Source organism: Streptomyces sp. NPDC005374, assembly GCF_042872225.1.
Taxonomy (GTDB): Bacteria; Actinomycetota; Actinomycetes; order Streptomycetales; family Streptomycetaceae; genus Streptomyces.
Genome location: NZ_JBIAKA010000016.1, coordinates 168,459 through 226,129, shown reverse-complemented (window position 1 = coordinate 226,129; position 57,671 = coordinate 168,459). Strand labels below are relative to the sequence as shown.

The following is a 57,671-nucleotide window of genomic DNA, read 5'->3' as shown; positions in this document are numbered from 1 at the left end:
TGAGCGGGCTCACCTGGTGCCAGATGCCCTGGACCATGCCCTCGCTGAACGCGGTGTAGACGACCAGCAGGATCGAGCCGCGGTCGACGAGGCCGAGGACCTTCTTGTGGCGGGTGACGAAGGTGCCGATCCAGCGGCGCAGCAACTGCCCCGCCATGAACGGCACGAGCAGTTGGAGCACGATCTTCAGGAGCGAGTCGGCCGAGAACCCGCCGCCGCTGTTGCCGAGCAGGGCTGCGGCGAGGAGCGGGGTGATGACGATGCCGACCAGGGAGGAGAAGGAGCCGGCGCAGATCGCGGCGGGTACGTTGCCGCGGGCCATCGACGTGAACGCGATCGAGGACTGGATGGTGGAGGGGACCAGGGTGAGGAAGAGCAGGCCCTGGTAGAGCGGGTTCGTCAGCAGGACCGGGACGAGTCCGCGGGCGGCGAGGCCGAGCAGCGGGAAGATCAGGAACGTACAGGCGAGGACCGTGACGTGGAGTCGCCAGTGCTTGAGGCCGTCCAGCGCCTCGCGGGTGGAGAGGCGGGCGCCGTAGAGGAAGAAGAGGAAGGCGATCGCCGCCGTGGAGGCTCCTGAGGCCACGTCCGCGGTGGTCCCGCGCGCCGGTACGAGGGCCGCGAGGCCCACCGTGCCGAGCAGCAGCAGGATGTACGGGTCGACCGGCATCCAGGCCGGCCACTTCAGGCGCTTCACGGTGCTCCACTTACTCGTGTTCGACGGCGGTACGGGGACAGGGCGGACGCCGTCCCTCCGGGACAGGGGGTCCCCCTCCATCGTCCTCCTTCACCTCTTGATCGGGAATCCGGCATACCACTCTGACTGTCATCACGATCCGCGATAACCTGCGGACGTGTACGACCCGTCGCAGTTGCGCACGTTCCTGGCGGTGGCGCAGACGCTGAGCTTCACGCAGGCCGCCCGGCGGCTCGGACTGCGCCAGTCGACCGTGAGCCAGCACGTACGGCGTCTGGAGGACGCGGCAGGGCGGCAGCTGTTCACCCGGGACACCCACTCCGTGGAGCTGACCGAGGACGGCGAGGCGATGCTCGGTTTCGCGCGCCGGATCCTGGAGGTGCACGACCAGGCGACGGCGTTCTTCACCGGCACGCGTGTGCGGGGGCGGCTGCGGTTCGGGGCGTCGGAGGACTTCGTGCTGACCCGGCTGCCGGAGATCCTCGAGGGTTTCCGCCACGACCATCCCGAGGTCGACCTGGAGCTGACCGTCGAGTTGTCCGGGACGCTGCACGAGCAGCTCGCCGCCGGGAAGCTGGATCTGGTGCTGGCCAAGCGGCGGCCGGAGGATCCCCGGGGCGAGCTGGTGTGGCACGACCGGCTGGTGTGGATCGGGGCGGAGCGGCTCCGCGTGGACACCGACCGGGCTGTGCCGCTGATCGTCTATCCGCCGCCGGGGATCACTCGGGCGCTCGCGCTTGAGGCGCTGGAGCGGCAGGGGCGGGAGTGGCGGATCGTGTGCACGAGCGGGAGTCTCAACGGGCTGATCGCCGCGGCGCGGGCGGGGCTGGGGGTGATGGCCCATTCACGGGGGCTGGTGCCGCCCGGCCTGGTGCGGGTTCCCGAGCGGGCCGGGCTGCCGGAGCTGGGGCGGGTCGACTTCGTGCTGGTGCACGGGCGTCGGCGGACGGCCGCGCAGGGGGCGGCGGACGCGTTGGCCGCCGCCCTCCTGGCGGGCGGGGACCGGTTGCACCGGCGGTGAGTCCCTCGTCGGGGCGCGAGGGAGCACCCGCTCCGCGATCGCCTCGGGGCCGAACAGGGCGAACACCCCGTATCGGTGTGACACATATCCGGTCGGCGGCGCTGACGGAAGAGAGGGCCACACCTCGGGAGGGACCGTTTCTGCAAGGCCGCGAGGCGTAACCGGGTCGTACAGATTCGGTGGAGATTGCTCGGCCGAAACTCGCTCAACCGTCAGATTTCTGTCCGACCCTTCCCCATGTGAGGGTATTTTCCGGTACTGACCAGGCCATACGTGAGCACTGCTCGGCTTCGGCCCCCCTGCCGCCGGATGTCTCGGTGGGGTAGCTTTCACGGCGCTGCGCGAATCGTCACTGAGCGCCAGGGAGAGCGGGGAGCGGGGTTTGCGCGAGTTCACCAACCCTCCGTTGGCGTTGGCACCCCCCGTGGGCGGACTGGCCGACGTCGTCTTCGAGCATGCCCTCGACGAGCCGCACCACATCGCCCTCGGCCGCAAGGACGAGAGCGGACAGTGGCGCGACGTGACGTCCGCGGAGTTCCGCGACGAGGTCCTGGCGCTCGCCAAGGGGCTGCTCTCGCAGGGCATCCGCTTCGGCGACCGGGTCGCGATCATGTCCCGCACCCGCTACGAGTGGACACTGTTCGACTTCGCGCTGTGGACGATCGGCGCGCAGGTGGTGCCGGTCTACCCGACCTCCTCCGCCGAGCAGTGTTTCTGGGCGCTGTACGACGCCGAGTGCACGGCCGCCGTCGTGGAGCACGAGGACCACGCGATGACGATCGCCACGGTCATCGACCGGTTGCCGCAGCTGCGCCGGCTGTGGCAGCTGGACTCCGGCGCGGTGCAGGAGCTGTACGACGCGGGCGCCGCCATCGAGGACGAGGTGGTGCACCGCCACCGGCAGGCCGTCACCCCGGACTCGGTCGCGACGATCATCTACACGTCGGGCACCACCGGCCGTCCCAAGGGCTGTGTGATCACCCACGGCAACTTCATGTTCGAGTCGGACACCGTGATCGACCGCTGGGAGCCGGTGTTCCACTCCAAGAAGGGCGACGAGGCGGCGACCCTGCTGTTCCTGCCGCTCGCGCACGTCTTCGGGCGGATGGTGCAGGTCGCCGCGATCCGTGGCCGGGTGCGTTTCGGCCATCAGCCGCAGATGAACGCGGCCGCCCTGCTGCCGGACCTCGCCGCGTTCAAGCCGACGTTCTTCCTCGGGGTGCCGTACATCTTCGAGAAGGTCTTCAACGCCTCCCGCCGCAAGGCCGAGAAGGAGGGCAAGGCCGGGCCGTTCGAGAAGGCCGTCGACGTGGCGGTGAAGTACGCGGACGCCATGGAGGCCAAGGCCTGGGGTCTCGGTCCTGGCCCGTCGGCGGGGCTGCGGATGCAGCACCAGCTCTTCGACAAGCTCGTCTACTCCAAGATGCGGGCGGCGATGGGCGGCCGCATCAAACAGGCCATGACGGGCGGTTCCGCCATGGACCGCAAGCTGGGACTGTTCTTCGCCGGCGCGGGCGTCCACATCTACGAGGGATACGGCCTCACCGAGTCGACGGCGGCCGCCACCGCCAACCCGCCCGAGCGCACCCGCTACGGCACGGTGGGCCAGCCCATCCCGGGCATGACCGTGCACATCGCGGACGACGGCGAGATCTGGCTGTACGGCGACAACATCTTCCAGGGCTATCTCAACAACGAGAAGGCCACCGACGAGACCCTGCACGACGGCTGGCTCGCCACCGGTGACCTGGGCTCCCTCGACGAGGACGGCTATCTCACCATCACCGGCCGCAAGAAGGAGATCCTCGTCACCTCCGGCGGCAAGAGCGTCTCCCCCGGTGTGCTGGAGGAGCGGGTGCGCGACCATCCGCTGGTCTCGCAGTGCATCGTCGTGGGCAACGACCGCCCCTATATCGCGGCCCTGGTCACCCTCGACCAGGAGGCCGTGGAGCACTGGCTCGGCATGCACGACAAGCCGCTGATGGCCGCGGCCCAGCTGGTGCGGGACGCGGACCTGGAGACCGAGGTGCGGCGGGCGGTGGTGGCCGCCAACACCCTGGTCTCGCAGGCCGAGTCGATCCGCACGTTCCGTATCCTCGCGCAGCCCTTCACCGAGGAGCACGGACTGCTGACCCCGTCGCTGAAGCTGAAGCGCAAGGCGATAGAGACGGCCTACGCCGACGAGGTCGAGGCGCTGTACCAGGCCTGACGGTCCGTCAACTGATCGTCAGGCGAAAGATCTTGTCCGCTCCGTCCGCCGCTCCTCCGTTGTTGTCGCAGTTGGTGGTCGACAGCCACAGCTGGTCGGCGCCTGGCACCTTGGTGACCGTGCGCAGCCGGCCGTAGGTGCCCACGTAGTACGCGGACGGCGTGCCGACGCTCTCGCTGTCGCCGCTGATCGGGATCCGCCACAGCCGCTCGCCGCGCAGGGAGGCCATGTAGACGACGTTGCGCACGATGGCGATGCCGCTCGGCGAGGCCTCCGAGACGTTCCAGGTGGCCTTCGGGTTGGTCATCCCGGCGGTGGAGCAGGTGCCCTCGCAGGTCGGCCAGCCGTAGTTGGCGCCGGGCTTGATCAGGTTCAGTTCGTCCTTGGAGCTGTTGCCGAACTCCGCTTCCCACAGGCGGCCGCCCCGGTCGAAGGCGAGGCCCTGCGGGTTGCGGTGGCCGAGGCTGTAGACGAGGTTGCCGAACGGGTTGCCCGGGGCCGGTTTCCCGTCCGTGGTCATGCGCAGGATCTTGCCGTTGAGGGAGTCCTTGTCCTGCGCCAGGTCGGGTGTCTGCGCCTCGCCGGTGGAGACGTAGAGGTAGCCGTCGGGGCCGAAGGCGAGGCGGCCGCCGTTGTGGTAGCGGTTCTTCTTGATGCCCTGCAGGAGGACCGTGTAGTCGCTCAGGGCGGTCCCGTCGTACGTCATGCGGACCACGCGGTTGCCCTCGGACGCGGTGTGCATGAAGTAGACGTGGTGGTTCGTCTCCCACTTCGGGTCGACGGCGACGCCGAGCAGTCCGCCCTCGCCGTTGGTGGTGACGGCGTTCGGGACGGTGCCGACCTGCGTCCTCGTGCCGTCCTTGGTCACCTTCCAGACCCGGAAGTCGTCCCGCTCGGTGACCAGCGCGGTCTTGCCGTCGGGCATCCAGAAGATGCCCCAGGGGATCGTCCAGCCGGAGGAGAGAGTGGCGACGGACGACGGGACGCCCCCGTCGGTGGCGCACGCCTTCGTGGTGAAGGTGACCGTGTTGCTCGCCTGCGAGACATTGCCGGCCGCGTCACGGGCGACGACGTTCAGGCTGTACGGGCTGTTGCAGGCCAGTCCGGTCAGCGTGGTCGAGGTGCCGGTCGTGACGGACTTGTAGACGGTGGTGTCACTGCGCACGTCGTAACCGGCGACCGCCCGGTCGTCCGTGGAGGCGCCCCAGCTCAGTGCGGCGCTGTTCACCGTGACGTCCGCCGCGGACAGGGTGCCGGGTTTGCTCGGCGGGGTGGTGTCGGAGCTGGGTTTGGTGGTGCAGTCGACGACGGGACTCGCGGGGGACGTGTTGCCGGCCGCGTCGCGGGCGATGACGGTGAGGTTGTAGGTGGTACCGGGAGTGAGGCCGGTGAGCGCCTTGCTGGTCGAACCGCCGGGCGCCTCACCGATCTTGTTGCCGTGCTCGTAGAGGTCGTACGCCGTCACGCCCACGTTGTCCGTGGCGGCACCCCAGGCCAGCGTGAGCCCGTCCTCGCCGATGCCGGAGCAGCTGGGCTGCCCGGGGCGGCTCGGGGCCTGGGAGTCGGTGGCCGCGTCGACGCCGATGCGGTCGAGGTTGGGGCCTCCGGCGGCGGTGGTCGCGGTCGCGCGGATCTTGGCGGAGCCCGCCGTGAGCGGGACGTCGACGGTCTTGGTGGCCCAGGTGTTCCAGTCGGCGGTGGCCGGGAAGGAGACGGCCGACGACACGACCGTGCCGTTCACGGAGATGTCCATGGGCCGGTCGGTCGCGGTCCCGTTGGCGTAGCGGAAGGTGACGGCTGTGGTGCCCGCGGAGGCGGCGCTCACCGTGAACTCCACGTACGAGCCTTGGACGTTGGTGTAGTCGACGAAGCCTGTGCCCGTGTAACCGGTGTGGTTGGTGGCCACCGTGCCCTGCACGACGGTGGCGTCCTCGGCCTGGTAGTCGGTGGCCGCGAGCGCGGTGCCCTGGCTCAGGCCGGCGAGCGGCAGGGCGAGGGCGGCGACGAGGCCGTAGGGCAGAAGTCTGTTGATTTTCACGGTAGTTCCCTTCAGCCCGTGTACTGGGTGAAGACCTTGAGGTAGTCGTACGGCTGCTGCGACACACCGCTGCAGGAGTCGCCGTCGGTGCCCGAGCCACAGGGGCGGTCGCGGTTGACGGACCAGTAGGTGAGGCGCCCGATGTGGTGCTGCTGGGCGTAGGCGAGCATGGTCTTGAAGTCGGCGACGCGGACGCGTTCACCGGAGTCGTCGGTCTTTCCGTTCATCGACGACAGGCCGATGTGGGCGTAGGCGGCGGTGTCGCCGTAGCCGTAGGCCGACTTGACGCGGGCCTTGAGTCCTTCCATGGCCTGCGTGGTGAGGGTGCCCATGTTCGTGGTGCCGCCGCCGAAGTCGAACGGCATGATGCACCAGACGTCGTTCGCCAGGCCCGAGTTGGCGGCCCGCTTGATCATGTCGACGCCTGTGGAGTCGGGGCCGCTGGTCGTGGTGCCGAAGGTGATGACGGTCTTCAGGCCCGGGTTGTTCGCCTTGACCGTCTTCAGCGCGTCGACCACCCGCTGCCGTACGGTCGCGTTCGACCACTCGGTGTTCTCGATGTCGATGTCGAGGGCCTTCAACTGGTAGGCGTTGATCACTTTCTGGTAGGCACCGGCGAGCGCCGAGGCGCTGGAGCACTTCTCGCCGAGCTTCGCTCCGCTCCAGCCGCCCACGGAGACCATCACGTCCCCGCCGGCTCCTCTGATCGCGTTGATCCTCGCCTGGTCGTCGCCGCCGGTGAGCGCGCGGGAGCCGTCCCACTTGGGGTTGCAGGTGCCGTCCGAGAGAACGAAGGCGAGCGTGAACCACTTGACGCCGGTCGCGGACATCACGGCCGTGGGGTTCTGGGGGCTGCCCCAGCCGAGGTACTCGTAGGGGGCGACGGCCATGCCGGGTGAAGCCGCCGCCGTCTTCAGGGAGTTGACGGGCTTGACGCGGATGAGCCGGGTCTCGCCCGGGCGCAGGGTCGCGCTGTAGGAGTCCGCGATCACGCCCTTGTGCGCGCCGGACCACAGGTCGGTGACGTCACCGGAGCCGGTGAAGCCGACCTGCGACCAGTCCACGCTCACGGTCGCGTTGCCCGAGGTGCCGGTGTTGAACAGGGCCACGACGTACTGTCCGTCGCTCTCCTTCTTGCTCCAGACCTGCCGCACACCGCTGTTGACGATCCGCTTGGCCGCGACCCCGTCCTGGTCGACGCCGATCAGCCGGTCGTTGGTCAGCATCGCCTTGTCGACGGAGTCGAGCTGGGTGAGGTCGGTGCCGAGCAGCAGCGGCGAGGCCGCCATCGCCCACAGGGTGAAGTGGGATCGCCGCTGATCGGCGGTCAGGCCCACCTGGTCACCATTGCCGATCTCCAGCGAGTCCAGGTCGTTCCAGCCGCCCGGTCCGGCGTACGGCTGCCAGGAGGCGGCCGCGTCGAAGCGCTTGGAGACGTGGGACCAGTCGGTGAGCGGATAGCCGCTGCCGTTGGAGCCGGGGCCGCAGTAGCACTCCACATCACCCTGGGTGCGCCAACTGTTCGCCAGTTTGCGCCAGGTGGTGGCGTCGGCGATCGGAAGGTTGTTGGAGAGCGCGTAGTTGATGGGCCGTCCGCTCGTCCTGAGTGCCTTGTCCCAGGCCTGGACGTCGGGGATGTCGGCACTGCCCACCCCGTCGATCTTCAGGTAGTCGACTCCCCAGGAAGCGAACTGCTTGGCCCAGGAGTTGACGAACTCCTGGGCGCCCGGCTTGGAGTAGTCGATGTAGTACATGTTCTTGCAGTTGTAGTTCTTCTCGGTCTTCGAGGTGTCCGCGATGTCCTTCGCGTGGTACGGGGTGCCCTCGATCGGCGTGTTCTTCGTGACGGCGTTCTTCGCGATGCCCGGGGTCACGTAGAAGCCGAACTTCAGGCCCTTGGAGTGGACGTAGTCGGCCAGGGCTTTGATCCCGCCGGGGAACTTGGCCGGGTCGACGGCCCAGCGGCCGTAATCGTCAACGACGAAGCCGTTGGAGTCGCACTTCTGCCAGAAGTCGTCGAGGTTGACGTACACGAAGCCGTGGTTCTTGAGGCCACTGGCGACCAGCGCGTCGGCCTGCGCCCTGATCTTCGCCTCGGTCGGCGTGCGGCGCACGAAACTCCAGCTGGACCAGCCCATGGCGGGCCGGACGGACTGGCCGTTGTCGGAGGCGGCCGCCGGGTGGGCGGTGCCCACCAGCGGCACCAGCGCGGCGAGGAGCAGGCCCGCCACCGTGGCCGTGAGCGATCTGATCCGGATCATGACTGTCCCCCGTTCGCGGGTGTGGCGTACGACGTGCCGATCCACGCCTCGTCGATGCGCAGTCGCTTGTAGCGGGTGGTGTCGGTGGAGGCGGCCCAGATGGTGTCGACCTCCAGGCGGACGTACCGGGCGTTGGCCGCGGTGAGGTCAACGCCCTGGATTCCGCGCCGACTTGGCAGCTGCCCGGTCTTGACCGCGCTCCCCCAGGTCGAGCCGTCGTCGCTCAGGTACACCTTGTAGTCCTTGATCCGCGCGGACTGCTCGGTGTCCGAGCGCGCGTAGGCGACGGAGTCCTCACGCTGGTTGAGGCCGAGGTACTGCACCTTCTTCGCCGAGCCGAGGTCGAAGGTGAGGTTCACCGGGAGCGTCTTGTTGCTGTCCCAGTAGGTGAGGTAGTCGCGGTCGCCGGCCGCCTGGCCCGTGTGCCCGCTCGCCGAGGCGCTCGCGCTCACCTTGACGCCGGTGAGGATGCCCTGGCGGCCGGCGGTGGTGACCTTGAAGACGGTGTCGTACGGGTCCCAGGCGCCGAGCCCGGTCAGGGTGAGTACCCCTGCGGACTGGGACCACGAAACCGCCTTGCCGGTACGGAGGTTGGTGACCGAGGCGATGCGGTATCCGTTGTCCCGCACGCGCAGGGTGCTGGTGCTCGGCGGGGTCAGGACGTGCACGTACTGCCGGTTGGCGTCGTCCTTCGCGATGGTCGTGACGCCGTGGGCACCGTCGTTCCAGGCGCCGGGTTTGAGGCCGCCGTACATGTAGCCGCCACCCTCGGTGCCGTGCAGGGACTCCCAGATGGGGTCGAGGTAGGAGTCGGCGAAGGTGTTGAAGGCGGCCTGGTTGGCCGGGAATGTGCCGTTGACCTGGGCGGTCTCCGCCATCAGCGCCTTCACCGACGAGCCCGTGTTGGTGATCAGGCGGCCGAGGGTGAGCGCGCGGTCGACGGAGGGGTCCGTGCCGCCGTACCACCAGGCACCGGTCGAGGGGAGCTTGAAGTCGGCCTCGGTCAGGCGGGGTTGGGCGGTGTAGACGGCCTGCGGGTAGTCGTAGGCGGGGGTCATGCCCGTCTTCTGCTCATTGCTGATCATGTCCATGATCGGCGTGTCTTCGTTGTTGTTGCTGAGCGTGTAGTTCGGGCGCTTGTCGTAGATCTGCTGGTAGAGGTCGTGGCTCTCCCAGTAGGAGCTGTCGTTGTCGATCCAGAAGCCGCCGAGGTCGGGATAGCGGTCCATGACCTCGAAGAAGTTGTCGTAACTGAACTGCCCGAAGCCGTCGTTGGTGGTCAGGTCGACGTTCTTGCCCTTGTAGGAGGAGTACGCGGCCGAGTCGAGCCACTCGTGGCCGCCCTCGTCGTGCCACTGAGGGTCGTTGGTCATGTAGAGGATGACCTTCATGCCCTTGGCCTTGGCGGCCGTGACCAGCTCGCCGAGGAAGTCCCGCTTGGTGGAACAGGATCCGGGGATCTCGGAGGGCCAGGGGCGGGCGTAGCCGAGGCGGCTGTGGAAGCTGGCGAGGACGAGGTACTGGGTGTGCAGCTTCTGGGCCTCCTTCACCCAGTAGTCGGGACTCCAGCCACCGTTCGTGACGTCGTTCTCCCAGACCGTGCAGCTGGTGTGGGCGGGCGCGGTGCGCAGACCCCAGTGCAGGAAGAGGCCGCCGACGGAGTTGCGCAGGAAGTCCTGACGGGGGTTATCGAGGTCGAGAGGCTTCACCCCCGTGCTGCCGCAGTCCTGGCTTCCCGAGACCCGCAGGGCGCCCCCGGAGGTGTTGTGACTGTCCGTCAGGCAGACGCCGGAGGCGTCCTGGAGGCCGACGTCGTAAGGGGAGCCGCCGCCCTTCTGCGCTGTGAACCGGGTGAGCCGGATGCCGTCGGCCGCGTTGGCGATGAAGGCGGGTCGTCCGTCGTCCGCGGCGAGCTTGACCGAGCTGTCGGTGAAGCGGATGTCGTCGGCGTTGTGGAGGTACCAGCCGTAGGTCGGCCGGGTGCCGATGGCCTTGGGGTTGTAGTCGTTCGGGTCGTTGGCCGGCACGCCGGTGGACATGGTGCCGTTGCCGCCCGGGACCGTGATGTCGACGTTGGTGAAGGTCACGCCCTTGATGCGGTGGCCGGTCTCACCCCACAGGGTCGGGCTGAAGGACGGGCTGCTGCCGGTGGCCGTGATGTCGTCGTACGTGATGTCGCTGATCGATCCGACTCCGGGACTGTCGCCGCACCGTTTTCGCGTGCCGATCTTCTGCATGATCGGCGAGTGGACGTTCGTCATCGTGATGTCGCGGTAGTGGACGTCGGAGATCTTCGCGCCGTCCATCGACACCATGCCGAGGCCGGACTTGTCGGCGCCGTCGATACGGATGTTCTCGAACCGGTAGTCCGAGAAGTCGCCGCAGGTCTCCGAGCCGAACATGAGGGCGTTGCAGCAACGGGCGGACAGGAAGCTGTCGTTGACGCGGACGTGGCCGTTGGGGAGCTTGGCGCCGAGGGCGTAGTCGCTCTTGAAGACCAGGGCGTCGTCGTTGGCCCTGATGTTCGCGTTGGTCACCGTGACGTTCGTCGTGGAGATGATGTTCCAGCCGTCGCGGTCGCTCGCGGTGTCGATGGTCAGGTGGTCCGAGGTCACGTTCGTGCAGCCGTTGACGAGCGCCGCGAAGTGGCCGCCGCGGCGGAGGGTCAGGCCGTCGCCGATCGTGAGTCCGTCGCACCGGGTCAGGGAGATGATCTTGTCGGCCTCGCCGGACTTCGGGTTGCCGGTGATCAGGTTGCCCATGCCGTCGATGACGCCCTCGCCGACGAAGCCGATGTCGGTCAGCCGGTCGCCGTGGATCATCGCGTCGCGGAAGTGGCTGTGCCCGTAGTCCTGGTACTCGTCGTACGCATTGGACTCGGCCTTGTCGTAGGTGTCGGCGCTGGAGCCCTGGAGGGTGGCGCCCTTGTCGAGCCGGAGCGTCACATGGCTCTTCATGTGGATGGTGTTCTTCGACTTGTAGTCACCGGGCGGGAAGCGGACGACTCCGCCGCCGACCGCTGAACTCGCGGCGGTGATGGCCTTGTTGACGGCGGGGGTGTCGTTGGCGGAGCCGTCGCCCTTGGCGCCGTAGTCACGGACGTCGAAGACGGCGGCAGCCTGGGACGGGTCCTGCCGGGCGGCCGGGACCGCCGGGTGGCCGAGTCCGAGGACGAGAGCGACGACGAAGAGGACGATCGCCGCCGCGCGTGCGCGTGGATCAGTGGGGGGTTTCAAGGTGACGGCTCCTCAGACGAGTTGGTAGCCGCGCAGGTTGGTCAGCAGCAGATAGGTGTTCTGGAGGGAGCCGGAGGTGTCGCCGAGGGAGCGGTAGATGCCCCACTTCGGGCGGACGCGGTCGGCCAGGAAGGTGTCGACGCCGGTCTTGGACGCGTCGATGACGGTCGAGCCGCCGGACTTCAGGATCCAGCGGACCGAACCCGCCGAGCCGTCGCCGACCTTGATCTGGAAGTCGACGTCGGTCCACTTGTCGTGCAGCGGGTCCAGGTCGGTACGGCCGACGAGGATGTCGTCGATGGCGAGCTTCAGCTCGATGGTCTGCTTGCCGTTCACCCGGCGCAGGGACTGCACGACGATCGGCGAGGTGCCGCTGCCGGGCTGCTTCATCTGCATGATGTGGGTGAAGGTGGTGGTCGCCTTCAGGGAGCTCGGGATGTACATCGAGTAGGTGAGCCGCCAGGTCTGGCCCTTCGTCCACTTCAGGTAGTTGCTTCCGCTGCCGTTGCGCAGCCCTGTGACCTCCTGGCGCTGGCGGTCGGTGGAGGTGTCGCGGTCGACGGTGTGCATGTCGAAGCGCCAGTTGTTGCCGGTGGCGTAGATGTGCGGCGATCCGGCGGGGTGCGAGTCGGCGCGGTCGTCCTCGATCGTCTCGAAGGCGCCCAGGCCGTCGCCGCTCGCGGACGGGGCCCACTTCTGCTGCCAGGAGGCGGCGTGGGCGGTGGTCGCCTGCGGCAGACCGACCGCGGCCGCCGTGGCACCGCCCAGCGCGGCGCCCAGCAGCGCCCTTCGCGATGAGTTCATGACACTAATCACCTCGCAGTTGTTCGTTCATGATCAGGAAGGCGCCCAGGCCGTGGAAGTCGTTGACGGCCCGGGTGCGGGCGACGTAGTACGCGTAGTCTCCGACGTTCGTGCCGACCGAGACGTCGGCGAGTTCGGTACGGCCGTCGGAGCCGACCGACAGCTTCGCCAGGACCCCCTGGTAACCGCGCCGGGCCACGGCGGCGTAGCGCGGGGCCAGATAGCCGCGCTCGGCGCCGCGCGAGAGGGCGTAGGTGAACATGCTGGAGCAGGACGTCTCGGTCCAGTTGTCGCTCCGGCCGCCCTTGTCGATCACCTGGAACCAGCGGCCGGTCGCCGGGTCCTGGTACTTCTCGAGCCCGGCCGCCAGCTTCCGCAGGATCGCGAGGAGTTGGGGACGCCGGGGCTGGTCCGCCGGAACGGCGTCGAGGACGTTGACGATGGCCATGGAGTACCAGCCGACGGCCCGGCACCAGTGCTCGGGGGCGAGCCCGGTCTCCGGATCGGCCCAGCTCACGCTCTTCGACTCGTCGTAGGCGTGCCTCAGCAGCCCGTTCGCGACCTGGAGATGGCCGCCGTAGACGGCGAGTTGCCGCACCGCCTCGGCGTCCGTGCCGTCGCTGTCGCCGAACTCCGCGCCGTACTCGACGAGGAACGGGTTCACCATGTAGACGCCGTCCGCCCAGAGTTGGTGGGCGCGGCTCGCGGTGTCGGCGTGCCAGAAGCCGCCGTCGTCCGTGCGCGGGTAGGTGGCGAGGCGGTCGAGGATCTTGCGCGCGGCCGTGCGGTAGCGGACCTCGCCCGTCTCGTGATGGAGGATCACCAGCAGCCGGCCCGCCTGCATGCTGTCCAGGCTGTTGAACGACTGGCCGATGGAGCCGTCGGCGCCGACGAATCGGTCGACATAGCTCTTGATGTACGCGAGGTAGCGGGCGTCGTGCGTGCGCCGGTAGGTGAGGTACTGGCCGTAGAGATACAGGCCGACCGGGTAGGACCAGCCTCCGATGGTGCTCGGTGTGTAGCGGGTCATGGTGGAGTCGACCATGGCGACGGACCAGTCCCGGTCCGGGCCCGGGCCGGTGGGCGGGGGTGCGGCCGCCGGCAGGGTGACCAGGGTCATGGCGGCGAGTGCGAGGGTCGTCAGTGCCGAACGCAGACGACGGCGTCTCATGTTCCTCCCTCTCCGTGAGTCAGGAGACACGGGAAACATCGGATGAAAGCCAACACGGATTCACATACATGAACTGAGTTCAGGATTCCGCCCGTTGGCGCGATCCAGAGTCGCGGCAGGACCATCGGCGGTCAATGGTCTGTACCGAAGAGGTCGGATGCATTTCCGGCCAATTTCGGCCATCGCCTGCTGAGCGGCGGGTCAGTTCGGACGGATTCCGCGGTCAGGAATGCATCACGGCTCGTGATCGTTGACGATAGGAGTGCCATCTGACGACAACCGTAAGGATCAAGAGCTCGTGAGCAGCAAGGTCCCCCCGATCATCCTCAACAACGGCGTCGAGATGCCCCAGCTGGGTTTCGGCGTCTGGCAGGTGCCGGACGACGAGGCTGAGCGCGCGGTCACCTCGGCGTTGGAGGCCGGGTACCGCAGCATCGACACAGCGGCGATCTACGGCAATGAAGAGGGCACCGGAAAGGCCATCGCGGCCTCCGGAGTGGCCCGTGAGGACATCTTCGTCACCACAAAGCTCTGGAACGGCGACCAGGGCTACGACTCGACCCTGCGCGCCTTCGACACCTCGCTGGACAAGCTCGGCCTGGAGTACGTGGACCTGTATCTGATCCACTGGCCGACGCCCGCCCGCGACCTGTTCGTCGACACCTACAAGGCGTTCGAGAAGCTGCACGCCGACGGCCGGGTCAAGGCGATCGGTGTCTCCAACTTCGAACCCGACCACCTGGAGCGGCTGATCGCCGAGACGTCCGTCGTCCCGGCCGTCGACCAGATCGAGCTGCACCCGCACCTTCAGCAGCACGCGGCCCGCGAGTACCACGCGGAGCACGGCATCGCCACCGAGGCCTGGTCGCCGCTCGGCTCCGGCAAGGGCCTCCTTGAGGTCCCGGCCATCGTGGCCATCGCCCGCAAGCACGACCGCACCCCGGCCCAGATCGTGCTGCGCTGGCACCTCCAGCTCGGCAACGTCGTGATCCCGAAGTCCGTGACCCCGTCCCGGATCAAGGAGAACATCGAGGTCTTCGACTTCACCCTGGACGCCGAGGACCTGGCGGCGATCAGCGCGCTCGACGAGGACCGGCGCCTCGGCCCGGACCCGTCGACGTTCAACAACGCCTGACGGCAGGCCGGTTCGGCCGGCGGTGCATCACCCCGCGGCTTGTCGCCGCTCGGGTGACGCACCGCCGGCCGTCGTGCGTGCGGGCGGCCCCGGGTCAGTTGGGCTGCCCGATCGGCCGTACGACGACGGTGTTGATGTCGACGCCCTCGGGCTGCCGTACGGCCCACACGATCGACTCGGCGATCTGGTCGGCGGTGAGGAGATGGCCGGGCGGAAGGCTGCCGTAGCCGTCCCAGAAGGGCGTCTCCACGCGGCCCGGGGCGACCAGGGTGACGCCGACGCCGAACCCGGTGACCTCGCGGCGGGTGTTCTCGGCGAGCCCGGTCACCGCCCACTTGGTCGCCCCGTAGATGTTGCCCGGGGTGTTGACGAACCCGGCCACGCTGCCGATCAGGACGATCCGGCCGCGGGTCTCCTTGAGCGCGTCGATGGAGGCGCGGACGAGGAGGGCGGGGCCGAGGACGTTGGTGAGCACCATCTCGGTCCAGCCGGCCGGGTCGCCCTCGGCGACCGAGTCATGGGTGGCGAAACCGGCGTTGGCGACGACCGTGTCCAGCCGGCCGAACTCCTTGAGCGTACGGTCGACCGCCGACCGGATGTCGTCGTAGTCGGCGGCGTTCCCGACGAACGTGAGCAGCCCGTCCGGGTTTCCGAGCTCCTCGGCGAAGGCGCGCAGACGCGGCTCACCGCGTCCGGTGACGGCCACCCGGTGCCCCGCGTCGAGCAGTTGCCGTGCGACCGCGGCGCCGATGCCGCTGCCGCCGCCGGTGATGAGCGCGACCGGTGAGTCGGGCATGGCTTCCCCCTGTGTTCGGTTGTGGTCCCGTGGACGGCAGGGAGTACATCAGTTGAAGCGTTCTCGAAGTCAAGTGCCGCAGGTGCGGCGGTAGTCGGCCGAGGGGAACCAGCGCCGCCACTGCGTCTCGGTGAGCCCCTTCCCCGACCGGGCGCACACCGTCCGTGCGGCACCGTCCGGGGCCAACGCGTGTGCTCTGTCGGCCAGATGAGGTGTGGCGACGTGCAACTCGCCGCCGTCCCGGGTGAATCCGACGGCGAGTACCGGGCCGTCCCCCGCGGGCAGGGTCGCGGCCGGAAGGGCGGGGGTGGCGGTCTCCCAGACGTACAGAAATCCGTCGGGACCACTGGCGGCCACCAGCGAGCCGTCGGCGGAGAAGCCGAGCACCGGACCGTGACGGTTGGAGCCGCCGCTCCTCAGGACGGCCAGTCTGCGCCAGGTGCGCGCGTCCCACAGGGTGACGCGGCCCTGGACGTCGGCGGCGGCGAGGTAGCGCCCATCGGGACTGAAGGCCGCCTCGCTGAGATAGTCCTCGCCCCGGACCCCGTCGGCCCTCTTCACCCGGCTGCCCGTAGAGACGTCCACGAGCGTGCCCTCCCAGGTCAGCGCGGTGCGGCCGGACGGGTCGACGGTCACGGTCTCCTCGCCGAGCACGGTCGGGGGCTTCTTCGCCGCTGCCGGCCGGCCCCAGGCGTCGAAGGCCGCGTCCCGGGCCGCCCGGCTCCGCCACGCCCCGCCCGCCAGCCCTTGCAGCGACAAGGTGTGCACGGAGTCGGTGCGGCCCTGCTCGCGGTAGCGCAGCACGCCCGCTTCGGGATCCAGGCGGAGGTCACCCACGGCCGAGGAGTCGACCGGGAAGGTGAGCAACGGTTCGCGCGGGCTGTCGTCCTCGGGGGCAGGAAGGCCGAGGCGCCACAGGGCGAGGAAACCGGAGGTCCAGGTCACGGCGTAGTCACCGGCGAACTCCACGCGCAGGGCGCCACCGGCCAGAGGCTGCCGGGGCCGCTCCCGGCCGGTCCTGATGTCCCACGTCACGATGCCCGAGGACGTGGCGGCCGCAACGGCCCGGTCGTCGGCGGTGAAGGTGAGCTCGTCGCCCCCGCACAGGGCACGCCCGGTGGCGGTGGGCACGGAAGGGGCCACGAGGTGTCCGGCGGCGGTGTCGAGGATCCGCGGCCGGCCGCCGGAGTCCGTGCACCAGGCGAGATGGCGGCCGTCGCGGCTCTGCGCGGGCAACGCACCGTCGACGGTGCCCTGTTCGTACCGGAACAGCACCCGCAGCCGGCGTACGTCCCACCCGGTGAGCGTCGCCCGCTCGCCCCCGCCCGGCACCGGCCGCCGTACGAGCAGCGTGTGCCCGCCCGGTCCGAACGCGGCCTCGGTGTCGGGCCACGCGCCGGTCGGAAGCCGGTGTGTGCTGCCGTCGGCGAACCGGCCGAGCACCAGGCCCTCACCGCCCGGTCCCCGGTAGACGACCAGCCGGCCGTCCGGGCTGACGTCGACCACGTTCTCGGACAGGCCGCGCCACCGGATGGAACGGATCCGCCGGTGGGACCCCACGTCCCACTGAACGACCTTGTCCCGCACGAGAGTTGTCAGGACGCGCCCGTCCCGGGTGAGCCACGTCGGAGCGTTGAGGGCACGGCCGCCCTCTTCGGGCGCGGTGAACACGTCGCGTTCGCTCTGCGCGGCGGCCGTCCGCAGAGCCTGCCGGGTCTCGGGCAGGTCGGCGATCCGCCACGCGGCCAGGGCTAGGGACATCGCGGTACGCGGATCGCTCTGCCGGAGGGTGCCCACCGACTCGGCCGCGCTGCGGGCCTCGGCCTCGTCCCGCTGCCGTGCGCTGACCCCGCTCTGCCGCCAGGCGGCGGCGCCCGCGACCACGGCCAGCACCAGCAGCACGGCGAGAGCGCCGGTCAGGGTGCGCAGCCGACGGGCGGCTCGGGCGGCCGCACGGCGGCCGCGTTCGTGGGTCTCCACGCTCGCCGCCAGGAAGTCCCGTTCGAGCCCGTTCAGTTCACCCGCGTCGCCAAAGGCCTCGCGGGCCTGTGTCAACCGTGTGCCCCGGTAGAGCGCGCCGGTGTCCCGCCCCAACTCGGCCCAGGTGAGGGCGGCCCCGGTCAGGGCGCGGTGCAGACGCAGCCGTTCGCGGTCCTCGTCCAGCCAGCCGCGCAGCCGGGGCCAGGCAGCGAGGAGCGCCTCGTGGGCGAGGTCGACGGTGGTGCCGTCCACCGTCAGCAGCCTGCCGCGGACAAGTTGCTCCAGAACACCGGCCGCTGTGCCGTCCGCGTCGAGTTCCGCGCGGTCCACGGGCCGCCGGGTGTCCTCGGTGCCGTCGCCGGGATTCACCAGCCGTAGCAGCAGGCGGCGCAAGGCTGCGGCCTCGGCGGGCGAGCACCGGGCGTGCACGGCCTCCGCGGTGTGCGCGACGGCGCCCCGGACACCGCCGACGGCCTCGTAGGCGGCGAGAGTGAGTGTCTTGCCGGTGCGCCTGCGCCAGAGCTCCCTCAACGCGTGGGCCATCAGCGGCAGTCCGCCCGGTTCACCGGCCACGTCGGCGACGATCCGCGCGGTCAGCGCACGTTCCACCACGAGTCCTCGAGCCGCGGCCGGCCGCACCACGGCTTCCCGCAGCGCGGCCGGCGGCATCGGACCGACCAGCAGCGCGGAGTCCCTGAGCGCCTCGGCGAGCGGCCCGTGTTCGGCGCACCGGCCGTAGAAGTCGGCCCGGACCACGATCACCACGCGAAGCCGCGACGCCGGGTCCGTGGCCGTGAGCAACTCCCTGAGGAATCCGGCGCGTTCCTCGGCGTCGGCGCAGAGGGTGAAGACCTCCTCGAACTGGTCGACGACGAGAAGGGTGTCACCGGGGCCGTCATGCGGGGCGAAGAGGGCCGCGTGGGTGCGGAGGGGGCGGGGGCCGGGAGTGAGGAGGCGGATGGCGGCGAGGGCGCTGCCCCTCGGCTCGTCGGGATCGCGCAGCGCCGGAACCAACCCCGCCCGCACCAACGACGACTTGCCGCTTCCGCTCGCCCCGACCACCGCCACGAACCTCTTCGCGGCGGTGAGTCCGACGAGTTCGGCGATCAGGTCCCCGCGGCCGTGGAAGTGCTCCCCGTCGCCGGTCTCGAAGCGGGCGAGGCCCGGATAGGGACTGTCCTCGTCCGCGGGGTCCGCACGATCCTCGTCGGCCGATTCCGCGAGAGCCTCCCGCCACCGGCGCTCCCACTCCCCGGGATCGCCGCCGCACGCGGTGACGTAGGCGAGGAGCACCGGCAGGGACGGGAGCCGTTCGCCGGCCGCGGCGGCGGAGAGGGTGGGCGCCGAATAGCCCACGCGGGCCGCCATGGCGCGGTAGGTCAACGTGCCCGCCTCGTCGCGCAGCTTGCGCATCTCGTACGCGAACCGCTGCACGGCTCCCGCTCCCGGATCGAGCGGTTTCTCCCGGCGTCCCATCTGCGTCTCCCCCTTCACTCACGGTCGTCCCCGCGTCGGCAACCGTCCCCCGCGAATTGATTGGGCCCCCGGTTCGGGGCTGCCCAACAATCCGCCGGCCCCTGAACTCGTCGGTGCACGCCCGTTCGCAGGGACCCGTGTTCCACCACGCACCGGAGTCGGCCATCGCCACCACACACTCACCAGGACCCCCGCTACGGCCGGTCCGGTTGCCACCCGCCACGTCTCCACCCGCGACCACGCCTCCCCACCTCCCGTGGCACGCCCTTGTCCCGGCCGCCCTGTCGCTCGTCCTCGGCCTGTGGGGTGTCCGGCGCGGCGGCAGCACATGGCGGGACGAGACGGTGACGTACGACATGGCCCGGCGCTCGCTGCCCGACCTGTGGGCGACGCTGGCACACGTGGACGCCGTGCACGGCCTGTACTACCTGCTCATGCACAGCCTGTTCCGCGTGTTCGGCGAGGCGGACCCCCTGCTCGTGCTCCGCCTGCCCTCGGTCCTGGCGACCGCGGCGGCGGCCGGGACCCTGGCTCTCCTGGGCCACCGCCTCGCCGGACCGCGCACGGCGCTGCTCGCCGGGGCCGCCTTCGCCGTGCTCCCGCCGGTGCAGCGGTACGCGCAGGAGGGCCGCTCGTACGCCGTCGTCTGCGCGCTGGTCATCTGGGCGACGTACCTGCTGGTGCGGGCCGTGGACCGCCGTACGGCAGGGGCCTGGGCGGCGTACGGCGCGGTCCTGCTGACCGCGTGTCTGCTGCACGAGTTCGCGGTCCTGGCCCTGCCCGCGCACCTGGTGGCCCTGCCGCGTACGGCCCGTCGCGCCGCGCTCCGCGTGGCCCTCGCGGTCTGCGCGGGACTGGCACCCCTCGCCGTGCTGAGCACACGCCAGTCGGACCAGGTGTCCTGGATCGGCGGCCTCGGAACGGGCGCGCTGCTGGGTTTCGCCGGGGTGAGCACACTGGCGCTGGTCTGCGCGGGCCTGCTCCGGCACGGCCCCCTGCCCCGTCCGGCCCTTCCTCTGGCGGTCCTGCCCGCGCTGACGCTGATCCTGCTCACCCCGCTGAAGCCCCTCTACGTGGACCGCTACGTCCTCTACGGCCACGCGGGCACGGCCCTCCTGATCGGCGCGGCCCTGGACCGGCTGGGTCGGGCCCGGACACTCGCCGTCGGGACGGCACTGCTCGCGCTGCTGCCGGTCACCCTCCAGCTCCGCACCCCGGACAGCCGCACCGACGACGTCACGGCCATCGCCCGGGCGATGGGCACCGCGCATGCCGACGGCGTCCTCTACCTGCCGGACCGGCGCCGGGTGTGGTCACTGAGCGGTCCCGACGCCCCGCGCGGCCTGCGTGACCTGGCCCTGGACCGCGGCCCGGCCGAGTCGCACACCCTGTACGGCACCGAGGTACCGGCCCCCGAGATCCGCGCCCGCATGCTGGCGACGGCCCGGATCGTCGCCGTAGGAGACCCGGTGGGTCAGCCACTGGACCAGAATCCGCAGGAGAGGACCAAACGACAGGTGCTGGCCGACCATTTCGTCCCCGTCCGGGTCCGGAAGGTCAGGGGCGCTCTGATCACCGAGTACCTTCGCGCCCCCTCAGGAGCGCGGGGAGACGCGCGCGTTACCTCAGCCGGTCCGCACCGCGGTGTGGACCGTATGCACGGCCAACACGAACACGTCGGCCCGCTGATGCACACTCGCCGCGTCCTCGGGATCCAATAGCCGGTCGAGAGTCCCGCGGTCGTCCGGCTCCAGCTGCTCCCCGAACACATCCCGCAGCCGCCCGAGCGACGCGGCGATGTAGGCGCGGGCTCGGTCGGTCGTCGGCGCGGGCAGGTCCAGCAGGAAGCTGCGCGTACCGGTGTGCCGCAGCCCCGCCGAGGCCATCAGCGCGGGCCAGTCCTCGACCTCGGCGACCGAGTCGGCGAGCCCCGCGCGCATCTCGGCGAACCACGCCTCCTCCAGCGCGTCGAGCCTCGCCTGGAGTCCGGGCCGGCCGATCCCGATGTCCCGGGGCAGGAAACGCGCCGGCAGCCCGCCCTCCATCAGCGCCAGCGTGCCCCCACGGGCGAGCCGCGAGGCGAACGCGGCGATTCCGGCCCGCTGGTCCCCGAGGTGGTGCAGGCTCCGGCTGGCCCACAGCAGGTCGACGGGGTAGTCCAAGTCGTCCAGGATCCCGGGGAGTTGACCGGCGATCGTGTCGAACCGGTCGCCGACGCCCAGCCTGGTGGCCCGGGCCCGGGCACGTTCCAGAAGCGGCTCGGCTCCGTCGACGGCGACGACGCGGGCCGCCGGGAACGCCTCGGCGAGCAGACAGGACAGCACCCCGGGTCCGCTGCCCGCGTCGACGATCAGCCCCGGCTCGGTCTGCTTGTGCCCGAGCCAGGCCAGGGCCCGCTCGTACAGGGGCGTGAACAGCTCCGCCTGTGTCTCCAGGTGCTGGGCCATCCTGGACCAGTCGATGTCGGTGTGGTCGTGATGGTGATCGTGCGCCATGGTGTCAGCCTCTCCTCGGGATGCCGCCAGGGTGCTCCGACGCACCGCGAAGAGGCCAGCGATGTTGCCGCGACGGCAAAAAATGACGGCAAAGCGGACGCAAAGGAAAATGGGATGCGCCCGGCACGGCGGGTCCCCGACGATGACCCCATGGACGACGAACTGGTGGAACGCTTCCTCGAGGACGGATTCGTGCGGATCGAGGGCGCCTTCCCGCCCCGCGTCGCCCAGCACTGCGCGTCGCTGCTGTGGCGGGAGACGGGCTACGACCCCGAGGATCCGGCCTCCTGGAAGGACCCGGTGGTGTGGGTGGCCGACATGGCGCAGGGCCCGTTCGCGGCGGCCGTCAACTCCGCTGCGCTGCATGAGGCGTTCGACCTGCTGGTGGGCGAGAACCGCTGGCATTCCCGTTATTCACTGGGCAGTTTCCCTTTGCGGTTTCCGCACAAGGAGGAACCGGACGACGCCGGCTGGCACATCGAGGGAAGCTACCTCCCGGACGGCGCGCCCGCCGGCCGCTATCACACCAACCTGCGCTCCAGGGACCGCGCGCTGCTGATGCTGTTCCTGTTCAGCGAGGTCACCGAGACCGACGCTCCGACCCGCATCCGGGTCGGCTCCCATCTGGATGTGCCCCAGGTCCTGGAGCCGTACGGCGAACAGGGGGCGTCCTTCGTGGAGTTGGGCCCCAAGGTGGACCTGGCCTCGGCCCACCGTCCGCTCGCGCACGCCACCGGCAGCCCCGGGGACGTCTACCTCTGCCACCCGTTCCTGGTCCACGCGGCCCAGCCGCACCACGGCACGAGGCATCGCTTCATGGCACAACCGCCGCTGTTGCCGTCGGAGCAACTGCGGCTGGAGCGCCCCGACGGCGACTATTCGGCGGTGGAGTTCGCGATCCGCAGGGGTCTGGCCGGAAAGAACTGACCAGACCCCTGCGCAGTGCTGTCAGAGCGCGGGGTACGCGTTCTGCATGAGCTGCTGGAACTGTGCCGAGAACCAGTGCCCCGACACCGGCGCGTTCGCCAGCGCACCGGAGAGGTTGTTCCCGTTGCGGGGGTTGCCCGTGTACGTCGGGTCGCACATCCGGTCGAAGCCCTTGCCCTCGTCGTTCGGGATCGCGGCGCTGGACCCGTCGGACTCACCCGGCGGCTTCATCCACACGTACGCGTCGATCCCGGTGGCCGGGCTGGCCTTCGGACGCTCACCCAGACCGGCACCGGACTGGTTGCACCAGTTGCCGACGTGGATGCGACGGTCGTAACGGCCGCCGTTGACGTAGGTGTCGACATCGGTCGTCGCACCCGGACCGGCGGGACGCGCGGTACCGCCCCAGCCGTTGCGGGAGGTGTCGATCAGCATGCCGATGTTCGAGTTGAAGCCCGTCGTGACCAGCTGGTTGCGGAAGCCCTGGGCGAAGGACAGCTCGTCGACGTACCGGTTCCAGTCCACCCACTTCGACTCACGGACCGACTTGCCCGCCACGGAGTCGTTGATGGTGAAGTTGTTCTCCTTCAGGGCGCTGTAGTTGGCCGTGTTGGCGATGAAGCCGTGGACGTCGTTGACGGTGGCGCCCTCGGCGGTGGCCGCCTGCTTCATGATGGTGGCGCTGGCGGCGAAGTTGTCGTCCCACCCGATCCAGCCGTGGTGGCCGGCGTCGATGTAGTTGTAGACGTTGGGGATCGCGCCGAGCTTGTGCAGCGCGTAGCCGACGCCCTTCACGTAGTTGCCGTTGGCCAGCATGGTGTCGCAGGCCGGGGTGGCGGTGGGCCGACTGCCCGTGTTGGTCACGAGGTTGGGCAGCGAGTCGATCTCGATCGTGGTGACGATCCTGAGCGAGCTGTACTTGCTGTCGGCGAGGATCGCGGCGATCGGGTCGATGAACTGGGTCTTGTACTTGTCGATCTCCGTCGGGCCGAGCTCGCCGTTGGAGGCGAGGGCCGCGCAGTCACGTCCGGGCAGGTCGTACACGACGAGTTGGACGACCTCCTCGCCGGAGCCCTTCTGTGCGAGGGCCGCGTCGAGGTGGGCGCGCAGCCCCATCCCGCCGTTCGCGCCGTTGATGGCGGCGATCCGGTCGAGCCAGACACCGGTGGGCTGGTTGGAGATCCGGCTGCCGCCGGGCTCCGCGGCGGCCTTCGCCGACCACTCGGGGTTCACGTACACCTTCGCCCCGGCGTAGGGGTTGTCGACGCGGGTGCTGCCCCCGGGGTCCGTCGGACCGGGCGGGTCCGTCGGTCCGGTGCCGCCGTCGACGTTGCAGGTCACCCCGTCGAGGGTGAAGGTGGTCGGTAGAGCGTTGGTACCGCTGTAGGTGCCCTGGAAGCCGAAACTGACCGAACCGCCGGTGGCGAGCGTGCCGTTGTAGCTCTCGTTGGCGGCGGTGACGGCCGTGCCGCTCTGGCTGATCTTGGAGTTCCAGAAGTTGGTGACCTTCTGGTTTCCGGCGTACGACCACTTCACCGCCCAACTGGACTTGGCGGCGCTGTTGTTGGTGATCGTGACGGCCGTGGTGAAGCCGGTGTCCCACTGGTTCTGCACCTTGTAGTCCACGGTGCAGGGGACGGCGGCGAGGCCTACGTCCCCGGGGACCACGGCGAGCGCGGTCCCGGAGGCCCCGGCGACGAGCGCCAGGGCAGCGAGGAGCGCTGTTCTCGTACGACTCATGAGTGCGGGTTTCCTTCTCGGTCGCGGGTGTTGTCCGTCGAGCGGGTGGTGCCGTCGAGGGGGTGCTATCCGTTCAGGGCGCGCAGATGGTCACGCAGCCCGGTTCCGAAGGCTGTCGGTGTGCCGTCGTAGCTGCTGATCAGGGACGGGCCGGAGGAGCAGTCCCAGGTGTTCCAGGTCCAGCCGAGATACGACAGGGAGCGGTCGTCGAACCACTTCATGACCTGGTCGATGAAGCCGTGGGAGCAGGTGTTCTCGCCGATCTCCCCCGCCATGAGGGGGACTTGGGCGGCCACCGGGGCGAGCGTGGAGTTCCAGCAGCTCTCGTTGGAGCAGGTGTTGAAGTTGTACACGTGCCAGGCGGCGCCGAGATTGCCCGCCGGGTCGGTGGGTTTGTAGGTGAGCCACTGGCTCAGGTCGTTGGAGTAGGCGATCCCGCCGGCCAGGATCACGTTGGTCGCGCCGGTGCCCCGGACGCTGTCGACGAGGTCCTGCATGCCGGCGACCTCGTACCCGATGCCGGGGCAGGTGCCGCCGTCCCGCCAGCACTGCCACGCCTGGGTGGTCGTGGAGGTGGCGCGGTCCGGGTAGGGCTCGTTGAACAGGTCGAAGACGACGGCCCGGTCGCCCTTGAAGGTGTTCGCCACCGAGGTCCAGAAGGCGGGTGTGTACTGCATGTCGGGCATCGGCTTCTGGCAGCTGGCGTGCACGTCGGAGCAGCCGGCGGAGTTGCCGGTGTACTGGCCGTAGGTCCAGTGGAGTTCGACCACGGGTGTCAGGCCGTGGGCCTTGACCCTGGCCACCAGGTCCTTGACGGCGTTGATGTAGTTGGTCCCGGCGTAGGCCGGGTTGATGTTGGACAGGCCCAGCCAGCACTCCTCGTTGAGAGGGATGCGGACCGTGTTCGCCTTCCAGTCGGCGATCGCCTTCACCGAGGCGTCGTCGACCGGGCCGTCGAAGATGCCGCGGCCCTGGACGCACATGAACTCGCCGCCGGAGCGGTTCACACCGAGGAGTCGGCGGGTACCGCCGTTCGCGTCCACGAGCTTGTTGCCCTGGACGCGCAGGACGGGGGGTGCCGTGTCCTCAGGATCCGGCGGATCCGGAGTGGGGGTCGGCCCGGTGTCCGTGTTGCAGACCGTGCCGTTGAGCTTGAACGAGGTGGGTACGGCGTTGCTCCCGGACGAGGACGCGATGAATCCGGCGCTGACGCTCGCTCCGCTGCCCAGCGAGCCGTTGTAGCTCTCGTTGGCCGCGGTGACCGTCGTACCGGACTGGGACCATTTCGCGTTCCAGCCCTGGGTGAGCTTCTGGCCGCCGGCGAAGTCGAAGGTGAGGCTCCAACTACTCATGGCGGCCGTGTTGTTGGTGATTTTCACGGAGCCCTGGAAACCGCTGCCCCACTGGCTGGTGACGGAGTACTCCACCGAGCAGGCGGGGGTGGCGCCGGACGCCGTGACCACCGGTACGGTCACGGCCCCGATGAGGGAGACCGCGCCGACGGCGGCTACTAAAAGTACTGAACGCGGGGGGTGTCGCATGAGCGACTCCTTGCAGATCAGCGCGCCGTTACGGACGCGTCGACTGATGGAATCGCTCCCACTGGTGTCCAAGAAGTTAGCGCCAAGTGACGGCAAAGAACAGAGGCGTCACTTGACTTTCCGGGGCCACATCCGTCGAATCTTTTCGACTCTTCAAGCGTCTTGACCCCTCACCCCCTCATCCTCACTATGGGAGCGCTCCCACTGGTTCAAGCCTTGACTTCTCCGAGCCGCACAAGGAGGAACCAGCAATGCCCCCCACGAGGAGACGCCGGCCCGTCCGGCGATTGTGGACCGCTGTCGCGGCGGCCCTGGCGCTGCCGTTCGCAATGCTGAGTGCGGCTTCAACTCCCGCACAAGCAGCCGCAGTTCAGTGCAACGTCGACTACAAGACCAATGACTGGGGCTCCGGTTTCACCGCGGATCTGACGATCACGAACCGCGGCACGGACGCCATCAACGGCTGGACGCTCACCTACAGCTACGCCGGAAACCAGAAGCTGAGCAACGGCTGGAACGGCACCTGGTCCCAGTCCGGCCAGGCCGTCTCCGTCACCAACGCCACGTACAACGCGAACATCGCCGCGGGCTCCGCCGTCACCACCGGCGCACAGTTCACCTACAGCGGCACCAACGCCGCCCCGACCAACTTCGCGGTCAACGGCACCAGTTGTGTCGGCGCGCACCAGCCGCCGATCACGGTCCTGACCAGCCCGGCCGCAGGCGCCGTCTACACCCAGGGCACGGCGGTTCCGCTCGCCGCCACGGCCGCCGCGGCGGACAACGCGACGATCAGCAAGATGGAGTTCTACGACAACACCACGCTGCTCGGCACCGACACGACGGCGCCGTACTCGCTCTCGGTCTCAAGCTTGACCGTGGGCAGTCATTCTCTGCTCGCGAAGGCGTACGACAGCCTGGGCGCCTCGGGTGAGTCCACGCCGGTCGGCATCACGGTCGCCTCGGGTCCCGCGGTCGTCGCGTCGGCCACCCAACTGCCCGTCCAGCAGGGCAAGACGGGCACGTACACCCTGAAGCTGTCGACGCAGCCCTCGGCCAACGTGACGGTCACGACCGCTCGCGCGAGCGGCAACTCGGGCCTCACGGTGACCGGTGGGGCCTCGCTCACCTTCACCCCGTCCAACTGGAACACCGCGCAGACGGTGACCATCACCGCCAACGCCTCCGGTACCGGCGCGGCGACCTTCGAGTCGACGGCCACCGGCCACGCCAAGGCCTCGGTGACAGCCACCGAGATCGCGGCGACGGGCACGTACAACGCCCGCTTCCTGGATCTGTACGGCAAGATCACCAACCCGGCGAACGGCTACTTCTCCCCCGAGGGCATCCCCTACCACTCGGTCGAGACCCTGATCGTCGAGGCGCCGGACCAGGGCCACGAGACCACGTCGGAGGCGTACAGCTACCTCCTGTGGCTCCAGGCCATGTACGGCAAGGTGACGGGCGACTGGTCCAAGTTCAACGGGGCCTGGGACATCATGGAGAAGTACATGATCCCCACACACGCCGACCAGCCGACGAACTCCTTCTACAACGCCTCCAAGCCGGCCACCTACGCGCCCGAGCTGGACACGCCCAACGAGTACCCGGCGAAGCTGGACACCGGGGTGTCGGTGGGCTCGGACCCGATCGCCGGTGAACTGAAGACCGCATACGGCACGGACGACGTCTACGGTATGCACTGGCTCCAGGACGTCGACAACGTCTACGGCTTCGGCAACTCGCCCGGCAAGTGCGAGGCGGGCCCGACGGACACCGGACCGTCGTACATCAACACCTTCCAACGCGGCGCGCAGGAGTCGGTGTGGGAGACGGTGCCGCAGCCGACCTGCGACCAGTTCAAGTACGGCGGCAAGAACGGGTACCTGGACCTCTTCACCGGTGACGCCTCCTACGCGAAGCAGTGGAAGTTCACCAACGCCCCGGACGCCGACGCGCGTGCGGTGCAGGCCGCGTACTGGGCCGACAAGTGGGCGAACGAGCAGGGCAAGGGCTCCGACGTCTCCGCGACCGTGGGCAAGGCCGCGAAGATGGGCGACTATCTGCGCTACGCCATGTACGACAAGTACTTCAAGAAGATCGGCAACTGTGTCGGTCCGTCCACCTGCGCGGCCGGCACCGGCAAGGACGCCTCGAGCTATCTGCTCTCCTGGTACTACGCCTGGGGTGGCGCGACCGACACCGCGGCGGGCTGGGCCTGGCGCATCGGCTCCAGCCATGTGCACGGCGGCTACCAGAACCCGATGGCCGCGTACGCGCTCAGCTCCTACGCCGACCTGAAGCCCAAGTCGGCGACGGGCGCGGCGGACTGGAACACCTCGCTGACCCGGCAGCTGGAGTTCTACCGCTGGCTGCAGTCCAGCGAGGGCGCCATCGCGGGCGGGGCGACGAACAGCTGGGCGGGCCGTTACGCGACTCCTCCGGCCGGTACGTCGACCTTCTACGGCATGTACTACGACCAGCAGCCCGTCTACCACGACCCGCCGTCCAACCAGTGGTTCGGCTTCCAGGCGTGGTCGATGGAGCGGGTCGCCGAGTACTACCAGCAGACGGGGAACGCGCAGGCCAAGGCGGTCCTCGACAAGTGGGTCAAGTGGGCGCTGTCCAAGACCACGATCAACCCGGACGGCACCTACCAGATCCCCTCCACGCTGCAGTGGTCGGGCCAGCCCGACACCTGGAACGCGTCAAGTCCCGGTGCCAACAGCGGACTTCACGTCACCGTCGCCGACTACACCAACGACGTCGGGGTGACCGCCGCGTACGCCAAGACCCTGACGTACTACGCGGACCGTTCCGGCGACACTGCCTCCGCGACCACGGCGAAGGCTCTGCTGGACGGCATGTGGGGCAACTACCAGGACAGCCTGGGGGTCGCGGTGCCGGAAAACCGGGCGGACTACAACCGCTTCGACGACGCCGTGTACGTCCCGAGCGGCTGGACCGGGACCATGCCGAACGGTGACGCGATCAACGCGTCGTCGACCTTCGAATCCCTCCGGTCGTTCTACAAGAACGACCCCGCCTGGTCGAAGATCCAGGCCTATCTGGCCGGCGGCGCGGTGCCGTCGTTCACGTATCACCGGTTCTGGGCCCAGGCGGACATCGCCCTGGCCATGGGGTCGTACGCGGAGCTTCTGGAATAGCCCCCGCCGGGCGCTCCGCGGGTTGGGCCGTTGTCGACTGCGGGTCCGTTGTGGCTGGTCGCGCCCGCGCGGCGGAGCCGCAAATGAACGCAGCCCCGCGCCCCCAAAGGGCGCACCAGGCACCGTTCCTTCTCCGGAACCGTCTGAAAAGGCTTCGCGTGCTCGGTCCCGTCACCTGACGACGGGACCAACCGGCCGGGCGGCCCCCTTCCCGCACTGGGGGCCGCCCGGCAACTCTCGCACTCCACGGAAAGCGCTTACCCCCACTCCCCCCTTTCCGGAAAGGACTCCCCCGTGCGAAGAACCCGCATTCTCACGGCCGTGCTCGCGCTCGCGGCCGGGCTGCTGGCAGGAACCCCGCCCGCGCTGGCGGCCGGGAACACCGCGAAGGTCTCGCTCGCCGCCGACACGTACACCTGGAAGAACGCCCGCATCGACGGCGGCGGTTTCGTTCCCGGGATCGTCTTCAACCGCAAGGAGAAGAACCTGGCCTACGCCCGCACGGACATCGGCGGGGCCTACCGCTGGCAGGAGTCGTCGAAGACCTGGACGCCGCTGCTCGACTCGGTCGGCTGGGACGACTGGGGGCACACGGGTGTCGTCAGCCTGGCATCCGACTCCGTGGACCCGAACAAGGTCTACGCGGCCGTCGGGACGTACACCAACGGCTGGGACCCGAAGAACGGCGCGGTCATGCGCTCCTCGAACCGCGGCGCGAGCTGGCAGACGGCCGCCCTGCCGTTCAAGCTCGGCGGCAACATGCCGGGGCGGGGCATGGGAGAGCGGCTGGCGGTCGACCCGAACAAGAACAGCGTGCTGTATCTGGGCGCGCCGAGCGGCAAGGGGTTGTGGCGGTCGACGGACTCGGGCGTCACCTGGTCGCAGGTGACCGCCTTCCCCAACGTCGGCAACTACCAGCAGGATCCGAGCGACACCAGCGGCTACGCCAGCGACAACCAGGGCATCGTCTGGGTCACCTTCGACGAGCGGACGGGCACCTCCGGCAACGCGACGCAGGCGATCTACGTCGGGGTCGCCGACCTCCAGAACTCCGTGTACCGGTCGACGGACGGCGGCGCGACCTGGAGCCGCCTCGCCGGACAGCCGACGGGGTACCTCGCCCACAAGGGTGTCCTGGACGCGGCGGGCGGCTATCTGTACCTCTCCTACAGCGACAAGGGCGGGCCGTACGACGGCGGCAAGGGCCAGGTGTGGCGGTACGCGACGGCGACGGGCACCTGGACGAACATCAGCCCGGTCGCGGAGGCGGACACCTACTACGGCTTCAGCGGCCTGACAGTGGACCGGCAGAAACCCGGCACCGTGATGGCGACGGCGTACAGCTCATGGTGGCCCGACACCCAGATCTTCCGCTCCACCGACAGCGGGGCGACCTGGACGAAGGCGTGGGACTACTCGTCGTACCCCACCCGCGCCAACCGCTACACGATGGACGTCTCGTCCTCGCCCTGGCTGACCTGGGGCGCGAACCCGTCGCCGCCCGAACAGGCGCCGAAACTCGGGTGGATGACCGAGTCGCTGGAGATCGACCCGTTCAACTCGAACCGCATGATGTACGGGACGGGGGCCACGCTCTACGGCACGGAGAACCTCACGAACTGGGACTCGGGCAGCCAGTTCACCATCAAGCCGATGGTGCAGGGCCTGGAGGAGACCGCGGTCCAGGACCTCGCGTCACCGCCCTCGGGTGCCCCGCTGCTGAGCGCGCTGGGCGACATCGGCGGATTCCGGCACACGGATCTCACCAAGGTCCCGTCGATGATGTTCACGTCCCCGAACTTCACCACGACCACCAGCCTGGACTTCGCCGAGACGAACCCCAACACCGTCGTGCGGACGGGCAATCTGGACTCGGGCCCGCACATCGGGTTCTCGACGGACAACGGCGCCAACTGGTTCGCGGGCACCGACCCTTCGGGCGTGAGCGGCGGCGGAACGGTGGCCGCGGCCTCGGACGGCAGCCGGTTCGTGTGGAGCCCCGACGGCACAGGAGTGCAGTACACGACGGGCTTCGGTACAGCCTGGTCGGCGTCGAGCGGGATCCCCGCGGGCGCGATCGTCGAGTCCGACCGGGTCGACCCACGGACCTTCTACGGCTTCAAGTCCGGGAAGTTCTACGTGAGTTCGGATGGCGGGGCGACCTTCACGGCGTCCACCGCCGGCAACCTCCCGGCCGGTGACAGCGTGCGCTTCAAGGCGCTGCCCGGCCAGAAGGGCGATGTGTGGCTGGCCGGCGGGTCCACCGACGGGGCGTACGGCCTGTGGCACTCGACGGACGGCGGCGCGAACTGGACGAAGCTCTCCAACGTCGACCAGGCCGACACGATCGGCTTCGGGAAGGCGGCGGCCGGGGCCTCATACCAGACCCTCTTCACCAGCGCGAAGATCGGCGGCGTCCGTGGCATCTTCCGCTCGACCGACAAGGGCGCGACCTGGACCCGCATCAACGACGACGCCCACCAGTGGGGTTGGACCGGCGGGGCCATCACCGGTGACCCCCGGGTGTACGGCCGCGTGTACGTCTCGACGAACGGCCGGGGCGTGATCTACGGCGACACCTCCGACACGAGCGGCGGTGGCGGCACCGATCCGACGGACCCGCCCGACCCGGCACCGACGGGCGCCTGCGCGGTGACGTACAAGATCACCAACCAGTGGACGGGCGGCTTCCAGGCGGACGTCCAGCTGAGCAACACGGGTACGAGTGCCTGGTCGGGCTGGTCCCTCGGCTGGTCCTTCCCGGGCGGCCAGACGATCTCGCAGACCTGGAACGCCGAGACAGCTCAGTCGGGTTCGGCGGCCACGGCCAAGAACGTCACCTGGAACGCCAACGTGGCGGCGGGCTCCTCCGTGAGCTTCGGCTTCACGGGCAGCTGGTCGGGCACGAACGGAAAACCGACGGCCTTCAAGCTGGGTGAGCAGAGCTGCACGGTCACCTGACGGTCCGTCCGCACGGTGGGTGCGTGTCCCCCGAGGGGGCACGCACCCACCGTCGTTCACGGCGTGTACACCGTCGGCCTCGGTGCCGTCGCCATGCCGTTGCCGAGGAAGAAGCTCGGGTGCGGGGGCTGGTTGTAGGCGGTGTTCTGCCAGGCCAGGCCGGTGCGGTACATCGTGTCGTGGAGGAGGGTCGTGATCTTCACGGTCGTCTCGTACGGGGTGGAGTAGATCCGCAGGGCCGTGTTGTCGGACGTCGGCCAGACGACCTCCTCGCGCCAGTCGCCCAGGATGTCGCCGGACAGCGACGGAGTCGCCTTGGTGCTGTTGTTGGAGTGGACGCCGGAGCCGGTCAGCAGGCGGGTGTCGGCGGAGGTGCCGTACTTGTCGATGTGGGTGCCGTCGAGGAGTTCGCGGACCGTGTCGCCGTCCCACCAGGACAGGAAGTTGACGGAGGACGGCTCGCGGCCCTTGGTGGCTCCTCCCTCGTCCCGGATGGAGGAGTCGGAGGCGGACCACACCTCGGCGCCGTCGTTGCCGGCCCAGATGTCACCGGCGACTCCGCGGCCGTTGTCGCAGCATCCGGCAAGACTCCAATTGACGGTGCCGTTGGCCGGGTTGATGTAGAGCTCCGCCGGCTGGGACGTCGACTCGGACACCTTGAAGTACTCCAGGCCCGCGTGCGAGGGGTCCAGGTCGCCGAGGTGCTGGGCGTCGCCGTGGCCCGTCTTCGTGGTCCACAGTCCGTTGCCGTTGTCGTCGACGGCCATCGCACCGTAGACGATCTCGTCCTTGCCGTCGTTGTCGACGTCCCCGACGGACAGGCTGTGCGACCCCTGACCGTCATAGCCCTTGCCGCTGTTGGTGGAGGAGCTGCTGTCGAAGGTCCAGCGGCGGGTGAAGGTGCCGCCTCGCCAGTCCCAGGCCGCGATCACCGTGCGGGTGTAGTAGCCGCGGGCCATGACGAGCGACGGGCGGGCGCCGTCCAGGTACGCCGTCCCGGCGAGGAAACGGTCGACACGGTTGCCGTACGAGTCGCCCCACGACGACACCGTGCCGCGCGCCGGCACGTAGTCCACGCTCTGCATCGCCTTGCCGGTCTGGCCGTTGAACATGGTCAGGTACTCGGGGCCGGAGAGGACGTAACCGCTGGAGTTGCGGTAGTCCGCCGACGAACTGCCGATCACCGCGCCGGTGCCGTCGACCGTGGCGTCCGCCGTCTTCACGGCGACCTCGGCCTTGCCGTCGCCGTCGTAGTCGTACGCCTGGAACTGTGTGTAGTGCGCTCCGGAACGGATGTTGCGGCCCAGGTCGATCCGCCACAGCCGGGTGCCGTCGAGCTTGACGCCGTCGAGGATCGTGTTGCCGGTGTAACCGGACTGGGAGTTGTCCTTGGCGTTCGTCGGCTGCCACTTCAGGACGAAGTCCAGCGCCCCGTTCCCGTCGAGGTCGGCGACGGAGGCGTCGTTCGCCTCGTAGGTGTACGCCACTCCGTCCGGGGTCGTCCCTCCGGCGGGCGGGCTGATCGGAACGTCCTTGTAACCGGTGCGGAGTTGGACCGCGTGGACCGAGTCGGCCTGCTCGACACCGCCGACGACCGCGCGGACCGTGTAGTCGGCCTGGGCGGGCGCGCCGGAGTGAAAGTAGTTCGTGGAGCCGGTGATCGGGGCCGAGTTGACCTTTGTACCGGCGCGGTAGACGTTGAAGGACACGTCGTTCGGGTCGGTGCCGAGCCAGCGCCAGCTGACCAGGTTGCCGCTGTCGGTGTGGACGCTGACGACTCCGCGGTCGAGCTTCTCGACCTGGCGGGCGGTGGCTGCCTCGGCGGTACCGGGCGACAGCGCGGTGAGCCCTGCGGCCACGAGGGCCACGGTGGCGGTCATCGCCGAGAGCAGGACTCGGCGTCTGCGGTGCGGGTGCGGGTGCTGCACGGGGTGGACCTCCGAAGCGGAGAGGACGGACGGGTTCCGCCCCCTCAGTCGCCGCACGGGGAAGCCGAGTTGCCGTATCTTTCGGCCAGTTCGGCGATCGTTCGAGCCATCCGTTCACGCAGCTCGGGCGGCTCCAGGACCTCGATGTCCGTGCCCAGGCGCAGGAAGTCGCCATGGGCCTGGTCGACGGACTCGACGGGGACGCGGGTGACGGTCCAGCCGCGGGAATCCGTACGCTCCGAAACCGCCCTCGGCAGCCGCACGCTGGGCGCGAGCCGCACCAGCGCCTCGGCCCGGTACAGCCGATCGTGGAAGTCCCGCTGATACGCCGTCCAGTAAGCGCCCAGATCGAACCCCTCCGGACGGACGAACTCCTCGTCGCACAAGGAGAGTTCGAGGATCTGGTCCACCCGGTAGGTGCGCGGCCCCGGACCCGCGACGACATACCAGCGCCCCGCCTTCAGCACCAGCCCGTACGGCTCCAACCGCCGTTCCACATCGGTCGGTTCGGCCCAGCGGCGGTACGCCAGCCGAAGCACCCGGCTGTTCCACACCGCGGCCGCCACCTGTGGCAGGAACGGCGTCTCCTCGGCCTCCGCGTACCACCCGGGCGCGTCGAGGTGGAAGCGTCCGCTGATCCGGTCCGCATGCATGCGCAGCTCCGTCGGCAACGCGGCCCGCACCTTCAGCTGGGCGGCGGCGAGGACCGAGCCCAGTCCCAGCTCGGCGGCGGCCTCCGGGGCTCCGGCGAGGAAGAGGGCCTGCGCCTCGTTCGCGGTGAGTCCGGTCAGACGGGTGCGGTAGCCGTCGAGCAGGCGGTAGCCACCCGCGTGGCCCGCGTCGCCGTACAGCGGGACACCGGCCGTGCTCAGTGCCTCGACGTCCCGGTAGACCGTGCGGACCGAGACCTCCAGTTCCTCGGCGAGCTGGGCGGCCGTCATCCGGCCCCGGGTCTGGAGCAGCAGGAGGATCGAGACGAGTCGGCTGGACTTCACTGCCACATGGTGTCAGTGAAGCGGCCTTACCGTCATCACAGACGGCCGCTGCCCCGCCGGTCCGCAGCCCGCAGCCCGCAGCCCGCAGCCCGCAGACAGCGCGAACTCCTCATCCGTGCAGCCGAGCACGAGAGTGCTGCGGGCGGGGTGGACGTGCACGGTGCTGCAACCCCGCCTCGCCCTTGGCCCGGTCAACGATCTGCGGGAGCCGCCAGGTGGTCGGTGAGGCAGGCGAGGTAGAGGGCGAGGGTGGTGTGGTGGTCGCGCAAGGGGCGGCCGGTGAGCTGTTCGATCTTGTTCATGCGGTAGACGACCGTGTTGCGGTGGATGTGCAGGGCGGCCGCGGTGCGGACCAGGTTGTAGCCGCTCTCGCACCAGGCGGTGATCGTGTCGCGCAGGGTGGGCCAGTCCGGCTGGGTGCGCAGCTGGGCGGTGGTGGAGTCGACGAGACGGGTGCGGGCGGGCTGGCCGAGGGCCGTGAGGAGCTGGTGGACCCGTAGGTCGCTGATGGGGTGGACGAGCGGGCCGTCCGGGCGACGTGTGCCGAGGCGGAGTGCCTCGCAGGCGTCCTGGTAGGAGTGGTGCAGGGCGTCGACGGTGGCGGCCGGCTCGCCGATGCCCGCGCGGGCGGCGAGACCGTCCCGGGCGGCGATCGCGTCGATGACCCGGCGGCAGTCGAGAGGGACGGAGTCCACCGGCCGCCGGGAGGCGAGCCGGTGCAGGACGCCGACCCGGCCGGGGGCGGTCGCGGCGACGAGGTCCTGCGGGTCGGCGAAGACCTCACGGACCGTGCGCAGGATCTCGGAGCGGACCAGACCGATGTCCCGGCGCGGGGCGCGGGGCGGCGCGGTCACCTCGAAGGCCACCGCGATCCGGCGCAGGCGCAGGTCGAAACCGAGGTCGGCGGCCCGGAAGGCGAGGCTGCCGGCCTCGATGACCTCGGGGTCGTAGGAGGCGAGGTCGGCCAGGAGCTTCTCGGCGGCGCGCTCGGCGAGCAGCCGGGAGCGGAGCATGACCGATTCCCTCAGGAGGATCTCGGTCTGGCGTTTGACGAGCAGTCCGAAGCGTCGCACCTGTGCGGGCGTGCCGGTGATGCCCACAGTCCCCACCGCCTGTCCGCCGGCGACGAGCGGCAGGGTGACGCCGGGCCGCACCCCGCGCAGCAGCTGGGCCTGGGAGGCGTTGTGGGTGGCGGCCTCCTTGGTGCGCATGACCTCGACGGACGCTTCGTGGAAGGTGCCCACGCGGCTGCGGTCGCCGCTGCCGATGACCACGCCCTCGGCGTCGGTGATGAGCACGTTGTAACCGATCACGGCGGAGGTGTCCCCGGCGATCTCCTGGGCGAGCGAAGGGCTCAGCACGGTTCGTCCTCCCGCCCGAGGGCGTTGCCGGTATGGACGGACCGTACAGGGGAGCGCGTGATTTCGGCCAGACATTCATACGAAGTGAACAGTGACGCAGGGCGGGGTGATCCCTAACGTTTGGGCCCAATCCCACCCCGCCCCGCGACGGAAGGGCTCAGCCCATGTTCCGCGTTCGCTCCCTCGTCGTCGCCCTGGCGGCGACACTCCTGATGTCCCTGACGGCCGCCTGCGGTTCCGGCGGCGACGACGCTCCCACCGACGTGTCGGCGCAGACCGCCGCGCTGGGCACGCTCACGCCCGGTGTCCTGAAGGTGGCCATCGAGCCCTACGCTCCCTACACCTCTCTCCAGGGCGGCAAGATCGTCGGCCTGGACGGCGACATCCTCGCCTATGTCGCCAAGAAGCTGGGCTTGGAGATCAAGCCGCAGGTCACCGACTTCGCCGGCATGCTCGCGGGCGTGCAGTCGCGCCGTGTCGACATCACGGTGGGTGGCGTCGCCTGGTCCGCCGACCGGCAGAAACAGGGACTGTTCACCGACCCGCCGTACTACTCGCCGCCCGCGATGGCCGTCCGAGACGGAAAGACGTACAGGACGGTCGATGACCTGAAGGGCCTGAACCTGGGCACGGTCGAGGGCTATGTGTGGGTCAAGTCGATCCAGGCGGTGCCGAAGGCGAAGCTGCACGCCTATCCGGACGCCAACGGTGTCTTCGACGACCTCGGCGCGGGCCGTGTCGACGTCGGCTTCCTCGACCCGCTGATCATCATCGCGGCGCAGAAGGAGCGCCCCGACCTGAAGATCGCAACCGAGTATCTGACACCACCGACCACCGCCGAGGTGAAGCAGCAGCCCGCATACGCGTACTTCCAGCAGTACCAGACCGGCTTCTACCTGCCCAGGAAGGCCACCAAGCTGGAACAGGCCATCTCCCGGGAGATCGACGCCATGTACACCAACGGCGAGATGACCAGGCTCGTGACGAAGTACGGCGGCGACCCGGAGCAGTTCCTGAAGCCGGCGGCGGACGTCGCCTCGGCGCGACGCGGAGTGGACCGGCCGGCCGGCTGGAACCCGCCGACCATCGGACAGTGAGGGGCTGACATGTCCGGTCTTTTCCAGGTGCCCTGGTCCGACTACCGCGGCGACCTCCTCGACGCGCTCGGCCGTACGGTCTCCTACACCGTGGTCAGTTTCGCCGGCGCCGTGTTCCTCGGCCTGGCCGTGGCACTGCTGAGGCTGAGCCGGGCCTGGCCGCTGCGGACCGTGGCCGCCCTCTACACCGAGGTCTTCAAGAACGTCCCGCTGCTGGCCATCATCTTCCTGACCTACTTCGGCCTGGCCTCCGCCGGCATCCGGCTGGACGTGTTCAGCGCGGGATGTCTGTCCCTGATCGTGTTCTACGCCGCCTACCTCTCGGAGATCTTCCGCGCCGCGATCAGCGGAGTGCACGACGGGCAGACGGAGGCCGGTGAGGCGCTCGGCATCGGCAGGGCGGGCATCTTCCTCCACATCGTCCTGCCCCAGGCCGTCCGCCAGGCCCTGCCCGGCACCAACACCATGCTGGTCGACCTGCTGAAGTCGACGTCCCTGCTGGTGACCGTGTCAGCCGCGGAACTGATGTCGGAGGGACGGCTGATCACCTCGGCGACGTTCAGGGCGCTGGAGGTCTACCTGGTCATCTCCGCCCTCTACTTCGCCCTGTGCTATCCCCTCTCCCAACTCCTCCTGTTCCTCGAACGCAAGGTGCGCGCCGGCATTCCGCTGTCCCCGTGGCGACGGCGCCGGGTACGCGCGGCCCGCGCGCTGCTCGCATCCGACCTGGACGCCACCGCCGGACGAAAGGAGGCGGCCGTATGACCGAGCCCGTCACCACCCGCACGACCGTCGAACGAACCGCCACCGCCGAGGAGGTCATACGGATCGAACGGCTGAGCAAGTCCTTCGACGGCAGGCTCGTCCTCGACGACGTGCACCTGACGGTCGGCCGGGGCCGGATCGTCAGCGTCATCGGGCAGAGCGGGGGCGGCAAGACGACCCTGATGCGCTGCGTCAACCTCCTGGAGAAACCGGACGGCGGCACGGTCGAGGTGGCCGGCGAGGTGGTGCACAGCCAGGGCCGGACCGTGTGCCGTGATCTGCCGCGCCTGCGGCGCACGGTCGGCATGGTCTTCCAGAGGTTCAACCTCTTCCCGCATCTGACGGCCGTGGAGAACGTCGTCCTCGCTCAGCGCAAGGCGGGGATCCCGGAGCCGGAGGCGCTGGAGCGGGCCGTGACGCTGCTGCGCAGGGTCGGGGTGGCCCACCGGGCGCTGGCCCAGCCCGAGCAACTGTCCGGCGGCGAGCAGCAGCGGGTCGCCATCGCCCGCGCGTTGGCGCTGAAACCGGAGGTCCTGCTGTTCGACGAACCGACCTCCTCCCTGGACCCGGAGGCCACCCGCGAGGTACTCAGCGTGATGCGGGAGCTGGCCGCCGAGGGCATGACGATGCTGCTGGTCACCCATGAACTGCCGTTCGCCCGCGAGGTGTCCGACCATCTCGTCTTCGTCGACGGCGGCCGGATCGTGGAGGAGGGCGCCCCCGGGGACGTTCTGGACCGTCCCTCCCACGCCCGGACCCGCGCCTTCCTCGCCACCTCCGTGAGCGGGGCATGAACGGGCCCGTCGTGGTGGTCGGCGGCGGTGTGGTCGGGCTGTGCACGGCGTACTACCTGGCGGCCGCCGGGCTGCAGGTCGAAGTGGTGGAGCGCGGGGACCTGGGCTCCGGCGCCTCGCGGGGCAACGCGGGCTGGGTCTGCCTCAGCCACTCCACCCCCGTCCCGGCACCGGGCGTGGTGCGCTACGCGCTGCGCTCGCTGAACCGCCCGGACTCGCCGCTGTATCTGCGGCCCCTGCCGGATCCGGCGTTCGTCCGCTGGCTGTGGCGGTTCTGGCGCAGCAGTACACCGGCCGCGTTCCGGCGCGGGTACGCGGCGATCGCCGAACTGAACCGCGACACCTTCGACCTGTTCGACGAGCTGAGCGCGGCGGGCGTCGAGACGACGCTGACCCGTCCCGGCATGGTGCACGCGTTCCTGTCGGCTGCCGAGGCCCGCCATCACCTCGCCGTCCAACGGGAGATGGCCGACGGCCGCTACCAGTTGCCCGACGACGTGACCACCGGCGACGAAGCGCGCCTACTGGACGACGCCCTCGCGCCCGGGGTGCGGGCCGCGTATCTCGTCGAGGGCGAGGGCCTGGTCGATCCGGAGGCATTCGCCCGTGGACTCGGCCGGGCGCTGGCCGCCACCGGGGTGAAGGTCCACGAGCACACGCGCGTCACCGGGTTCCGCACGGCCCGGGGGCGGGTGACGGCGCTGCGCACGGGCCAGGGCGAGATCCCCTGCGAAGCCGTCGTCATCGCCGCCGGCATGCGCTCCCCGGCCCTGCTCGACCTCCTCGGCAGGAGACTGCCGCTCCAGGCGGGCAAGGGCTACAGCTTCTCGGTCGACCTCGACCCGGCACCCCGACACACCCTCTACTTCGGCGAGCGCCGGGCCGTCGCCTCCCCCATCGGCGCCACCACACGCATCGGCGGCACTATGGAACTCAGCGGCAACAACAACCGGCTCGACTGGCGCCGGATCACCGCGGTCGCCCTCGCCAGCAGGCACTACCTCGGCGACTGGTTCGACGACCCCGACGACCTGGTCACCCTGATCCGGGACCCATGGGTGGGCGGGCGCCCCTTCCTCCCCGACGGACTCCCCGTCATCGACCGCGTCCCCGGCCACGACAACGCCTACGCGGCGACCGGACACGGCATGCTCGGCATCACCCTCGGCCCGGCCACCGGCCACCGGCTCGCCCAGTACATGCGCACCGGCAACCGCCCACAAGTACTACAGCCGTTCCGGTTCGACCGGTTGCGCGGATAGGGCGTTCAGGGCGTCCGCGTGAGGTGGTCCGACGGCGGTGTCGCCGACGACCAGCAGGAGGATCGGGACGAGTCGGCCGGACTTCACTGCCACATGGTGTCAGTGAAGCGGTCCTACCGTCCTGCCATGGCCTTCACCGAGAAGCTGCTGACCGTGCCGCCGCCCCTGACGGTCGCCGGGCGGCGGATCAAGCGCTACCACGTCACCTCCGACACGGCCGGCATCGCGCCCGATGTCGAGAAGGCGGCCCACGAGATCCTCCCGGAGCTGCTGCCGGAGCCGGACGGGACTCCGCCCGCGACCTTCGTCGTCCTGCACCGGGGCGGGGACACCGGCGCCTACCTCAACGTCTACAGCTGGGTGTGGGACAACGTGCTGCACTTCCGGGGCGCATCCGCCGGGCAGCCGGCGCTCGGCTGCCCGGACCTCGATCCCACCCACTTCGTCAAGCCGGACCTGCCCTGGATCGGCTGTGTCTGGGAACTTCCGCCGATCCTGCACGAACGGGACGCCTGGGTACGGCACATGCTCGCCCCCGAAGTCCCGGACCTGGCCGCCTACCTGGCCGATTCCCTGCCCGAGGGAACCACTGGAGACCGCTCATGAGCAGCCCGCGCGACTTCGACTTCTTCCACGGCGACTGGGAGGTCGTGAACCGCCGCCGCACCGACTTCCTCGACCCGGCCGGCGAATGGGAGGAGTTCCCGGCCACGGACCGGTGCTGGCCCCTGTTCGACGGCGCCGCGAACGTCGACGAGATCGACATGCCGCACCTTGAAGCGAAGGGCGTGACTCTGCGGCTGTTCGACCGGGAGAGCGGACAGTGGTCGCTGCACTGGGCGGCGAGCCGCAGCGGGAAGCTGTTCCCGCCGGTGACCGGACGGTTCGAGGGCGGCCGGGGCGAGTTCCACGGCGACGACACCTACGACGGGAAGGACGTGCGGGTGCGGTTCGTCTGGGCGGACATGTCCCCGGCCTCGGCCCACTGGGAGCAGGCGTTCTCCGTCGACGGCGGGGCGACCTGGGTGACCAACTGGACGATGGACTTCAGCCGGCCTTCCGGAACGCCCTGACGCCGAACACCGGGTCGGCGCGCGGGAGTTCCTGGCCCGGAAGCTCCTCCAGGCGGGCGGCGAACCGTTCCGTGCGGGGGTCGCCGGGCGGCAGCAGGGTGAACCAGCCACGCCGCAGGTCGGCGGCGGTACGCCGGGGACTGCGGCCCTGACCGCGGCCCGGGAAACGGGCCTGCCCCGCCGGATGCAGGAGGTGGGCCGCGGCGTACGCCTCCACGAGCGGCGCCGCGTCGGGGGCCGGGCGGCGCGGGCGCGGGGCGAGGACGGCGTCGATGTCGCTGCCGACGTCGTGGGCGGCCGCCTTGTCGACGGTGGTGACGTACACCCCGCCGGGCCTCAGGACCCGCGCGCACTCGGCGACGACCGCCCGGACGTCCTCGGGTTCGTCGAAGAGATGCAGCAGCCACACGCTGGTCACGGCGTCGAAGGCCCCGTCGGGGAAGGGCAGTGCGCGGCTGTCGGCGAGCACGACGGCGCCGGGCAGCCGGCCGGCGGCCACCCTTGCCATGCCGTACGTCAGGTCGGCGCCCGTCACCCCGGTCGTGGGCCGCGCCTCGGCGAGCCTGCGGGTGACGATCCCGGTGCCGCAGGCCACGTCCAGGAGCCGCCTGGTCTCCGTGGGGACCAGTCCGAGCACGGCGGCCGCGGCCGCGGCGGCCCTGGGCTCACCGCCGCGGGTGGCGTCGTAGGCCTGGGCCTCCTTGTCGTAGTCGAGCACGGGCTCACTGGGCTCCGTGGCCGGGGGCGAGCGCCTCCACGCGCTGCGCGAGCTCGAAGTCCTTCACGGTGACAGCGCCGCCCGCGCTGTGCGTGTGCACGGACAGGTCGACCGTGTTGTAGCCGAGGGTGAGGTCGGAGTGGTGGTCGAGTTCCTCCTGGACCTGGGCGATGTGCACGACCATCGCGGTCGCGGCGAAGTGCGTGCCGAGCCGGTACGAGCGGGTGAGGCGGCCGTCGGCGGCGGACCAGCCCGGCAGCTCCGCGAGCCGGTCCTCGATCTCCTTCTGCGACAGGGGTTCGACGGGCATGACCTCGCTCCTTCCTGAGGGCCTGAGTATGTGTCCAGCGTGCCACAGCTGTGCTGCAGCGGCCCTGGTCAGCAGGGTTCCCGACGGCCGGTCGCGGAGACCTTCGGGGCTACTGCCGCGCGCACAGGCACCACCCCGACTACGGTCGTCCGTATGACCATGCTCCCGTCAGGCAAGGCCGACCCCGCCACCGCCTCCCCCGGCCAGGGCATCGGCGTCGGCCCCCTGTTGCGCTCCTGGCGGGAGCAACGGCGCCTCAGCCAGCTGGAGTTGGCGCTGCGGGCGGACTCCTCGGCGCGGCACATCAGCTTCGTCGAGACGGGACGGTCCCGGCCCAGCGAGGAGGTGGTGCTGCGGCTCGCGGAGCACCTGGACGTGCCGGTGCGGGAGCGCAACGCCCTGCTGCTGGCGGCCGGTTACGCCCCGCGCTTCTCCAGTACTCCGCTGGACGACCCCGCGTTGGACGCCGTGCGGGAGGGCATCGAGCGGCTCATCCAGGGCTATGAGCCCTACCCTGCGCTGGTGTTCGACGCCTCGTACCATGTGGTGGCCGCGAACCGGGGCATCATGATGCTCCTCGACGGCGTCCCGGAGTTCCTGCTCCGGCCTCCGCTGAACACGATGCGGCTCACCCTGCACCCGCAGGGCCTCGCCCCGCGCATCCGCAATCTGCGGGAGTGGCGCGGGCATCTGCTGGACCAGATGCGCCGGCAGATCGCCCTGAGCCGCTCCAGGTCGCTGCGCGAGCTGTACGAGGAGGTGGCGGCGTACCCGGTGCCGGAGCCCGAGGGCGACGGCCCCGAGAACAGGGAGGCCGTCCCGTACTTCGCGCTGCCGATGCGTATCGAGCACGAGGGCCGGACGCTGTCGTTCGTCTCGTCCACGTCCACCTTCAACACGCCGATGGACGTGACCGTCGCCGAGCTGGCCATCGAGACGTTCCTCCCGGCCGACCCGGCGACGGTCAAGTACCTGCACTCACTGCTTCCCTGACACCCGCTCAGCGCGGAAGGTGACGAACGGAGCCTCCGTGACCGGTGAGACCGACACGGGAACATGACACACTGCACGCGAACTTCGACGCGTAGGGGAGGCGTGGCGTGAGTGAGCGGCGGCCTGCGCCGACCGTGGGCCAGGTGGTCCTCGGCAGACGGCTTCAGGAACTGCGGGAGGCGGCCGGTCTCAAGCGCGAGGAGGCCGCGCAGGTACTGCGGGTGGCCCCCGCGACCGTACGGCGTATGGAGATGGCCGAGGTCGCCCTGAAGATCCCGTACGTCCAGGTGCTCCTGGAGACGTACGGCGTCCCCACGGACCAGACCGAGGGCTTCGTGGAGCTCGCCGAGGAGGCGAACAAGCCGGGCTGGTGGCAGCGGTTCCACGATGTGCTGCCCGAGTGGTTCAGCCTGTACGTGAGCCTGGAGGGCGCGGCCCGCATCATCCGCTCCTACGAACCGCACTTCGTGCCCGGCCTGCTCCAGACCGAGGACTACGCGCGTGCCGTCATGGAGGCCGGGACGATCGGGCAGACGGGTCCCGAGGCGCTGGAGCGGCACGTGTCGCTGCGTGTCGAACGGCAGCGGCTGCTGGAGCGCCCGAACCCGCCCCACCTGTGGGCGATCATGGACGAGACGGTACTGCGCCGCCCGGTGAGCATCCGCGCCGAGGTGATGCGCGAACAGCTCGACAAGCTGCTGGAGTTCGCCGAGCGCGACCGGGTCACGCTCCAGGTGTGCGAGTTCGAGGACGGCCCGCACCCGGGGACGTACGCGCCCTTCTCCCTGTTCCGTTTCGCCGAGCCGGAGCTGCCCGACATGGTCTTCACCGAGTACCTGACCGGTGCGCTGTACCTCGACTCCCGCCAGGAGGTCGCCACGCACCTGGAGGTCCTGGACCACATGTCGGCGCGTGCCGCCTCGGCCGAGCGCACGAAGAAGCTGCTGCGGAAGCGCCGCGAGGACTTCTGAGCGGGCATTCACGACGTCACCGCCACATCACAGGGGAGCAGACAGCGCATGACCGGATCCGACGTGCCCCAGATCGACACGAGCCGCCCGCATCCGGCGCGGGTGTACGACTGGTGGCTGGGCGGCAAGGACAACTACCCGGTGGACGAGGCACTGGCCCGCCGGATCCTCGAAGCGGACGGCACCGTACTGCGCGGGGCACGCGCGAACCGCCGTTTCATGACCAGGGCCGTGCGTGCCGTGGCCGAGGCCGGGACACGTCAGTTCCTGGACATCGGCACGGGCGTCCCCACCGAACCCAATCTGCACCAGGTCGCCCAGGGCGTCGCCCCCGAGGCGCGCGTGGTGTACGCGGACAACGACCCGATCGTGCTCCGGCACGCGGAGGCGCTGCTGGGCGGCACCCCCGAGGGCAGCACCGCCTACGTCCACGCCGACGTCCGTGACATCGACACCCTGCTGGCCCGGGCGGCCGGGTCGCTGGACCTCGGCGAGCCGGTGGCGCTGTCGCTGGTGGCGCTGACGCACTACCTCGACGACGATCCCGACGGGGACGACGTGCACGGCCTGGTGGCGAAGTACGTCGACGCGCTCGCCCCCGGCAGTTACCTGATCCTGTCCCAGGTCACCGCCGACCTCAGTCCGGCGGACGTCGAGAAGGCGGCAGCCCACTTCCACCGCAGCGGGCTGCCCTTCCACCCCCGCCCACTGGCGGAGTTCCGGCGCTTCTTCGACGGGCTGGAGCTGCTGGGCCCGGGGGTGATCCCGGCCTCCGGGTGGCGGCCCGAGCCGGAGGACGTGGCGGTCCAGGCGGAGGGCATCGTGCCGGTGTACGCGGGGGTCGCCCGCAAGGCCTGAACCCGTACGGGTGCCGTGAACGGGTGCGCTCGCGCACCCCGCCCTAGGTTCGAAGGAGCCGCGGACGGCAGAGAACCGACGACGCTCAGGAGACCCGGATGCCCTCGGATGCGGTGCTGTACCAGGCGGCGGCGCTCTGTCTGACGTATCCCGACGACGACTTCCGCGCCCGGCTGCCGCTGCTGCGTGAAGCGGCCCCGCAGCTGCGGGAGTTCGTCGACCATGCGGCGGTGACGCCCGCGCCGGAGCTGGCGGCGCACTACGTCCGGGTCTTCGACGTCGGGAACCGGCACGGCCTGTATCTGAGCCGGTGGCAGAACGGGATGTCAGCGGCCCGGTTCAAGGAGGTCTACCGGGCCGCCGGACTGGAGTTCGCCGGTGCGGAGCTGCCGGACTTCCTGCCCTCGGTGCTGGAGTTCACGGCCCGCACCGGGGACCTCGGTCCGCTCACCGAGCACCGGGACGGTCTGGGTCAACTGCGCTCCGGGCTCGGCGACTTGGGCACACCGTACGCGTCCGTCCTGGATGCCGTGTGCGCCACGCTGCCGGCCGGGGGGCGCCCCTGACGGGGGTGGCGTGGCCGGGTCTCAGGCCGCCCCGCCCTTCTGGTCCCGTTCGTCGTCCACGATCTCCGCGTCGACCACGCCTTCCTCCTCCTGCGGGGGTGCGGACTGTTCGCTCTCCGGTGGCGACTGCTCGGCCTGGGCGTACATCGCCTGGCCCATCCTCTGGCTGACGGAGGCCAGCTTCTCGACGCCGTCGCGGAGGGCGCCGGTGTCGGCGTTCTCCTCCAGGAGCCGCTTCAGGTCCGTCACCGCCGACTCGACCTCCGTCTTCGTGTCGGCGGGGACCTTGTCGCTGTTCTCGCGGACGAACTTCTCGGTCTGGTACACGAGTTGCTCGGCCTGGTTGCGGGTCTCAGCGGCCTCGCGGCGACCCCGGTCCTCCTCGGCGTACTGCTCGGCCTCGCGCATCATGCGGTCGATGTCGTCCTTCGGGAGCGCCGAGCCGCCGGTCACCGTCATCTTCTGCTCGCGCCCGGTCGCGAGGTCCTTCGCCGAGACGTGCATGATCCCGTTCGCGTCGATGTCGAAGGCCACCTCGATCTGCGGCACGCCCCGGGGAGCGGGCGGCAGGCCCGTGAGGTCGAAGACGCCGAGCTTCTTGTTGTACGCGGCGATCTCCCGTTCACCCTGGTAGACCTGGATGCCGACGGAGGGCTGGTTGTCGGTGGCGGTCGTGAAGATCTCCGAACGGCGCGTGGGGATCGTGGTGTTGCGCTCGATGAGCTTGGTCATGATGCCGCCCTTGGTCTCGATGCCCAGGGACAGCGGGGTGACGTCGAGGAGGAGTACGTCCTTCACGTCGCCGCGGATCACACCCGCCTGGAGTGCCGCGCCGACCGCCACGACCTCGTCCGGGTTGACCCCCTTGTGCGGGTCCTTGCCGGTGAGTTCCTTGACGAGATCCGTGACGGCGGGCATGCGCGTCGAGCCGCCGACGAGGATCACGTGGTCGATCGCGGCGAGCTTGATGCCGGCGTCCTTGACCGCCTGGTGGAAGGGGGTCTTGCAGCGGTCGAGGAGGTCGGCGGTCAGCTCCTGGAACTGGGCCCGGGTCAGCTTCTCGTCGAGGTGCAGGGGGCCCTCGGCGGAGGCGGTGATGTAGGGCAGGTTGATCGTGGTCTCCGAGGACGACGACAGCTCGATCTTCGCCTTCTCGGCCCCTTCGCGCAGTCGCTGCAGCGCCATCTTGTCCTTGCCGAGGTCGACGCCGTACTGCCCCTTGAAGGTCTTCACGAGGTGCTCGACGACCCGCTGGTCCCAGTCGTCACCGCCCAGGTGCGTGTCGCCGTTGGTCGCCTTGACCTCGATGACCCCGTCGCCGATCTCCAGCAGGGACACGTCGAAGGTGCCGCCGCCGAGGTCGAAGACCAGGACCGTCTGCTCCTCGCCCCGGTCCAGGCCGTACGCCAGTGCCGCCGCCGTGGGTTCGTTGATGATCCTCAGGACGTTCAGGCCCGCGATGTCCCCGGCTTCCTTGGTGGCCTGCCGCTGGGAGTCGTCGAAGTAGGCGGGGACGGTGATCACCGCGTCGGTGACGTCCTCGCCGAGGTAGGACTCGGCGTCCCGCTTCAGCTTCTGCAGGACCCGCGCGGACAGTTCCTGCGCCCGGTAGCGGGTGCCGTCGATGTCGCCCTGGTCCGGGAAGCGCCAGCTCCCGTCGCCCATGTACCGCTTCACGGAGCGCGCGGTGCGCTCGACGTTCGTCACGGCCTGCCGTTTGGCGACCTCGCCCACCAGCACCTCGCCGTTCTTGGCGAAGGCCACGACCGACGGTGTGGTCCTGGCCCCCTCCGCGTTGGCGACGACGGTGGCCTCACCGCCCTCCAGCACGGCCACCACCGAGTTCGTGGTCCCCAGATCGATCCCGACCGCACGTCCCATCGCTGTCCCCTTCCACAAGGTTCCACAAGGCGGTTGCACCAGGGAGCCGTCCCGCACTCCAGCACAAAACTTGAGTGCGCTCTTGTCAATGGTGCGAGTGGCCCCGCTCAGTGGGACGAGTACCCCAGTGGGCGCTTCTCGTGCGGTTCGCCGCGCAGCGCGACGGCTCGCCGCGGCCGGTCGGTGATCAGGACGTCGACGCGCGGATGGTCGAGGAAGGCCCGCATCAGGGTGTCGTCGTTGACCGTCCAGACCATGGTGAACAGATCGTGCCGGGCCGCCTCGCGCAACACGTTGGCCCGGGCCAGCAGCTGGTGCACGGCCACTCCGCCCGCGCCGCAGGCGCGCACCCGGCGCATCGGCAGAAGCTCGCTGAGCCGGGTACCGGCCAGCCGGGCCCGGGTGATCTCCTTGCGGTCGCGTCCCAGGGACAGCGCCGTGCGCACACGGGGGAAGGCCTGTGCGACGGCCGCGACGGAACGGTCCTCCAGGGTGGTGGCGACGAAGCCGTCCGTACCGAGCAGGGCGACGGCCCGGTCGATCAGCTCACGCTCGTAGCCGGTCTCCTTCAGGTCCAGATGACCGATGAGGCGCCCCGAGATCAGCGACATGACCTCTTCGACGACCGGTACGGGATATCCGGCCCGTTCGCTGAGCTCGGCGTGGGTGATCTCCGCCAGGAGCGGGCCGGTGTGCCCCGCCCGGGGGTCGTGGTAGACGACGAAGACGCCGTCCGCCGTGCGCCGGATGTCGAACTCGGCGTACTCCGCCCCGGACCGGATCGCGTCCTCGTACGCCTCCCGGGTCGCGGCACCGGCGCGTTCGCAGCCGCCTCGGTGGGCGGAGACGGCGGGGTGTCGGGACATGGGCGGGTCAGCTTCCGGCCGGTGGGCGCTGGGCGGGGATCGGGGCGGGCGGGGTCAGCAGGGGGCCGGAGCGTCTGCCGGTCCGGATGATCCGGACGTATCCGATCACGGCGAGCACGAGGAAGGGAACCCAGGCCAGGAGGTACGCCGGGAGGTACCGCGGGTCGAAGATGGAGCGGTGGTCGTTCACGGTCGTCGCGTTGACGCCGAAGAACGCCAGCAGCAGGGTCGGCGGCAGGGCGATCAGGGTGGCGATCGCGACCAGCACGGAGACCGTGCGGTCGCGGCGGTCGTCGCGCTCGGAGAGTTCGGCGTCCAGGGCCGCCGAACGGGCGCTGATCACCGAGGTCAGCCGCTCCACCATGCGGGCGGAGTTCTCCAGGCTGTCCCGGATGCCGAGCGCGTCGCGCAGGGAGGACTGGAAGGCCTCCATGACCGTCTCCGGGATCAGCAGGCTGTCGACGTACGCCTCCACACCGAAGGCCAGGTCCAGCTGGAGTTCGTTGACCCCCGCCGACAACTGTGAGATCAGCGACCGGATCTCGTACGGCGAGCTCGCGGACGCCTGTTCGTTCGCCCGCATCGTCTCGAAGGCGGCCAGCCGGGTGCGCTGCAGGACGGCCAGCGCGGAGATCATGCCGACGGCCACCAGGATCAGGCCGTTCTCCACGTGCTCGGCCCACCCGGCGTGCACGGAGACCCCGCGGCCGTGTGCGGAGAGGGTGCTGCCGTGGTCGCGCAGATGGGGCGGTTCGGTCGTGGCCATCCGGCCGCGGTACAGGATCTCGTTCAGCATGAGGGAGCGCTGTGCCGCCTGGGAGTTCAGCAGTTCGTCGCGCAACTCGCCGCCGGGGAAGACGAGTTGGTGCACGTTCTGGCCGAAGGCGAGGGGCTCCGACGGGACCGGGCGGATCCCGAGCGCGGTGAGCAGGGGACGGTCCCCGAGCATGATCCGTTCCCGGTCGAAGCAGGTGGCCGCGAGCCACTCGGCGAGGGCGGCGGCCGGGGTCGGTCCGGCGAACCCGCAGTCCATGGCCAGGGTGATGTCGCCGCGCGGGGTGGCGAGAAGGGCGAGCTCGACCGACGTCGGCTCCAGACCCCGGTCGGCGTGCGGCAACCGCAGCTCTCCGGGCTCCACCTCCTCGACCGACACCGGGACCGGCAGCACCGCCTCACTGGATCTGAGGTGGAGGGCGAAGCGGCCGAAGTCGAACCGGTCGACGAGGCTGCCGAGCGAGGAGCGGTCCGGGTCCAGGCTGCCGGTGAGGCTGAACAGCACCAGGACGCGGGTGAGTTCACGGGTGCCGGAGTCGAGTACCGCGGTACCGCTGGATGTTCCCGGGATCATGGTGTTGCCCTCCACGCCGACGATCTCACACCCCGGACCGATGGTGCGCAGCCCCCTTCACAAGGGCTGCGCACCATCCGGGACGGGCCGCCTCAGGCGAGCTTGGCGTCCAGCGTGATCGGTACGGACTTCAGGGCCTGGCTGACCGGGCAGTTGGCCTTGGCGTCGTCCGCGGCGGCGGCGAAGCCCTCCTCGTCCAGGCCCGGCACGGTGCCCTCGACGGTGAGGTGGATGCCGGTGATGCCCTCACCCGGCTGGAAGGTGACGTCGGCGGAGGTGAGGAGCTTGGTGGGCGGGGTGCCCGCGCCGTTCAGGGCGTGGGACAGCGCCATGGAGAAGCAGCTGGAGTGCGCGGCGGCGATCAGCTCCTCGGGGCTGGTCTTGCCGTTGGCGTCCTGGGAGCGCGAGGCCCACGTGACCGGCTGTGCCTCGATGGCGCCGGAGGAGTCGAAGTTGACGACACCGCTCCCCTCGAGGAGGCTGCCTTCCCAGACGGTGTGTGCGGAGCGCGTGGTGGCCACGATCAGTCCTTTCCTGTGGTCCCGCTTACGGGGGATGCGGGATCCATCCGATCACACTACGGCTCAGCTCACCCGGAAGACCGGCCCACGTGCGGTGAACGGCAGCCGGGCCCCCTGCGGGATCAGATAGGCGTGCTCGCGCCGCACCCGCAGCACGTCGCACCAGCCGTCCGTGATCACCAGTACGGGCGCGCCCGCGGGGAAGTCGTCGGCGCGGTGCAGCAGGTCGATGCCGGGCTGCAGGACGGTGCCGCCGCGGCCGTGCACCCGGACCCTGCCCGCGATGTCGGTCACGGGCAGGTAGCCGGCGTCGTGCGGGGCCGCGTCGCAGAACACGACCCGGGCGGCCGGTACGTCCCGTGCCCCGGCGTACGAGGCGATCGCGCCGAGTGCCTTGCCGAGCAGGGTGCGGTCCATCGAACCGGAGGTGTCCAGGACCACGCCGAAGGTGCAGCGGGCGATCTCCTCGGGCGGGAAGTACCGGCCCGCGCGGGGGATGTCCGGGGTGGCGGACTGGCGGCGCGAGGGACGGGCGTAGGACCTCACGGGCTGCGGGCTGGGCACGAACTCGTCGAACCAGCGGGCCAGTTGAGCGTCCCAGGGCAGCGGCGGATGGCTGAGCGCGCGGATCTCCTCGACCAGGCCGCCGGGCAGGAAGCCGCGTTCCTGCTGCCGGTGCAGGTCGAGGCCCTGGGCGAGGCCCCGGCGGTAGAACTCGTCGAGGTCGACGTAGTCGCGGGGCGAGCCGAGCGGGCCGCCGAGGATGTCGCCGACGCCCTTGCCGCGCAGGGTGGCCAGACGGCGTCTGCGGCGCAGGTCGCCGGCGATGCGGTCGTAGACCTCCTCGGAGGACAGGCCGGCGAGCTCGGGGTCGTACAGCAGGCCTTCAGGCATGAGGCCGATCTGCATCTCGTTCAGCCAGCCGTTGATGACGTAGTCGCAGGCGATGTTGAAGAGGTAGGGGTCGCGGGTGCCGCAGCGGTCGCCGTGGCGCAGGGCGGCGTGCAGCATCTCGTGGGCGAGGACGAACCGCCATTCCTCGTCGTCGAAGCGGCGCAGCGGGTTGATGTAGATCTCGGCGGCCTCGGCGTTGACGGCGGCGATCGCGATGCCGTGGGCGCGGGCGAGTTCGGCGTCGGCGACCACCTTGATGCCGGCCGCGATGCCGCCGAGCAGCGGGTAGGAGGAGACGAACCAGCTCAGGGCCCGCTGCCAGGGCCGCCGCTGCGGCGCCTCGCCGTCGAGCGAGTCCCGGCGGCCGCCCGCCATCTCCATCGCCGCGGACACGGTCCGGGTCAGCGCGGTGGCGAACGCCAGCTGCCAGTCGGGCGGTTGGGACCAGCCCACCCATCCCAGCAGCATCTGGTCGGGCTCGCCGCCGGCCGTACCGCAGTGTTCGTAGACGGCCGGGATGCCGTCGCGCCGCCAGCGGGCGGCGAGTTGCTCCTCGTCACCGTCGGGGTAGGAGGCGGGCAGGTGGTCGGGGGCCCTGCCGACGGGGAAGCCGAGCAGGAAGCGGTTGACGACGAGACAGCGGGCGGCGAGGTCGAAGCGGTCGGGCTGAACGCGTTCACCCTTCACCGCCGGGACGTGTCCGAAGCCCAGGTGGAGGACGGCGTGGGCGAGCGCCCAGGCCCAGGCGGCGGGCTCGGCCAGCCGGTCGGGGTGGGCGTGCAGGTCGCCGTCGGAGTCGACGACCACGAGTCCGTCGCGGGGCGCGAAGCGGCACTCCTCCCGGCGGCAGACGTCGAACTCGACGGCCGCGAGGGCCGGGTTGGCCCGCATCAGCTTCATCCCCTCGGCGAACGCCTCGCCCGCGAGGTCCCGCTTCTTCTTCTTTTCGGGGCTTCGGCTCACCGCCGCGCCTCCACCAGCCGGGGCATGTCACGGGCCGCCTCGACGAGGAACCAGGAGGGCAGGACGGGGTTGCCCTCGGCGTCGGAGGCGATGACGGTCTGGGCCACCTCGACGGAGATCTCGGCGAGTTGGACGAGCAGCGACTTGGCGCGGTACGCGGTCTGCCGGCCGTTCGCCGACATGTGCTCCTTGCTGACCGGGAGTTCCTTGATCAGTCGGCCGCGGAAGGACTCGGCGAGGTAGTAGAGCAGGTCGCGGTCCTCCAGCCGTCCCGGCCAGCGGGTGTCGCCCTTGATGATGGCCTCGATGCCGAACTGCCCGCGCACGATCTTGACGTATCCGCAGAAGGCGGTCGCGTGCGCCGGCGTCAGCGTGCCGTGCGCCAGGACCTTCAGAGTGTCCTCGTCGAGGTCCCGGCCGAAGGAGTGCAGCGCGTCGGAGAGCATGTGCCAGGAGCGGGGCGTGGAGAAGGGCTCCTCGGTCTTCGGCGGCCTGGACCACAGGTGGTCGGGCCGGTCGGTGAGGTGGTCGAGGATCCAGGGGTGGATGCCGTTCTCGCCGGCCCAGACCAGCCAGTCCTTGACGGACGCCTCCAGGTGGACATGGGCGAGTCGGTTGACGAGGGCGGAGGCGATGGGCCGGGCCAGCGCGTTGTCGGTGGCGCGGTTGCCGGCGCCGATGACGATGGAGCCCTTGGGGAGTTCGTAGTCCCCGATACGGCGGTCCAGAATAAGCGAGTAGAACGCCTTCTGCACATCCGGCGTGGCCGCGTTCAGCTCGTCCAGGAACAGGCAGTACGGCTCGTCGCGGGCGATCGACTCCGGCGGGCAGAACACCGAGCGTCCGTCCCGGATCTGCGGCACCCCGATGAGGTCCTCGGGGGCCAGCTGGGTACCGATCAGGCTCACGCACTCCAGCCCCAGCGAGGCGGCGAACTCCCTGACCAGGGACGACTTCCCGATTCCGGGAGCACCCCAGACGAAGACGGGCCGCACGGTCGCGAGACCGAGGAGAAGCTCGGGGATCCGGGAGGGAGTGACGGTGACGGCAGCCTGCAAAGCGGTGGCTCCAGGGAGGTGTTCGAACGGGGATGACTCGAACAGTGTGGGCGGCGAGCCAAACAGGCGCAGCTGATTTTCCAGGGACGCCTTCAGCTACTCAGGGGCGCAGGGAACGGCGCGACCAGCCCCCACGCGCCCGCAGCCAACCCACTACGCGGCCTTCTCCTCAGCCTTCTCCAACGGCACTTGAGGCCCCCCAGCTTCGTCGAGCCACCCCCGCAGCACCTCATGAACCCCCTCCGCTCCGGCAAGCCCCTCAGGCGGCGCGGACAAGGCGAGCGGCGACAACAGGAACGGCTTCCCCTGAGCCCCACCGAGCCCGCCGTGCGACCCGATCTGCTCCTCGAAGGCGAGGACCTCCCCCTCCACCGGGTCGTACCAGGAGTTGACCATGATGTCGGCGGTGTGCGGGAAGGAGTGCGTGCGGCGCACGGCGTCGGCCGCGCCTGGCCCGAAGTCGGCCAACGGCCCGGGATCGTCGTCGAGTCGGTCGAGGGGGATCTCCTTGCCGAACGGCCCCAGCACCACCCCTCCGTGTCTCTCGCTGCGCACGAGGAGGAACCCGATGCCGGGATGGTTGGCGAGGGTGGTCAGCAGGGCCGGGTGCCGCGCGTCGATCTCCTCCTTGGTCATCCGGTGGTGCACATCGGGAAAGGAGATCAGACCGAGGTTCCCGGAGGCCAGCACGATCGGCTCGGAGCCGCGGGCGGGCCGGAACTCCTCGCGGCTCTCCTTGCCCGGCCGGCGCAGCGCGGCCCGCACCGCGGCGCGGGCCTCGGCACCGCTGTGGGTGCGCTCGGCCTTGCGCGGCACGGGCAGCCCGCAGCCGGCCCGGACCAGGTCACCGAGGGTGAGTCCGTAGCGGGTGCGGAAGGTCTCGCCGGGGCTCTGTCCGTGGTCGGAGAGGACGACGATCCGGTACGGGCGCGGGGCGTGCTCGGCGACGTTCTCGATCAGCGCGAGGGAGCGGTCCAGGCTCGTGAGGACCTTCGCGGCGTCACGGCTGGTCGGACCGGAGTGGTGGGCGACCTCGTCGTAGGCCACGAGGTCGGCGTAGACGGCCGTACGTCCCGCGAGCATGTCGCCCATCACGGCGGTGACCACGACGTCCCGCTCCACGACGGTCGCGAAGGCGCGGACGAGCGGGTACAGGCCCCCGCGACTCACCCTTGGGCGCTCCTTGCGGGCCCGGGAACGGGTCGACTGGCCGATCTCCCGGCCGACCTCGGCGAAGAACGACAGGGCGGTGCGGACGGCGTTGGCGGGGTCGGAGAAGTAGGCGAAGTAGCCGGCCCGGGAGCGGGTCTCCCGGCTGCGGCGGCGGGTGGCGATGGACAGGACGAGGGCCTGTTCCTCGGCTCCGCCGGAGAAGAGGTTGCCGCGGCTGGCGCCGTCGACGGTGAGCAGTCCGCCGTGTCCCGCCTGCTCCACGGCCCGGCGTTGGAGCTCCACGGCGCTGGTCGGGCGGTTGCAGACCATCACCTCGCCGCGGTCCTTCTCGTACCAGCGGAAGGCGGGGACGTCGTGGTTGCTGCCGTGCAGGATGCCGAGCTGGCTGGCGCCGGTCTGGCTGGACCAGTCGGTGCGCCAGGAGGTGAGCCGGTGGGTGGGGCGCGCGCGACGGCCGGGGACCTCGGCGCGGCCGGTCCAGCGGGCGACGGTGGGCATCAGTCCCCTGGCGACGGCGGCCAGCAGGACGTCGTGGCCGACGCCGTCGAGCTGGAGGAAGACCGTGCCGGGGGTGGCCGGGCCCACGGGGCGGTCCCTGCGGCGGCGGTCGGCGAGACGGTACAGGCGGCGCCGGTAGGCGTCGTCGTCGCGCACGGCGAGGGCACCGCCGGTCGCGGAGGCGACGGCGGACATCACGGCGGCGACCACGACCGCGGTCTCCGGGGCGGCGTCGCCGCGCTCGGCGGGGTTCAGGCGCAGCGCGAGCAGCAGCAGCGCCCCGTTGAGGAAGAAGACGAGGAGACCGAGCACCAGGGTCGGCACCAGCAGGAACAGCCTCACGAGCAGCGGCCAGACCACGGCCGACAGCACGCCGAAGGCACCGGCGCCGAACGCGGCGGTCACGGCGATCCGGGTCGCGCTGTCACCGGTCGGGGACTGGAGCCTGAAGTCCGGCAGGATCCCGGCCAGCACGAGCATCGTGAGCGTCGAGACGGCCCATACCGTGACGCTCCGCCCGACCTGACTGGCCACCCGCCGCCAATGCCCTGCAAGCACGCGCCGCACACCTCACGTCCCGGCCCGTCGTCGGTGCGGGCGCTGGGACCAGCGTGTCATACGGGTCCGACAGGCAGCTCCCGGTGGAGGAGCGCGGGGTCAGCGCCCGTCGTAGCCCGCCGTCGGCATGGACAGTCTGCGGTGCACCCGGGCCTTCATCTGGGCGTCGTACAGGGGCTCCGCGAAGCCGACCGTCTCGACCCGCACCCCCCGCCGGGCGCACTCCGCGGTGAACTCCTCGACCGAGGACAGGGCGCTCTCCAGGACCCGGCGGCTCGGGGCCACGAAGAGGTCGGTGCCCGCGCGCACCCCGTCCCACAGCACGCCGTGGTCGGCCCGCAGCCCCCGCACCAGCAGTTCCCGCCGTACGGTGTACCCCCGCTCCGCGGCCCAGCGCGCGCACATGGCGTGCTGGCTGCGGGAGTCCACCAGGAAGGGGTCGGCGTCCAGTTCCTCGAGCGGCGTCAGACTCGCGATCGCCGTGACACGGACCGGTCCCATGGTGTCCCCCTCACCTCCGGGTTTCGCCGCCGACCCTACTCCAGCCCGTAGGCTTCGGGGAGTCGCGCGAAGGAGGCAAAGAGGTGCCGGTGGAGATCACCTGGTGGGGTCACGCGACCTGCACGGTCACCGATTCGGACGTACGTGTGCTCACCGACCCCCTGTTCGCCCGCCGGCTCGCGCATCTGCGCCGGCGTCGCGGGGCGGTGCCGCCGCCCGGTGCCTGGCGCGCGGACGTCGCGCTCGTCTCCCATCTGCACGCCGACCACCTGCACGTTCCCTCGCTGGCGCGGCTCGATCCGGGCACGCGCCTGCTCGTGCCCCGGGGCGCACCACGTCAGGTGCCGGGGCTGCGCCGGCTCACTCACCTGCAGGTGGAGGAGGTGGCGCCCGGGGACGAACGGCGGGTCGGCGACCTGCTGATCCGTACGGTGGCCGCGCGGCACGACGGGCGACGGCTGCCGGTCGGGCCGCACCGCTCCCCCGCGCTCGGTTTCGTCGTCGAGGGCTCGGCGCGTACCTACTTCGCCGGTGACACCGGGCTGTTCGACGACATGGCCAAGGAGGTCGGACCGGTCGACGTGGCCCTGCTGCCGGTCGGCGGCTGGGGGCCCTATCTCGGCGAGGGGCACCTCGACGCGGGGCGTGCGGCCCAGGCGCTGGCGCAGCTCGCGCCGCGCAGCGCGGTGCCCGTGCACTACGGGACGTACTGGCCGATCGGGATGGACGCGGTGCGGCCGCACGAGTTCCACGCGCCGGGTACGGAGTTCGTACGGCTGGCGGGCGAGTTCGCACCGGGGGTGGACGTGCACCGGCTGGAACACGGGGAGAGCGTGCGGCTGGAGGTCGCGGGGTGATGTGGCTCGCAGCCGCCACCACCGGGGCGACTCCGGGAGCCGCCGGGCAGGCGATCGGGTATCCGACGTTGTTCCTGCTGGTGTTTCTGGGGGCGTTGGTACCGGTGATCCCCACGGGGGCACTGGTGAGTTCGGCCGCCGTCGTGGCCTTTCACCAGACGGCGCCCCTCGCGATGGTGTTCGTCTTCGCCACGGCTTCGCTCGCCGCGTTCCTCGGGGACATCGCCCTGTACTGGCTGGGGCGGCGCGGGATGAAGTCGAAGAACGGGTCGCGGTGGCTGGAGGCGATCCGGTCGCGGGCGCCGGAGGAGCGGCTCTCCCAGGCCCAGGGGAAGTTGACCGACCACGGGGTGGCCGTTCTCGTTCTCTCCCGGCTGGTGCCGGCGGGACGGATTCCGGTGATGCTGGCCTGTCTCATGGCCGAGTGGCCGTTGCGACGGTTCGTCCGGGGGAACCTGCCGGCCTGTCTCGCCTGGGCCGCGACGTATCAGCTGATCGGGGTGCTGGGCGGGTCGTTGTTCAAGGAGCCCTGGGAGGGCGTGGCGGCGGCGATCGCGCTGACCGTTGCGATCAGCGCGACGCCGACGGTGTGGAAGCGGGTCCGCTCCTAGGTCCTTACGGGCGCTCCAGGACCCGTGAGCCCCCGATGGGCAGATCCCACAGGTCCTCGCGTGCCAGGCCCGCCTTCTCCCAGGCCTTCCGCACTCTCGTCAGGGGCTCCAGGACCGGTTCCGCCGACAGGACGAACGTGGCCCAGTGCATGGGGGCCATCCGGCGGGCGCCCAGGTCCTGGGCCGCTCTCACCGCCTCCTCCGGGTCGCAGTGGACGTCGCTGAGCCACCAGCGGGGGTCGTAGGCGCCGATCGGGAGAAGGGCCAGGTCGATGCCCGGATAGCGGTCGCCGATGCGGGAGAACCAGTGGCCGTAGCCCGTGTCGCCCGCGAAATAGACGCGTTGGCCGTCCGGTGCTGTCAGGACCCAGCCGCCCCACAGGGTGCGACAGGTGTCCGTGAGGGAGCGCTTGGACCAGTGGTGGGCGGGCACGAAGTCGAAGCGGACGCCGTCCAGTTCGGCCGCCTCCCACCAGTCCAGTTCGGTGACCGCGGTGAAGCGGCGGCGGTGGAACCAGCGGGCCAGGCCGGCCGGGACGAAGACCGGGGTGTCGCGCGGGAGTCGGCGCAGGGTCGGGGCGTCGAGGTGGTCGTAG

At 70.3% G+C, this 57,671-nt stretch carries 44 protein-coding genes (2 of these 44 cut by a window edge); 19 read left to right on the top strand and 25 right to left on the bottom strand.

All coding sequences use genetic code 11. The annotated features are described in order from the left end of the window. A protein-coding gene (locus ACFYRX_RS34820; RefSeq protein ID WP_389108734.1) for a bile acid:sodium symporter family protein crosses the window boundary here: on the bottom strand, window positions 1-670 show its 5' portion. The gene continues 347 nt to the left of window position 1, outside the view; 670 of the gene's 1,017 nt are visible here — the first part of the coding sequence; its start codon is at window positions 668-670; its stop codon lies off the left edge, out of view. Between the two features lie 184 nt (window positions 671-854). Here ACFYRX_RS34820 and ACFYRX_RS34815 point away from each other — a divergent pair, with 184 nt between their 5' ends. Next, complete coding sequence (locus ACFYRX_RS34815) at window positions 855-1,718, top strand: LysR substrate-binding domain-containing protein (protein ID WP_389108638.1); 864 nt, start codon at window positions 855-857, stop codon at window positions 1,716-1,718. A gap of 382 nt (window positions 1,719-2,100) precedes the next feature. Further along, the gene (locus ACFYRX_RS34810) at window positions 2,101-3,927 is read left to right on the top strand and encodes an AMP-dependent synthetase/ligase (protein WP_389108635.1); all 1,827 of its coding nucleotides are present in this window, start codon (window positions 2,101-2,103) and stop codon (window positions 3,925-3,927) included. 7 nt (window positions 3,928-3,934) lie between these two features. On the opposite strand, the gene ACFYRX_RS34805 is transcribed toward ACFYRX_RS34810, so the two are convergent. Genes ACFYRX_RS34805 through ACFYRX_RS34785 form a run of 5 tightly spaced genes read right to left on the bottom strand, consistent with a single transcriptional unit; the run spans window position 3,935 to window position 13,437 of the window. Beyond that, window positions 3,935-5,965 carry a PQQ-dependent sugar dehydrogenase gene (locus ACFYRX_RS34805; protein WP_389108632.1) on the bottom strand — a complete coding sequence of 677 codons (2,031 nt, stop codon included), beginning with the start codon at window positions 5,963-5,965 and terminating at the stop codon, window positions 3,935-3,937. 11 nt (window positions 5,966-5,976) lie between these two features. After that, the gene (locus ACFYRX_RS34800) at window positions 5,977-8,226 is read right to left on the bottom strand and encodes an alpha-galactosidase (protein ID WP_389108629.1); all 2,250 of its coding nucleotides are present in this window, start codon (window positions 8,224-8,226) and stop codon (window positions 5,977-5,979) included. Further along, window positions 8,223-11,462, bottom strand: coding sequence for a glycosyl hydrolase family 28 protein (locus ACFYRX_RS34795; RefSeq protein WP_389108626.1), 3,240 nt, complete (start codon window positions 11,460-11,462; stop codon window positions 8,223-8,225). The genes ACFYRX_RS34800 and ACFYRX_RS34795 overlap by 4 nt, the downstream gene beginning before the upstream one ends. Window positions 11,463-11,474: 12 nt before the next feature. Further along, window positions 11,475-12,266, bottom strand: coding sequence for a Tat pathway signal sequence domain protein (locus ACFYRX_RS34790; protein ID WP_389108624.1), 792 nt, complete (start codon window positions 12,264-12,266; stop codon window positions 11,475-11,477). Window positions 12,267-12,270: 4 nt separating this feature from the next. Then, the gene (locus tag ACFYRX_RS34785) at window positions 12,271-13,437 is read right to left on the bottom strand and encodes a glycoside hydrolase family 105 protein (protein ID WP_389108621.1); all 1,167 of its coding nucleotides are present in this window, start codon (window positions 13,435-13,437) and stop codon (window positions 12,271-12,273) included. A 298-nt stretch (window positions 13,438-13,735) separates the two neighbouring features. On the opposite strand from ACFYRX_RS34785, the gene ACFYRX_RS34780 reads away from it, so the two are divergent. Next, complete coding sequence (locus tag ACFYRX_RS34780) at window positions 13,736-14,572, top strand: aldo/keto reductase (RefSeq protein ID WP_389108618.1); 837 nt, start codon at window positions 13,736-13,738, stop codon at window positions 14,570-14,572. 94 nt (window positions 14,573-14,666) lie between these two features. Here the strand turns inward: ACFYRX_RS34780 and ACFYRX_RS34775 are convergent, their stop codons facing one another. Next, on the bottom strand, window positions 14,667-15,368 hold the full coding sequence (locus ACFYRX_RS34775; RefSeq protein ID WP_389108615.1) for an SDR family oxidoreductase: 702 nt from the start codon (window positions 15,366-15,368) through the stop codon (window positions 14,667-14,669). A 69-nt stretch (window positions 15,369-15,437) separates the two neighbouring features. Continuing rightward, entirely contained in the window at window positions 15,438-18,824 is a 3,387-nt protein-coding gene (locus ACFYRX_RS34770) for a hypothetical protein (RefSeq protein ID WP_389108613.1), read from the bottom strand. A gap of 209 nt (window positions 18,825-19,033) precedes the next feature. Here ACFYRX_RS34770 and ACFYRX_RS34765 point away from each other — a divergent pair, with 209 nt between their 5' ends. After that, on the top strand, window positions 19,034-20,545 hold the full coding sequence (locus ACFYRX_RS34765) for a glycosyltransferase family 39 protein (protein WP_389108610.1): 1,512 nt from the start codon (window positions 19,034-19,036) through the stop codon (window positions 20,543-20,545). Here ACFYRX_RS34765 and ACFYRX_RS34760 read toward each other — a convergent pair. Then, window positions 20,450-21,319 (bottom strand): class I SAM-dependent methyltransferase, encoded by an 870-nt coding sequence (locus ACFYRX_RS34760; protein ID WP_389108607.1) that lies wholly within the window; start codon window positions 21,317-21,319, stop codon window positions 20,450-20,452. The two genes, ACFYRX_RS34765 and ACFYRX_RS34760, sit on opposite strands and share 96 nt — an antisense overlap. Before the next feature lie 114 nt (window positions 21,320-21,433). Here ACFYRX_RS34760 and ACFYRX_RS34755 point away from each other — a divergent pair, with 114 nt between their 5' ends. Next, window positions 21,434-22,246: a phytanoyl-CoA dioxygenase family protein gene (locus ACFYRX_RS34755; protein ID WP_389108604.1), complete on the top strand. Its 813-nt coding sequence runs from the start codon at window positions 21,434-21,436 to the stop codon at window positions 22,244-22,246. A gap of 21 nt (window positions 22,247-22,267) precedes the next feature. Here the strand turns inward: ACFYRX_RS34755 and ACFYRX_RS34750 are convergent, their stop codons facing one another. Then, window positions 22,268-23,986 (bottom strand): glycoside hydrolase family 6 protein, encoded by a 1,719-nt coding sequence (locus ACFYRX_RS34750; protein ID WP_389108601.1) that lies wholly within the window; start codon window positions 23,984-23,986, stop codon window positions 22,268-22,270. A 65-nt stretch (window positions 23,987-24,051) separates the two neighbouring features. Further along, window positions 24,052-25,527, bottom strand: coding sequence for a cellulose binding domain-containing protein (locus tag ACFYRX_RS34745; RefSeq protein ID WP_389108598.1), 1,476 nt, complete (start codon window positions 25,525-25,527; stop codon window positions 24,052-24,054). A 251-nt stretch (window positions 25,528-25,778) separates the two neighbouring features. Between ACFYRX_RS34745 and ACFYRX_RS34740 the strand changes: the two genes are divergently transcribed. Together ACFYRX_RS34740 and ACFYRX_RS34735 are read left to right on the top strand one after the other, a co-directional pair. Then, a complete protein-coding gene (locus tag ACFYRX_RS34740) occupies window positions 25,779-28,694 on the top strand; it encodes a glycoside hydrolase family 48 protein (protein ID WP_389108595.1) in 2,916 nt (971 codons plus the stop codon). Window positions 28,695-28,988: 294 nt separating this feature from the next. After that, entirely contained in the window at window positions 28,989-31,655 is a 2,667-nt protein-coding gene (locus ACFYRX_RS34735) for a cellulose binding domain-containing protein (protein WP_389108593.1), read from the top strand. Between the two features lie 56 nt (window positions 31,656-31,711). Here the strand turns inward: ACFYRX_RS34735 and ACFYRX_RS34730 are convergent, their stop codons facing one another. The 3 genes from ACFYRX_RS34730 to ACFYRX_RS34720 all read right to left on the bottom strand — a co-directional run bounded on the left by ACFYRX_RS34730 (window position 31,712) and on the right by ACFYRX_RS34720 (window position 35,939). Next, a complete protein-coding gene (locus ACFYRX_RS34730; protein ID WP_389108590.1) occupies window positions 31,712-33,583 on the bottom strand; it encodes a rhamnogalacturonan lyase in 1,872 nt (623 codons plus the stop codon). Window positions 33,584-33,627: 44 nt separating this feature from the next. After that, complete coding sequence (locus ACFYRX_RS34725) at window positions 33,628-34,578, bottom strand: helix-turn-helix transcriptional regulator (protein WP_389108587.1); 951 nt, start codon at window positions 34,576-34,578, stop codon at window positions 33,628-33,630. Window positions 34,579-34,769: 191 nt separating this feature from the next. Then, the gene (locus ACFYRX_RS34720; protein WP_389108584.1) at window positions 34,770-35,939 is read right to left on the bottom strand and encodes a CdaR family transcriptional regulator; all 1,170 of its coding nucleotides are present in this window, start codon (window positions 35,937-35,939) and stop codon (window positions 34,770-34,772) included. A 164-nt stretch (window positions 35,940-36,103) separates the two neighbouring features. Between ACFYRX_RS34720 and ACFYRX_RS34715 the strand changes: the two genes are divergently transcribed. The 6 genes from ACFYRX_RS34715 to ACFYRX_RS34690 all read left to right on the top strand — a co-directional run bounded on the left by ACFYRX_RS34715 (window position 36,104) and on the right by ACFYRX_RS34690 (window position 40,930). Further along, a complete protein-coding gene (locus ACFYRX_RS34715; RefSeq protein ID WP_389108581.1) occupies window positions 36,104-37,036 on the top strand; it encodes a substrate-binding periplasmic protein in 933 nt (310 codons plus the stop codon). A gap of 9 nt (window positions 37,037-37,045) precedes the next feature. Continuing rightward, window positions 37,046-37,801 carry an amino acid ABC transporter permease gene (locus ACFYRX_RS34710; RefSeq protein WP_389108578.1) on the top strand — a complete coding sequence of 252 codons (756 nt, stop codon included), beginning with the start codon at window positions 37,046-37,048 and terminating at the stop codon, window positions 37,799-37,801. Next, on the top strand, window positions 37,798-38,595 hold the full coding sequence (locus ACFYRX_RS34705) for an amino acid ABC transporter ATP-binding protein (RefSeq protein WP_389108575.1): 798 nt from the start codon (window positions 37,798-37,800) through the stop codon (window positions 38,593-38,595). Before ACFYRX_RS34710 ends, ACFYRX_RS34705 begins: the two co-directional genes overlap by 4 nt. Beyond that, complete coding sequence (locus ACFYRX_RS34700; protein ID WP_389108573.1) at window positions 38,592-39,857, top strand: NAD(P)/FAD-dependent oxidoreductase; 1,266 nt, start codon at window positions 38,592-38,594, stop codon at window positions 39,855-39,857. Before ACFYRX_RS34705 ends, ACFYRX_RS34700 begins: the two co-directional genes overlap by 4 nt. A gap of 126 nt (window positions 39,858-39,983) precedes the next feature. After that, window positions 39,984-40,463: a hypothetical protein gene (locus ACFYRX_RS34695; RefSeq protein ID WP_389108570.1), complete on the top strand. Its 480-nt coding sequence runs from the start codon at window positions 39,984-39,986 to the stop codon at window positions 40,461-40,463. Next, window positions 40,460-40,930, top strand: a complete 471-nt coding sequence (locus ACFYRX_RS34690; RefSeq protein WP_389108567.1) for a hypothetical protein — start codon at window positions 40,460-40,462, stop codon at window positions 40,928-40,930. The genes ACFYRX_RS34695 and ACFYRX_RS34690 overlap by 4 nt, the downstream gene beginning before the upstream one ends. Here ACFYRX_RS34690 and ACFYRX_RS34685 read toward each other — a convergent pair. Then, a complete protein-coding gene (locus ACFYRX_RS34685; RefSeq protein ID WP_389108565.1) occupies window positions 40,905-41,648 on the bottom strand; it encodes a methyltransferase domain-containing protein in 744 nt (247 codons plus the stop codon). The genes ACFYRX_RS34690 and ACFYRX_RS34685 overlap by 26 nt on opposite strands. A 4-nt stretch (window positions 41,649-41,652) precedes the next feature. Continuing rightward, window positions 41,653-41,958 carry a 4a-hydroxytetrahydrobiopterin dehydratase gene (locus ACFYRX_RS34680; RefSeq protein WP_389108562.1) on the bottom strand — a complete coding sequence of 102 codons (306 nt, stop codon included), beginning with the start codon at window positions 41,956-41,958 and terminating at the stop codon, window positions 41,653-41,655. Between the two features lie 153 nt (window positions 41,959-42,111). On the opposite strand from ACFYRX_RS34680, the gene ACFYRX_RS34675 reads away from it, so the two are divergent. The 4 genes from ACFYRX_RS34675 (at window position 42,112) to ACFYRX_RS34660 (ending at window position 45,346) form a co-directional block, all read left to right on the top strand. Continuing rightward, entirely contained in the window at window positions 42,112-42,951 is an 840-nt protein-coding gene (locus tag ACFYRX_RS34675; RefSeq protein WP_389108559.1) for a helix-turn-helix domain-containing protein, read from the top strand. A 107-nt stretch (window positions 42,952-43,058) separates the two neighbouring features. After that, window positions 43,059-43,922, top strand: a complete 864-nt coding sequence (locus tag ACFYRX_RS34670) for a helix-turn-helix domain-containing protein (protein WP_389108557.1) — start codon at window positions 43,059-43,061, stop codon at window positions 43,920-43,922. 48 nt (window positions 43,923-43,970) lie between these two features. Continuing rightward, window positions 43,971-44,780 (top strand): SAM-dependent methyltransferase, encoded by an 810-nt coding sequence (locus tag ACFYRX_RS34665; RefSeq protein ID WP_389108554.1) that lies wholly within the window; start codon window positions 43,971-43,973, stop codon window positions 44,778-44,780. 98 nt (window positions 44,781-44,878) lie between these two features. Then, window positions 44,879-45,346, top strand: coding sequence for a nitrate reductase molybdenum cofactor assembly chaperone (locus ACFYRX_RS34660; protein ID WP_389108552.1), 468 nt, complete (start codon window positions 44,879-44,881; stop codon window positions 45,344-45,346). A gap of 21 nt (window positions 45,347-45,367) precedes the next feature. On the opposite strand, the gene dnaK is transcribed toward ACFYRX_RS34660, so the two are convergent. The 8 genes from dnaK to ACFYRX_RS34620 form a co-directional block, all read right to left on the bottom strand. After that, entirely contained in the window at window positions 45,368-47,227 is a 1,860-nt protein-coding gene (dnaK, locus tag ACFYRX_RS34655) for a molecular chaperone DnaK (RefSeq protein WP_389108549.1), read from the bottom strand. A 107-nt stretch (window positions 47,228-47,334) separates the two neighbouring features. Next, window positions 47,335-48,093, bottom strand: coding sequence for a glycerophosphodiester phosphodiesterase family protein (locus tag ACFYRX_RS34650; protein ID WP_389108547.1), 759 nt, complete (start codon window positions 48,091-48,093; stop codon window positions 47,335-47,337). 7 nt (window positions 48,094-48,100) lie between these two features. After that, window positions 48,101-49,441, bottom strand: a complete 1,341-nt coding sequence (locus ACFYRX_RS34645) for a hypothetical protein (protein WP_389108544.1) — start codon at window positions 49,439-49,441, stop codon at window positions 48,101-48,103. Between the two features lie 92 nt (window positions 49,442-49,533). Continuing rightward, window positions 49,534-49,962, bottom strand: coding sequence for an OsmC family peroxiredoxin (locus tag ACFYRX_RS34640; protein ID WP_389108541.1), 429 nt, complete (start codon window positions 49,960-49,962; stop codon window positions 49,534-49,536). Window positions 49,963-50,025: 63 nt separating this feature from the next. Next, window positions 50,026-51,756 carry a hypothetical protein gene (locus tag ACFYRX_RS34635; RefSeq protein WP_389108731.1) on the bottom strand — a complete coding sequence of 577 codons (1,731 nt, stop codon included), beginning with the start codon at window positions 51,754-51,756 and terminating at the stop codon, window positions 50,026-50,028. A gap of 59 nt (window positions 51,757-51,815) precedes the next feature. Further along, entirely contained in the window at window positions 51,816-52,877 is a 1,062-nt protein-coding gene (locus tag ACFYRX_RS34630) for an ATP-binding protein (protein WP_389108538.1), read from the bottom strand. A gap of 153 nt (window positions 52,878-53,030) precedes the next feature. Next, window positions 53,031-55,115 (bottom strand): phage holin family protein, encoded by a 2,085-nt coding sequence (locus ACFYRX_RS34625; RefSeq protein ID WP_389108535.1) that lies wholly within the window; start codon window positions 55,113-55,115, stop codon window positions 53,031-53,033. Window positions 55,116-55,205: 90 nt separating this feature from the next. Then, window positions 55,206-55,607, bottom strand: coding sequence for a hypothetical protein (locus ACFYRX_RS34620; RefSeq protein WP_389108533.1), 402 nt, complete (start codon window positions 55,605-55,607; stop codon window positions 55,206-55,208). A gap of 83 nt (window positions 55,608-55,690) precedes the next feature. Here ACFYRX_RS34620 and ACFYRX_RS34615 point away from each other — a divergent pair, with 83 nt between their 5' ends. Both ACFYRX_RS34615 and ACFYRX_RS34610 read left to right on the top strand, forming a co-directional pair. After that, window positions 55,691-56,464 carry an MBL fold metallo-hydrolase gene (locus ACFYRX_RS34615; protein ID WP_389108530.1) on the top strand — a complete coding sequence of 258 codons (774 nt, stop codon included), beginning with the start codon at window positions 55,691-55,693 and terminating at the stop codon, window positions 56,462-56,464. After that, complete coding sequence (locus ACFYRX_RS34610; RefSeq protein WP_389108728.1) at window positions 56,464-57,075, top strand: DedA family protein; 612 nt, start codon at window positions 56,464-56,466, stop codon at window positions 57,073-57,075. The genes ACFYRX_RS34615 and ACFYRX_RS34610 overlap by 1 nt, the downstream gene beginning before the upstream one ends. 4 nt (window positions 57,076-57,079) lie before the next feature. Here ACFYRX_RS34610 and ACFYRX_RS34605 read toward each other — a convergent pair whose 3' ends face one another. Beyond that, on the bottom strand, window positions 57,080-57,671 hold the 3' portion of the coding sequence (locus tag ACFYRX_RS34605) for an MBL fold metallo-hydrolase (protein WP_389108527.1). Its footprint extends 464 nt past the window's final position; 592 of the gene's 1,056 nt are visible here — the last part of the coding sequence; the start codon falls outside the window, past its right edge; it ends in the stop codon at window positions 57,080-57,082.

Excerpts from the sequence above, each read along its gene's own strand:
- ACFYRX_RS34785 (WP_389108621.1), bottom strand. The coding sequence starts at position 13,437 with ATGAGACGCCGTCGTCTGCGTTCGGCACTGACGACCCTCGCACTCGCC.
- ACFYRX_RS34770 (WP_389108613.1), bottom strand. The coding sequence starts at position 18,824 with ATGGGACGCCGGGAGAAACCGCTCGATCCGGGAGCGGGAGCCGTGCAG.
- ACFYRX_RS34650 (WP_389108547.1), bottom strand. The coding sequence starts at position 48,093 with ATGTCCCGACACCCCGCCGTCTCCGCCCACCGAGGCGGCTGCGAACGC.
- dnaK (WP_389108549.1), bottom strand. The coding sequence starts at position 47,227 with ATGGGACGTGCGGTCGGGATCGATCTGGGGACCACGAACTCGGTGGTG.
- ACFYRX_RS34690 (WP_389108567.1), top strand. The coding sequence starts at position 40,460 with ATGAGCAGCCCGCGCGACTTCGACTTCTTCCACGGCGACTGGGAGGTC.
- ACFYRX_RS34700 (WP_389108573.1), top strand. The coding sequence starts at position 38,592 with ATGAACGGGCCCGTCGTGGTGGTCGGCGGCGGTGTGGTCGGGCTGTGC.
- ACFYRX_RS34775 (WP_389108615.1), bottom strand. The coding sequence starts at position 15,368 with ATGCCCGACTCACCGGTCGCGCTCATCACCGGCGGCGGCAGCGGCATC.
- ACFYRX_RS34705 (WP_389108575.1), top strand. The coding sequence starts at position 37,798 with ATGACCGAGCCCGTCACCACCCGCACGACCGTCGAACGAACCGCCACC.
- ACFYRX_RS34620 (WP_389108533.1), bottom strand. The coding sequence starts at position 55,607 with ATGGGACCGGTCCGTGTCACGGCGATCGCGAGTCTGACGCCGCTCGAG.
- ACFYRX_RS34665 (WP_389108554.1), top strand. The coding sequence starts at position 43,971 with ATGACCGGATCCGACGTGCCCCAGATCGACACGAGCCGCCCGCATCCG.
- ACFYRX_RS34755 (WP_389108604.1), top strand. The coding sequence starts at position 21,434 with ATGCGCCCGGCACGGCGGGTCCCCGACGATGACCCCATGGACGACGAA.
- ACFYRX_RS34610 (WP_389108728.1), top strand. The coding sequence starts at position 56,464 with ATGTGGCTCGCAGCCGCCACCACCGGGGCGACTCCGGGAGCCGCCGGG.
- ACFYRX_RS34745 (WP_389108598.1), bottom strand. The coding sequence starts at position 25,527 with ATGCGACACCCCCCGCGTTCAGTACTTTTAGTAGCCGCCGTCGGCGCG.
- ACFYRX_RS34695 (WP_389108570.1), top strand. The coding sequence starts at position 39,984 with ATGGCCTTCACCGAGAAGCTGCTGACCGTGCCGCCGCCCCTGACGGTC.
- ACFYRX_RS34645 (WP_389108544.1), bottom strand. The coding sequence starts at position 49,441 with ATGATCCCGGGAACATCCAGCGGTACCGCGGTACTCGACTCCGGCACC.
- ACFYRX_RS34790 (WP_389108624.1), bottom strand. The coding sequence starts at position 12,266 with ATGAACTCATCGCGAAGGGCGCTGCTGGGCGCCGCGCTGGGCGGTGCC.
- ACFYRX_RS34750 (WP_389108601.1), bottom strand. The coding sequence starts at position 23,986 with ATGAGTCGTACGAGAACAGCGCTCCTCGCTGCCCTGGCGCTCGTCGCC.
- ACFYRX_RS34660 (WP_389108552.1), top strand. The coding sequence starts at position 44,879 with ATGCCCTCGGATGCGGTGCTGTACCAGGCGGCGGCGCTCTGTCTGACG.
- ACFYRX_RS34675 (WP_389108559.1), top strand. The coding sequence starts at position 42,112 with ATGACCATGCTCCCGTCAGGCAAGGCCGACCCCGCCACCGCCTCCCCC.
- ACFYRX_RS34740 (WP_389108595.1), top strand. The coding sequence starts at position 25,779 with ATGCCCCCCACGAGGAGACGCCGGCCCGTCCGGCGATTGTGGACCGCT.
- ACFYRX_RS34710 (WP_389108578.1), top strand. The coding sequence starts at position 37,046 with ATGTCCGGTCTTTTCCAGGTGCCCTGGTCCGACTACCGCGGCGACCTC.
- ACFYRX_RS34800 (WP_389108629.1), bottom strand. The coding sequence starts at position 8,226 with ATGATCCGGATCAGATCGCTCACGGCCACGGTGGCGGGCCTGCTCCTC.
- ACFYRX_RS34680 (WP_389108562.1), bottom strand. The coding sequence starts at position 41,958 with ATGCCCGTCGAACCCCTGTCGCAGAAGGAGATCGAGGACCGGCTCGCG.
- ACFYRX_RS34760 (WP_389108607.1), bottom strand. The coding sequence starts at position 21,319 with ATGGCGCACGATCACCATCACGACCACACCGACATCGACTGGTCCAGG.
- ACFYRX_RS34635 (WP_389108731.1), bottom strand. The coding sequence starts at position 51,756 with ATGAAGCTGATGCGGGCCAACCCGGCCCTCGCGGCCGTCGAGTTCGAC.
- ACFYRX_RS34715 (WP_389108581.1), top strand. The coding sequence starts at position 36,104 with ATGTTCCGCGTTCGCTCCCTCGTCGTCGCCCTGGCGGCGACACTCCTG.